The sequence below is a fragment of the Klebsiella sp. RHBSTW-00484 genome (assembly GCF_013705725.1).
Classification (GTDB): Bacteria; Pseudomonadota; Gammaproteobacteria; order Enterobacterales; family Enterobacteriaceae; genus Klebsiella.
On record NZ_CP055481.1, the window covers coordinates 1,656,510 to 1,714,180 of the forward strand.

Genomic DNA, 57,671 nt, shown 5'->3' on the forward strand with positions numbered 1-57,671 from the left:
TCTGGTGTCAATTCGTTATCCGTAGTGTAAAAATTTTTGATCTGCTTGAGCAGGCAGATAGTTGCGTTGTCCAGCGAAAGGTCATTGCTATGTACGAGCATCACTGGGATGAAAAAAGCCGGAATACCAAGCGAAACCAGACGGACATTTTTGGGCGTGGATAAACGCGTTAGCGAGCGGGTAATAAATGCGATGCCAATTTGTGCCTCAGCATACTCAAGGCATGAGTAGTGGTTATCCAGTTCGCAGATGATATTCGGCGCTATCTTACGGTTATTGAATTCTGTCGCGATAATTCCTCTTAATAATAGAGAGTCATTAAGCACGATAATGGGTTGGTCGTTCAGATCTTCAGGGCGTAGGCGCTCATGCTTCGCCAGGGGATGTGAAAGCGGGATAGCGGCGATAATCTCATCTTCAAACAACATGGTAGAGCTAAGCTGAGCGGGCAGCGTGGTCCGGTAAACGATACCAATATCGACGGTACTATCGGTGAGTTTTTTGATGGTTTGTTCCGTAGAAAATTCCTTAACATTCAAGGAAATTTCAGGATGATGCGTCATAAAGCTGCGAAAGGCTGGCAAGACCAGGTAGCTGCCTGAGACGCCAATCGATATCGTATCGCGTTGCTGATATTGATAGGGAAGGAGGTCGTTTTCCGCATTTTTCAAATCCAACATTATTTTGTTAGCATGCTGTTGCAAAATAACGCCAGGTTTTGTTAATTCAATACCCCTGCCTCTTCGCTTAAATAATATTGTCTTAAGTGATGCCTCAAGTTGTTTGATTTGCTGACTTAATGATGGCTGGGTGATAAAAAGTCGACTGGCCGCCCGACCATAATGTAGTTCATCACACAAAATCAGGAAGGAATGCAGTTGTTTGATATTCATTAAAATGTAACGCCAATCGATTGGGTTTTGTTATAACGATTATAAAAAATACCAAATTGTTTGCCTATTTTGCTTTTTTTAAACTGTGATCAGTGCATTTTAAAAAAGGAAAAATTATGTCGGTATCAATCAACCGCTGGGGAATGCTTGCCGCCCACGTGTGCATAAATTTTGTGCTCGGGGGCGTCTATGCATTTAGCTATTTTAAAACGCCATTAATGGAGCAATATCACTGGGATCCTGCGACCCTGGCGTTAGCATTTTCTATCAATATGGGGATCATTCCTTTACCGATGATTTGGGGCGGGAGGATGATCGATAATGGCAAAGGAAAACAGGCGATTGTTATCGGTGGCATCCTGTTTTCTTTAGGTTTTATCTTGTCCGGTTTCGTGGATAATTTGCCGATGTTGTTCTTAACCTATGGGGTCATCGCTGGGCTAGGATCGGGATTGGCCTTTACGGGAAATCTTAATAATATTCTCAAGTTTTTCCCTGACCGTCGAGGGCTTGCCAGCGGCATCGTCCTGGCTGGCGTTGGGGTAGGGACGCTACTTTGCACCCGCCTGGCCGAATATTTTATGGCGCAAACCCATGATGTCAGTCGGGCGCTATTGTATCTGGGTATCGTATATTTAGTGGTCATTTTTATCGTGCAATTCTTTATTCGAAGCGCGCCCGCAAAAGATAGCGGTGGAATTAAAGCATCGCCAATGGATAAAGACTATCGACATATGCTTAAGGACCTGCGTTTTTGGCTGCTGTTTATGATTCTGGCGCTGGGCGTATTCTCCGGAATGGTGATCAGTTCAAGCTCTGCACAAATTGGTATGACGCAATATGGTTTAATATCCGGGGCATTGATTGTCAGTCTGGTATCGATATTTAACTCTATTGGTCGCTTGTTCTGGGGAGGTTTGACCGATAAGTTAGGCGGGTATAATACGCTGGTGATTGTTTATCTCTTTACCTGCCTTTGTATGCTGCTGTTGCTCTTTTTTAATGGTAATACTTCGGTGTTCTATTTCAGCGCGCTGGGCGTTGGCTTTGCTTACGCCGGTATATTAGTTATCTTCCCCGGACTGACCAGTCAGAACTTTGGCATGCGTAATCAGGGATTAAACTATGGATTTATGTATTTTGGTTTTGCCGTTGGTGCGGTTATTGCGCCGTATGTTACATCAGCTATAGCGAAATATACGGGGAGCTATAATACGGTATTTATTCTCACCACGGTCTTATTGCTTATTGGGGTTGTGCTCACGCTGGTGACTAAACGTTATGTTGGAACGGTTTTAGCCAAAATACATTGATCAAATCATAAGGAAATAAAGATGAAAATTGCAATCGCAGGTGCAGGGGCTATGGGGTGCCGTTTTGGCTATATGTTACTGGCTGCCGGACATGACGTGACGCTTATCGATAGCTGGCAGGAACATGTTGATGCTATTTGCAGTAAGGGATTGTTTGTCGAAACGGAAACGACTCAACAGTATTATCCGATACCCGCAGTTATGGCCGATAAGGCGCAGGGGGAATTTGAACTGGTTATTCTGTTTACCAAAGCTATGCAACTGGACAGCATGCTACAGCGTATTAAACCGTTGCTACCCGCGGCGAAAGTCGTGATGATTTTATCTAATGGTCTGGGAAATATCGAAACGCTGGCAAACTACGTTGATCGGGAAAAGATCTATGCTGGCGTCACGTTATGGTCGAGCGAACTGGAGGGGGCCGGACATATTATGGCCACGGGCACGGGGACGATTGAGCTGCAGCCTATTGCCAGCCAGGATGCTGACCAGGAATCCAGAGTCATTGCCGCCCTCAATAGCGCCGGGCTGAATGCGGAAATTAGCCCTGACGTATTATTATCAATCTGGAAGAAAGCGGCTTTTAATAGCATAATGAATACCTATTGCGCACTGCTGGATTGTAATGTCGGTGGTTTTGGCAATCGACCTGGAGCATTAGATTTAGCGCAGGCAGTGGTGGATGAGTTTGTACTGGTAGCAGCCAGTCAGAATATTCCGTTGACTCAGGAAATGGTGATGAATACGGTAAAAAAAGTATTCGACCCGCGCGAAAGTGGCCATCACTATCCTTCTATGTATCAGGATTTACACAAAGGGCGGCTCACTGAAATTGACTATTTAAATGGAGCGATTGCGCGTATTGGGATGCAGAACAATATTGCCGTACCGGTTAACAAGCTTCTGACTCAGCTGATTCACGCCAAAGAAGCGCAATAAATCCAGGGGCTCTTTTGCGAAATGCAGAAGAGCCCGATTTCAGACCAGTTTTTTCACCAGCGCTTCACTGTGACGAATGCGATCCGGGGCGCGCTCGAGATCCTGCTGGACCAGCCCCATGAACAGCAGGTCGGCCAGCATCATTTGCGCGCTGGTGGAGGAGATCGCGGCGCTGCGCGTAGCCTGCTCTTCAGCGATGGTATACAGGCACAGAGTTGCCTGCTGTTGAAGGGCGTTGGGGTTAAAACCGGTGATCGCCAGGATCTGGCTCCCCACTCGCAATGCTTCACCTGCCGCCATATTAATTTCGCGTCGCTCACCAGAGTAGGAGATGGCCAGCAGCAGATCGTCTGCCGCCATCGCCTGTACCGTTGCCAGAAGGGCGTGCATATCCTGCTCAGAAACGGCGTTAATGCCGATTTTCATCAGCTTCCAGCTAAAGTTCCGCGCGACCAGGCCCGATGCGCCAATACCGGTAATAATAACCCGCCGGGCATTACGCAGTAGCGCAACGGCTTCCAGTAGCTTTTCTTCGCTGTTGACGTCCAGAGAGGCATGCATTGCCGCGATATTATCTTTAATCAGCTTTTCGCCCACCAGCCGGAGAGGATCATCCCCGCGAATCTGATTATGCACCGGTACGGATTGCGGAGTGGGGGCGCTAGCCAATGCTTCGCTTAACGCCAGTTTCAACGCCGGGAAACCTTTAAAACCCATCTTCTGCGCGAATTTTACCACGCTCGACTGGCTGACCCCGGCTTCTCCCGCCAGCTGCTGTGAGCTGAGGTGGCGGGTTTGATCCGGTTGAGCCAAAATAAAATCGGCCAGTTTTTTATCACTTGCGGCCAGCGTGGGGTAACGTTGGCGGATTCGGGTCAAACAGTTCATAGCGGCTCCGGAGGACAGCTTTCACCCTCGGCTGAAAGAATTTTGTATTCAATTATAAGGGGATTAATGCGAATTAAAAATTCAACCGCTCAGATTTCTCTGCAAGCAGGTTTTACCTTAATCCCGGCTCAACGATGGCGGATGTTTTCGCTATTCAACGTGTAAGGCTGTTAAGCTATTGGTTATCGAGGTGTTAATCCAGAGGAGTCGGTTTTGAATAGTAGCATGCGGCGAGTGGTTTTCTTTGATCTGGATGGCACCTTGCATCAGCAGGATATGTTCGGCAGTTTCTTGCGCTATGTGTTACGTCATCAGCCGTTGAATACGTTGCTGGTTCTTCCTCTGTTGCCCGTTATTCTTGCTGGGTTGTTGCTAAACGGTCGGGCCGCACGCTGGCCGATGAGCCTGCTGCTGTGGGCTACGACTTTCGGGCGCAGTGAGAGGCATCTGAAACGTCTTGAGGCGAGTTTTGTTCATTGGTTCCGGCAGCATGTCACGGCTTTTCCCGTCGTTCAGTCACGGTTGACGGATTATCTGACCAGTACCGATGCGGACGTTTGGTTGATTACCGGGTCGCCGCAGTCGCTGGTGGAGCAGGTCTATTTTGATACTGCATGGTTGCCGCGGGTGAATCTGATTGCCAGTCGGATGGAGCGCCGTTGCGGCGGCTGGGTTTTAACGCTGCGTTGTCTGGGTAGCGAAAAAGTGGCGCAACTGGAGCAAAAAATCGGTGCTCCGCTGCGCTTGTACAGTGGTTATAGCGACAGCGAACAGGACAATCCGCTGCTCTATTTTTGCCAGCACCGCTGGCGAGTAACCCCACAGGGCGATCTTCAGCAGTTAGAATAGTGTGTAATATATAGCACCCATGTATAATGCGCCCCGCTTTTTCCGCAGGAGTGCCCGCTTTGTCTGACCATGAATTAAATGATGAATACTGGATGCGTCATGCTTTGACGCTGGCGAAACGCGCCTGGGAAGAGGGCGAGGTGCCGGTCGGCGCGGTGCTGGTGCACAATCATCAGGTCATCGGTGAAGGCTGGAACCGGCCAATTGGCCGTCACGATCCTACTGCGCATGCAGAGATTATGGCGCTGCGCCAGGGCGGGCTGGTATTGCAAAACTACCGTCTGGTTGACGCGACGCTGTACGTCACCCTGGAGCCTTGCGTGATGTGCGCCGGGGCGATGGTGCATAGCCGCATTTCCCGACTGGTATTCGGTGCCAGGGATGCGAAAACCGGCGCTGCCGGGTCGTTGATCGACGTGCTGCATCATCCGGGGATGAATCATCGGGTAGAAATAACCGAAGGACTCCTGGCAGAACAGTGCTCCTGTATGCTGAGCGATTTTTTCCGCTGGCGGCGCGAAGAGAAAAAGGCGCAGAGGAAAGCGTTAAAAAATGCGTAATCCCGGTTATTTCCGCTCCGCGCCAGGCGGGTGATTAAAACAGCGCGTATAGGCCTCGGTTAATCTCGGAAGAGAGGTAAAACCGCAGGCTGCGGCAATGCTGGCCACTGAACGTTCTGTGGTGCGCAGCATCTCTTGTGCTTTCAGCAAGCGATAGCGCTGGATGAACTGTTCCGGCGTGAACCCGGTAAACTCTTTCACAAACCGATAAAGCGTGCGTTTTGGCATCGCGCACTCTTCAGCCATATTTTCCCATACGATAGTGTGCGGCAGATTCTCGCGAATAGCGTGCAGCAGGCGCTGTTTGTTGCTCTCCTGACGGTTCGTCCTTATCGGACGAATACTGGCCTCCAGCAGCCTGGCCATAATCATCAGGATCGTGGCTTCAGCGATGGCAAAATAAGTATCGTCATAGTTATCATCTGTTCTGCGGTGGATTTCATCAGCCAGTTGCACAATGTGCTCCAGCTCGGCGTGATTAAGCGCGCCCGGGCGTTTATGGGTAAAATGATTTAGCTGGCCGAGCAGTGGTTTCTGCGGCTTAATAAATTGAAATGTTCCCTCGCGCTTAAGCCGAATGTTAATTAAGGACAGGTGGCGGGTTGATTCGTAATAGTGAATATCGTTGGCTGAGACAAAGAAAAAATCGCCTTTAAAAATAAGCTGTGGCCGATCGTTGATAATATGGAAACCGCAGCCCTCCTTAACAATAACGATTTCATCAAAATCGTGACCATGAATATCGGCCATCTCCTGATCGCGCGAGCTAAACAACGAAAATGCATGAGTATCGGAGAGGAAGTAATCCTGAGCGTGCATAATTTTCATTCTTCCTCTCCTGGATTCATTATTTTAAGGAAAAAGTCAGCGGTTGGTTGGCGGTCAGCGACCGGGTTTCGCCATCTAAACGAACGACCCCTCCACTACGCGTCGAGCAAACCGTCAGCACGTTGTCGCATAAGTTTAACCTGACCTCACCGTCTTTAATTGGTAACGTGCAGTCGAGACGAGAAAACGAAGTTAGCCACGGCTCGATGATAAAGGTTTCGTAGCCCGGCGTCAGCGCCCGAAGGCCGACAAAATAGCGTCCCAGGAGATACAGCGGGCTTGCCCCCCAGGCATGACACAAACTTTTACCGAATTTATCACCATACATGGCGTAGTGTTCATCACCCGCAACTTGCGGATTGTACTCTTCCCAAAACGTCGTCGCGCCAAGCGCCAGCATGCCACCCCAATAGCTGCGGATCTTCTGCAATACGCGCTCCTGCTGACCACAGCGGCATAGCGTATCCAGCTCAAAGAAGGTAAACCAGGGGGTGACAATTTGCGCAATAGCGTCATTTAACAACACGCGCTCGACAATAATATCCCGGCGTTTGGGGGAAACCAGATCGAACATCAGAGCAAAGATATTGGCGTGGCGAGTGACGTTATTTCTGCCGCTTTCATAGCTGTCGATATAGGCGCCTTGTGCTTCGTCCCAGAAAAAGGCATCGATATTTTTTGCCAGCTCATTGGCCCGCTTAAGGTACGGTTCCGGGTTGGCATCCGCCAGCTTCGCGCAGAGCGCCATGGTGTGCCAGGCTTTTAAAAGCAGCATTTGTTCGGCGCACACGGCTCCGGTTTTATCGATTTCGGCCCAGTCGATAAATATCCAGTCCCCCTCTTTTCCGCGAATGAAACCCTGCTCATCAATGTCCCGCTGCAGCCACTCCATCAGGCTGACCATTTGCGGGAAAACCTGGCGTATAAAAGTCACATCGTTGCTCATCAGATAGTGATTTTCGACATTGCTTATCCACAGAAGTGAGTAATCAACAATGGTATTCATATGCTGACGGATTGGATCACGCCCGCGCAGGGCCAGCAGGGTCCGACGGTTAATCGCCTCATCGAAAAAAAGGTAAGGGTTAATCAACGTGCATTGCCAGGCATCACCGGACCAAATCCAGCGATCGCGCTTCACGCCGTCGATAAAAAAGAGATCACTACACAGCGCGAACGTCTCATGGGAAACTTGCCAGATCTGCTCGATCAGCGGATCGTCACAGCATAAGCTCGCAATGTTGTCCCGCGGAATAAACTCGTGCCAGGCGACGATCTTGACTGCATCAAAGACCACATCAGGGACAAAAATATAACGGAAAGCGCGTTTGCGAATGGCGCAACCCGCAGTGACGTTATCCTGCCAGTAATAACAGTTATTAATATCCAGAGCTTCAGCCTGCGATTCGCCATAGCACAGCTTAATCGGGGACGGATTAGGATGATTAAACGTCACTGTCAGCGTACCGTTAACCACGTGGACAAAGTCGAACAGCACGCCGCCATTGATTGCGACGCAGCTGACCGGCTCCCGCCGTTCACTCTGGTAGTTGACCGAGTTGGGCGAGGTCTCTGGATGCTGATAAAGTTCATCCCAGCCAGCCGGTGCGCTGACGATATAATCGCTGGCCTGCCAGCTACCGTCGCTGAAAATATGCTCGCCTTCAACGCGAATGCTCGGCAGGCCTGTGGCGTTAGACAGATACACGTGAATGGTTTGTTTGCCGGGAGGGCAGCTCAGGTGCGTGCGCAGCGGATACTTTTTATCGCCAATCGCCACATAGCCGCTTCCCTCAGCCTGTACATAAAACGATTCGGCCTGCTCAAAGCAGTACTGGCGGCTGAAAAACACGCTTTTGCAGCAGTCCTGTACATGCCAGTAGGCCGGCCAGTCGAACCGTCGTTCTTCGCGCTGCAAGTTTTGTAATAGAGCGTGACGGATCTCGAAGTCACCCGCGAACCAAATCCATCTGGCTTTAGCATTGAATGTCATCATGGTTAAATTCCTGAAGTCTCTGCGTTAAGTTGTTTCTGTTTGGCAAGTTGCTGTTTGATCTCTTCATATTGGCTATCGAGGGTGTAAAAGCGACCCATCCAGAGCATGGAGATAACAATCAACCCTGCCGGGATCCACAGATAGCAGGCCTTAATGGCGATGATGGCGGCGGCAGACTGCTGCGCTTCGGCGACATATCCCGTCGCCGAGAGCAGGAATCCGCTTAATGCTCCGGCTACGGCCATCGCCACTTTACCGATAAAGCCATTCACCGAAGTCAGAATGCCAGCCGTGTTGATGCCGGTTTTCCATTCACCGTAATCCACCGGATCCGCCTGCATTGAAAAGTAGATCGCATTGCGTTGACCAAAGCCGAATGCCAGCAGCACGGCGCCGGACATCAAACCCCAAACGTTAACTCCGGAGAACATCATCACCGCCATGCCGAGTAGGTTCATGGCACAAGCTAACTGGTAAACCTGAATTTTTCGTAGATAGCGGGTAAGGAACGGCACGGTTAAGGTGCCAAGTAGCGGAACAAAAGAGGAGATCCCCGCTGCGACGGAAGTCAGGGCGGTGTTGCCGACATAATATTTGAAGAAATAGATCAATGCGCCGGACTGAAGGAAAAATGCACCCCACATAAAAAGAATATTGATAGCGAAAACTTTCCACGGGCCGTTTTCTCTTAACCCCTGCCAGGCACGACGCAGAGTCATTCTCTCTGGAGTAATGGCGAAGCGTTCTTTGACATTAAAAAAACTGACAAACAGGAAGAAGGTCGAGATAACGCCAAACAATGTCGCCGTATAAATAAACCCACGATTCTGATCGCCCTGACCAAACCAATTAACCAGTGGCAATGTGGCAACCGAAACTATCGTCGAGCCAATAAAACTAAACATGATTCTCACTGACGAGAGTACGGTACGTTCTTGAGCGTCATTGCTTAAAAAAGGCAGCATGGCATTGTAGGGAATATTGACCAGAGTAAACATCACCGAGAGCAGAAAGTAGGTAATAAACGCCCAGGCCAATTTTCCTGTTGTACTAATATCTGGGACGTAAAAAGCTAAAATGCATAGTAGACCAAATGGAATTGCGCCAATAGCTAGCCACGGACGGCAGCGCCCCCAGCGGGTGGTGGTATTATCAATGAGGATCCCCATAAAAACATCGGTTACCCCATCGGCAAGTCGGGTAATCAAAAACATAATACCGATATAATAAGCCGGGAGCTTCATGATATCGGTGTAAAAGTACATTAAATATAATGAAATTAATTGCCACACTAAATTACAGGAAATATCGGCTACTGAAAAACCCAGCCGTAATCTCCACGGAGAAGATGTTTTCGGTTCCATGCCAGCCTCGGTTAAATGCAATGATGCGTTGAGCGTGGGAATATTAAATAACAACATCTTTGCCGAATCATTAGCTTGATTTGGCACTGTCGCGGAAACGCCTGTGACTCGGTTAGCGTTTTTAGCAGGCGGCTTACTTTGGTGAAATAAAGCGAGCTAACGGCGGCGTCACGGCATCGCTATGCATCGAGGGTTGCAGGAAAGAGAGCAGGCTGGAAGGTTTCACTTGCTCGGGTATTTCATCCGGCATGACCGCCGGATAGTGTTCGCCAAGCGCCGCAATCTGCGCCTCTTTTCTCTCTTTCTCAGAGAGGTAGCCCACAAGGCTGATATGGTATTTGCGGATATTCTCGACGTAGGCGTAGGCCTCATGACCGCGCGCAAAGCCGTACTTCAGCCGACTGTAATAGTTTTTCTGGCTCAGCAACGGCAGACGCTGCTTCACATCGGCCCAGCTATTGGGGTTGCCTTTCTGCTTTTTGGTTAGCGCCATCGCATCAAGCATATGCGCGTAGCCCATATTGTAAGCCGCTAGCGCAAACCAGATGCGTTCGTCTTTGGGAACGGAGTCCGGCACCTTATTCATCATATCCTGGAGATAACGCATGCCGCCGTCGAGGCTTTGGTCTGCATCGGTACGGTCGGTCAGTCCCAGGCTCTGGGCGGTATTACGGGTGAGCATCATTATTCCGCGTACGCCAGTCGGAGAGGTAGCCTGAGGGTCCCAATGCGACTCCTGCCATGAGATGGCCGCCAGCAGGCGCCAGTCTATCTGCCGGGCATATTTTTCAAACATCGGCTGTAGATCAGGGAGGACGTTCTCCACGGCGCGCAGGAAGGTGCGCGTATCAACATAGTCAAAATCGTTACCGTGACCGAGGTATTTCTCTTCCAGTCGCGCAAGGATGCCGTCTTCATTAATGCTATTGAAGAAATCGAGCATCGCCGCCGACAGGGAATTATCTTCGCCTTTTTCGCTAAACCAGGTTACTGGCTGCTCATCGCTGATATCCAGCGCGACGGCCAGTTCCGGGTGGACGCGCTGGAACAGACTGACGGCGACCGAATCCGCGATGGTGTAATCGAGCCTACCGTCGATCACCGCTTGCATCAGCGCCGTGGTGCCGCGTTTATCATCCACGCGCCAGTCGAGGTCCGGATATTTTTGTTCTTTTAATGCCTGCAGGTCGTTAACCGCCACGTGTCCAGGGGCGATAGCCAATTGCTCAGCTGTAAGATTAGCGAGGCTGCGCGGGCGCAGGCTACCTTTGCGATACACCAGTTGTTGCGAAACGGAATAGTAGGTTGGCCCGGCCTGATAGTTCTTTACCCGTTCAGAGTTGTAGACCAGACCCGCCGCCAGCATGTCGGCTTTTCCCTCATCGAGGTCGTCGAATAGCTGGCTGATATTTTGTCGGACAGTCACCTTCAGCTCGACCCCAAGGTAGTCGGCAAACTGTTGCGCCAGCTCATAATCGAAACCGTAGGTTTTATCATTGATGGACGCGAAGGTCATTGGCGAATTAATGGTGCTAACACGCAGCTCTCCGCGCGCCATAATCCCTGCCACACGGTTCTCTGGTTTCCCCATCCACGGAAGAGACGGCCACAGGGCGGCCGCCAGCAAGAGGGTGACAATGCCGATAAGCAGATAATTAATCTTTAGTTTTTTCAGATAGTTAATCTTCTGCAGCTTTGTGTTCCTCAGCAGACTATGACCGGAAAAAGTAAAAGGTTGTCGTCGAATGAGCGGCATTTTGCTTAAGAATGCGCCAGTTGGCAACTTATTCGCTAACTGTGTCACATTTATTGATAAACCTCGGCAACCATTTTATTTCTACGCAAACGGTTTCGTCGGGACGCAGGATTCACTATAATGGCGCCCGTTTCCCCCGGCTCACCCTGAAAGCTTCGAAGACGAGAGACTTATGATGGAAATTTTGCGTGGTTCACCTGCACTGTCGGCATTCCGTATCAATAAACTGCTGGCACGTTTCCAGGCGGCCAACCTTCCGGTAAGCACGATATATGCCGAGTATGTTCATTTTGCCGATCTCAGCGCTCCACTAAGCGGCGACGATCGTGAGAATCTGGCGAGGTTGCTAAAATATGGCCCGAACTTAAGCAGCCATACCCCAAGCGGCAAGCTACTGCTCGTTACCCCCCGTCCTGGCACTATCTCTCCCTGGTCTTCAAAAGCTACCGACATCGCCCGTAACTGTGGTCTGTCTCAGGTTGTACGCCTGGAGCGCGGCGTTGTGTACTACGTTGAAGCGAGCAGCCTGACTAAAGAGCAGTGGGCGCTGGTGGCGGCTGAACTGCACGATCGAATGATGGAAAGCGTATTTGGCGCGCTGGAAGAGGGCGAAAAGCTGTTTGCTCACCATCAGCCGACCCCGGTCACCAGCGTTGACCTGCTGGGACAGGGTCGTCAGGCGCTGATTGACGCCAACCTCCGTCTGGGGCTGGCGCTGGCGGAAGACGAAATCGACTATCTGCAGGAGGCTTTCCACAAGCTGGGTCGCAACCCGAACGATATCGAACTCTATATGTTCGCGCAGGCTAACTCCGAGCACTGCCGACACAAGATTTTTAACGCCGATTGGGTCATTGATGGCGAGCAGCAGCCGAAGTCGCTGTTCAAGATGATCAAAAACACCTTTGAGAAAACTCCGGACTACGTGCTGTCTGCCTATAAAGATAACGCCGCGGTAATGGAAGGCTCGGCGGTGGGGCGTTATTTTGCTGACCACGAAACGGGTCGCTACGACTTCCACCAGGAAGACGCGCATATTTTGATGAAGGTCGAAACCCACAACCACCCGACGGCGATCTCTCCGTGGCCGGGCGCGGCGACCGGTTCTGGCGGTGAAATCCGTGACGAAGGTGCGACCGGTCGTGGTGCTAAGCCGAAAGCGGGGCTGGTGGGTTTCTCCGTCTCCAACCTGCGTATTCCGGGCTTTGAGCAGCCGTGGGAAGAAGATTTCGGCAAGCCGGATCGTATTGTGACCGCGCTGGATATCATGACCGATGGCCCTCTGGGCGGTGCGGCGTTTAACAACGAATTTGGTCGCCCGGCGCTGAACGGTTATTTCCGTACCTATGAAGAGAAAGTGACCAGCCACAACGGCGAAGAGCTGCGCGGTTATCACAAGCCCATCATGCTGGCGGGCGGTATCGGCAACATTCGCGGCGAACACGTGCAGAAGGGAGAGATTGTCGTTGGCGCGAAGCTGATTGTTCTTGGCGGCCCGGCGATGAACATCGGCCTCGGCGGCGGTGCTGCTTCTTCAATGGCGTCGGGACAGTCTGATGCAGACCTGGATTTTGCCTCCGTGCAGCGCGACAACCCGGAAATGGAACGTCGCTGCCAGGAAGTTATCGACCGCTGCTGGCAGCTGGGCGACGCCAACCCGATTCTGTTTATCCATGACGTCGGTGCTGGCGGTTTGTCCAATGCCATGCCGGAGCTGGTGAGTGATGGCGGCCGCGGCGGTAAATTCCAGTTGCGTGACATCCTCAGCGACGAGCCGGGCATGAGCCCGCTGGAAATCTGGTGTAATGAATCGCAAGAACGCTATGTCATGGCCGTTGCGCCGGAGCAACTGCCGCTGTTTGATGAACTGTGCCGTCGCGAACGTGCGCCATACGCGGTTATTGGCGAAGCGACCGAAGCGATGCATCTGAGCCTTGACGATACCCATTTTGACGATCGACCGATTGATCTACCGCTCGACGTGCTGCTGGGCAAAACGCCGAAAATGACCCGCGATGTGCAGACGCTGAAAGCACAGGGTCAGAGTCTGGATCGCCAGGGCATAACTATTGCCGACGCGGTGAACCGCGTGCTGCATCTGCCGACCGTTGCGGAGAAAACCTTCCTTGTCACCATCGGTGACCGCACCGTGACCGGCATGGTCGCCCGCGATCAGATGGTCGGCCCGTGGCAGCTCCCGGTCGCTAACTGCGCGGTAACCACTGCCAGCCTCGACAACTACTACGGTGAAGCCATGTCAATTGGCGAACGTGCTCCGGTTGCGCTGCTGGACTTTGCCGCTTCCGCCCGCCTGGCGGTTGGCGAAGCGCTAACGAATATCGCCGCGACGCAGATTGGCGCGCTCAATCGCGTGAAGCTGTCGGCAAACTGGATGGCCGCAGCTGGTCACCCGGGTGAAGACGCTGGCTTATATGAAGCCGTTAAAGCGGTTGGCGAAGAGCTGTGTCCGGCTCTGGGACTGACGATTCCAGTGGGTAAAGACTCTATGTCGATGAAAACCCGCTGGCAGGAAGGCAACGAGCAGCGCGAAATGACCTCCCCGCTGTCGCTGGTGATTTCTGCCTTTGCTCGCGTGGAAGATGTGCGCCGCACCGTGACCCCGCAGCTCGCGACCGTTGATAACGCTCTGCTGCTGATTGATTTGGGCAAAGGTAAAAATGCGCTGGGCGCCACCGCGCTGGCGCAGGTTTACCGTCAGTTGGGCGATGTTACCGCGGACGTGCGCGATGTTGCTCAGTTGAAAGGTTTCTGGGAGTCGATGCAGGCGCTGGTGGCTGAAGATAAGCTGCTGGCCTGGCATGACCGGTCCGACGGCGGCCTGCTGGTGACCCTGGCTGAAATGGCCTTTGCTGGTCACTGTGGCGTCAATGTGGATATCGCCGCGCTCGGCAATGACCATCTGGCTGCGCTGTTTAACGAAGAGCTGGGGGGCGTGATTCAGATCCGTGCTGGCGATCGTCAGGCAGTCGAAGCGCTGCTGGCGGCGAATGGCCTGGCAGATTGCGTTCACTACCTCGGACAGGCGACGGCGGGCGACCGCTTTGTTATCGCCGCCGATAGTCATCCGGTATTTAGCGAAAGCCGCACCACGCTGCGTATGTGGTGGGCTGAGACGACCTGGCAGATGCAGCGTCTGCGCGATAACCCGGAGTGTGCCGACCAGGAACATGACGCGAAGGCTAACGACAACGATCCTGGCCTCAACGTGAAGCTTTCCTTCGATATCAACGAAGACATCGCGGCACCTTATATCGCTAGTGGTGCGCGTCCGAAGGTCGCTGTGCTGCGCGAGCAAGGCGTGAACTCCCATGTAGAAATGGCGGCAGCGTTCCATCGTGCGGGCTTTGATGCTATCGACGTGCATATGAGCGACCTGCTGGCGGGCCGTACCGGTCTTGCTGATTTCCAGGCGCTGGTGGCCTGCGGAGGTTTCTCCTACGGTGATGTTTTAGGCGCGGGTGAAGGCTGGGCGAAATCTATTCTGTTCAATGACCGCGTACGCGACGAGTTTGCCACTTTCTTCCATCGCCCACAGACATTGGCGCTGGGCGTGTGCAACGGCTGTCAGATGATGTCTAACCTGCGCGAACTTATCCCCGGCAGCGACCTGTGGCCGCGCTTTGTGCGCAACCACTCTGACCGCTTTGAAGCTCGTTTCAGCCTGGTTGAAGTGACCCAAAGCCCGTCGCTGCTGTTGCAGGGAATGGTGGGGTCAATGATGCCAATTGCCGTTTCTCACGGTGAAGGGCAGGTAGAAGTGCGTGATGGTGCACATCTGGCTCAGCTAGAGAGCAAAGGCCTGGTGGCTCTGCGCTTCGTCGATAACTTTGGTAAGGTCACGGAGAACTACCCGGCTAACCCGAACGGTTCGGCGAACGGCATTACCGCGGTGACCAGCGAAAGCGGACGCGCGACTATCATGATGCCGCACCCGGAGCGTGTATTCCGTACCGTGTCGAACTCCTGGCATCCGGAAAACTGGGGCGAAGACAGCCCGTGGATGCGTATTTTCCGCAACGCGCGTAAACAGCTGGGCTAAGTCTTCTTCGCAAACCTCATTAAGCCTCCTGTAATTGCAGGGGGCTTTTTTTTGTGTGTGTGATGAGCGTGGGAAAAAGGTGTCGGGGATCGCCGACAAACGTGTAATAGCTGTGTCGTCAAAAGGTGACACTTAACTCATTGATTTAAAATGGTGTTAATAAATCACTTATTCGGTGTTGCTAATTAGCGACACTTTGCACAAATAGCAACCATCATCATTACCGTGATAAAATAGTAAAAAGGCATTATTTTTCATTGTGTTAATAAAATGTTTTGTGATGTGGCATAGTTCGTGCATAATTATAACCAGTGGCTCATTCACCTTCTTATGTCAGCCCCCTCGGGAAGCGCTACATAAACCTCGAATGACGCACAAAAAGGTGCCTGCCGTCCAACTCCTGATAACAGCTCTGCTTTATCAGCCATCGGGCGAAACGTCGAGTAAGGCACCGCCTCATTGCTTAATAAAGCCAGGCTCTTGTAGCCTGGCTTTATTATACTCGTCGTCTTTTGTGCTATAGGTGCGTTGGCCGCATCTGTTCACCTCGGTCACTTACTTGAGTAAGCTCCCGGGGATTCTCAGCTTTGCCGCCTTCCTGTAACTCAAAATCCATAGAGTATATTGGGTATATTCAGGTAGCATCGTAGTGAGCTAATGATTGAGACGATATCCTTGAAGCGACTCTCCCTGTTTCCCCGTTCACTGCGCCAACTGGTCACGCTCTCCTTTGTGCTGATCCTGCTCCCGCTATTGGTTCTGGCCTGGCAGGCGTGGCAAAGCCTTAACGCGCTGAGCGCGCAGGCGGCGCATATCAATCGCACCACGCTTATCGACGCCCGGCGCAGCGAGGCGATGATCAATGCTGCGCTGGAGATGGAGCGCAGCTACCGGCAGTATTGCGTGCTGGATGATCCAACCCTGGCGCGGGTCTATCAAAATCAGCGTAAGCGCTACAGTGAAATGCTTGATGCTCACGCGGGGGTTCTGCCGGACGAAAAAATCTGGCAGGTGCTGCGTCAGGATCTCGACGAACTGGCGGAACTCCAGTGCAAAAATAGCGGTCCGACGGTGAAATCTGCCGCCAGCCTGGAAGCTTTTGCCGCTGCCAACAGCGATATGGTCCAGGCGACCCGAACGGTGGTCTACTCTCGCGGGCAGCAGCTACAACAGGAGATTGCCGAACGCGGCCAGTTCTTCGGCTGGCAGGCGCTGGTTCTGTTTCTGCTCAGCCTGGCCCTGGTGCTGCTTTTCACCCGCATGATTATCGGCCCGGTGAAAGGTATTCAGAGAATGATTAATCGGCTGGGTGAAGGAAAATCGCTGGATGATGCCGCGATGTTTACCGGCCCGCGAGAGCTGCGATCCGTCGGCAAACGTATTATCTGGCTGAGCGAACGCCTTGCCTGGTTGGAATCCCAGCGTCATCAGTTTTTGCGCCATCTTTCCCATGAGCTGAAAACGCCGCTGGCCAGCATGCGTGAAGGGACAGAGCTGCTCGCTGACCGCGTGGCCGGGCCGTTAACGCCCGAACAGCAGGAGATCGTGGAGATTCTGGATAGTAGCAGCCGCAATCTACAAAAGCTGATTGAACAACTGCTGGATTACAACCGGCAGCAGGCCGATGGCCCGGTTGCACGCGAGACGGTCAATCTCGCTGAGCTGGTGGACAATGTGGTTTCCGCCCATAGCCTGCCGGCAAGAGCTAAAATGATGCAAACCGAATTGACGCTCACCGAGCGCTTCTGCCTGGCGGAGCCCGAACTTCTGGTGAGCGTACTGGATAATCTCTATTCCAATGCGGTGCACTATGGTGCTGAATCCGGTAACATCCGTATTCATAGCTACCGGCACGGCGAGCAGGTGCGCATTGACGTTATCAATAATGGCGAGCCGATCCCGCCTGCGGAAAAACAGATGATTTTCGAGCCTTTTTATCAGGGAAGCCACCAGCGTAAAGGGGCGGTAAAAGGCAGCGGTCTGGGGCTAAGCATCGCTCGTGACTGTGTACGGCAAATGCAGGGCGAGCTGAGCCTGGTGGATGATAAATCTGGGCTTATCTGTTTTCGTATCACGCTGCCCGCCGCTGAGCCTGGAAAAAACAACGCATAAATTAATATTGGGTGAATATGTCCCACTTCTTCGCATTTGTCCGTCCTCTTAGGGGATGGCTGCTGTCAGGTATTTCTTGCCTGGCGCTGGCGGGATGTTCCGCCTCCACATCACCACAGGCCGCGGATGGTAAAACGCTCTCCGCGCTGCCGCAGCATCAGGTCGCCGATTTTCTCTCGGTAGAGTGCGCCGACATCTGGAATCTGAAAAACGAGACCAGCGATAAAAACCCGCTCTACTGGTTGCGGGGGATCGATTGTGCAGATCGTCTGGCCCCGGCGCAGGCGCGTGCGGAAGCTAAGCTGCATAATGATGACAGCTGGCAGGATGCTTTTAAGCGCGGCATTTTGCTGGCGGATGCCAAAATTACGCCAGATGAACGCCGGGCGCTGGTGAATCGTCTGGATACTTTCAGCCCGCAAATCGCTGCACAGGTACGCCCGCTTTATCAGCTCTGGCGCGAAGGCCAGGGCCGACAACTTCAATTGGTTGATGAGCGTTCCCGCTACGCCAAATTGCAGCAATCCAGCGATGCCGAGCTTGAGGCGCTGCGCCAGCAGGAGCTGGAGTTACGCAGCCAGCTTGAGCTCACCACCCGTAAGCTGGAAAACCTCACCGACATTGAGCGCCAGCTCTCCAGTCGTAAACCAGGAGGCAATTTCAGCTCTGATGCCGGGCACGGCAGCGAGAAAGTCCCGGAGGTGATTCATGACGATCCGTAAACCCGCCCATCTGCTGCTCGTAGATGACGACCCGGGCTTGTTGAAGCTGCTGGGGATGCGTCTTATCAGCGAAGGGTATCGTGTGGTCACTGCCGAAAGCGGCCCGGAGGCGTTGCGTATTTTGGGCCGCGAGAAAGTGGATCTGGTGGTCAGCGACCTGCGGATGGACGAGATGGACGGCCTACAGCTGTTCAGTGAAATTCAGAAGGTCCAGCCGGGGATGCCGGTGATTATCCTGACCGCGCACGGTTCCATTCCTGATGCCGTCGCAGCGACTCAGCAGGGCGTATTCAGCTTCCTGACCAAGCCGGTGGACAAAGACGCGCTGTATAAAGCTATCGACGATGCGCTGGAGCAGAGCGCGCCGACCACCGACGAGCGCTGGCGTCAGGCGATTGTCACCCGCAGCCCGCTGATGCAGCGCTTGCTTGAGCAGGCCGGGATGGTGGCGCAATCGGACGTGAGCGTGCTGATTAACGGCCAAAGCGGCACCGGCAAAGAGATTGTCGCCCAGGCTATTCATAACGCCAGCCCGCGCCACGATAAACCTTTTATCGCTATTAACTGCGGGGCGTTGCCCGAACAACTGCTGGAATCGGAGCTATTTGGTCACGCGCGCGGTGCCTTTACCGGCGCGGTCAGCAGCCGTGAGGGATTGTTTCAGGCAGCCGAAGGCGGCACGCTGTTTCTTGATGAGATAGGCGATATGCCGGTGGCGCTACAGGTGAAACTGTTGCGCGTCCTGCAGGAGCGCAAAGTACGCCCGCTGGGTAGCAATCGCGATATTGATATTGATGTGCGGATTATCTCCGCTACCCACCGCGATCTGCCGAAAGCGATGGCCCGCGGTGAGTTTCGTGAAGACCTGTTTTATCGCCTGAACGTGGTGAATCTGAAAATTCCCCCGCTGGCCGATCGCACGGAAGATATCCCGCTACTGGCTAACCATCTGCTGCGCCAGTCCGCCGATCGCCACAAACCATTTGTCCGCGCGTTCTCTACAGATGCGATGAAGCGGCTGATGGCCGCCAAATGGCCAGGGAACGTACGCCAACTGGTGAACGTGATTGAGCAGTGCGTGGCGCTGACTTCCTCGCCGGTGATCAGTGATGCGCTGGTGGAACAGGCGCTGGAGGGGGAGAATACCGCGCTGCCGACGTTTGTTGAGGCGCGTAATCAGTTTGAGTTGAACTACCTGCGCAAGCTGCTGCAAATCACCAAAGGTAATGTCACGCACGCGGCGCGGATGGCGGGGCGTAACCGCACGGAGTTTTATAAGCTGCTGTCGCGCCACGAGCTCGAAGCCAACGACTTTAAAGAGTAGCTCCGCAACATGACGCAAGTTATGATACGGTTAGCAACCGGTTACGCGATTAAGAGCCTATCCCAGTAGGCGTTATTGTCGCAGGCAGTTTGAACACGGACAGCGCGGAAAAACCGGAGCGTACACGTAGTACGTGAGGATTTTGAGCACTGCCCAGGTTCAAAATGGCAAGTAAAATAGCCTTAATGGGATAGGCTCTAAGACAGGAAAACCATGAAAAAGATTGATGCGATTATTAAACCATTCAAACTGGATGACGTGCGTGAAGCGCTGGCCGAAGTCGGCATCACCGGAATGACGGTAACGGAAGTGAAAGGCTTTGGCCGTCAGAAGGGGCACACCGAGCTGTATCGCGGCGCGGAGTACATGGTGGATTTTCTGCCGAAAGTGAAAATCGAAATTGTCGTTACCGATGACATCGTCGATACCTGCGTCGATACCATTATCCGCACGGCCCAGACGGGCAAAATTGGCGATGGCAAAATCTTTGTCTTCGACGTTGCGCGCGTGATTCGTATTCGTACCGGTGAAGAAGACGACGAAGCGATTTAAGTTTTCAAACTAAGTTATCAAACAGCCCCGGTCGTATCATGCGACCGGGGCTGTTTGTCTCTGTCAATGGCGTTCAGTTATGCTTTTGCCTTGATAAACGCAGATCCATAGCTGTCGGCGGCCAGCAGGGCCGCATAAACGCTATCCTCAGTGATTTTAAACGGCATATTGTGAATCGTCTCTCCCTTCACGCAGGCCAGTCCGGCAACTTTACGCATCTTATTTTCGATATCTTCAGTGACGTTCAACTGCCTGAGCGTTACCGGCAGACCGACATCAATGCACAGCTGTAGAACGGTATTGAGTTCTTCAGTCGGCGCATTTTCCAACATCAGCTGGGTTAACGTGCCGAATGCCACTTTTTCACCGTGATACATCGTATGTGTTTCTTCTAATACGGTAAAACCATTGTGGATAGCGTGGGCCGCCGCCAGGCCACCGCTCTCAAAACCTATGCCGCTTAAATAAGTATTCGCTTCGACAATGTGCTCTACGGCTTCGGTTACCACGTTGCGCTCGACGGCGAGCAAGGCTTTTTTGGCATCAGCAAGCAGCGTCTCATAACACTGTCTGGCAATACCCGTTGCGGCGACGGTGGGGTGCCCGCCAGCCATCGTTGTGGCCGAGCTTTGCAAACAGGCTCGGGCTTCGAACCAGGTCGCCAGCGCATCCCCGATACCTGCTGCCAGTAGCCGTGCAGGCGCATTGGCGACTATCTGCGTATCCACCAGTACCAGCGTTGGGTTGAAAGGCAGGTCGAGGTAAGCGTCGAATTCACCATCATCGGTATAGAGCACGGACCAGGAACTGCACGGCGCATCGGTAGAAGCAATCGTCGGGATAATGACCAGCGGCAAATTCAGGTAGTACGCGACTGATTTTGCTGCATCGATCGTTTTCCCACCGCCAATACCGATAATCGCCGTGCACTGATTTTCTTCGGCTTCAGCCTGAATAGCAGTGATGGCGCTGCGCGAACACTCACCGTTAAACGTCGAAAATTGGCAGGCGATCTTTGCCTCTTCAAAACTGGTGCTAAGCCGATCCTGCGTTAACCCCAGAACAAAGGCATCGCCAAGAACTAAAAATTTTGCGTTAAGGTGTTTTACATAAGTTGCAACCGAACTTAAAAGCCCGGCCCCTTGAATATATTTACCCGGCGACTGAATGATTTTTGCGCTCATTATCTTCTCCTTGATTGAAACGCTGATTATTTAATGGCAAGGCTTCCGTAAGCGGATTGCCAGTCATGCTGAAACTGGGCGACGGCAGCATCGACAGCTGGGTTTTGTAGGAGATTTTTTGCAAGATCAGTGGGCAGCGTGATGCACTCGCAGCCTGCCAGCAGGCAATCAAGGAACTGTTGATTGTTTTTGTAGCTGGCGCCAAACACTTTGCAGTGCGGGGCATGTAAGGCAAGCGCCTTAACCAGGGCGCTGACAATTTCAATACCGTTGCCAGATAGCGCTTCAATGCGGTTGAAATAGGGTGCGACATATTCTGCACCAGCCAGCGCGGCTAACAATCCCTGGGTGGTGGTATAGACGGCGGTTCCCAGCGTTCTGACCTGATGGGCTTTCAGTTTTTTTATCGCTTTCAAACCTTCAGATGTGACGGGAATTTTGATGACAATATTCTCATCCATTGCGCTCAGGCGACGGGCTTCTTCCACCATACCTGCGCAGTCGGAGGCAATAACCTGGGCGAATATCATTCTGTCTTTACCCAATACGGCGCGAATTTGCGGAATAAGCACCGATAGCGCAATACCTGATTTCGCCGTGATGCTGGGATTCATGGTTACGCCAGCCAGCGGTAAATTCTCCTCAAGCAGCTTTATTTCATTAAGATCGGCAGTATCAATATAGATTTTCATAGAGTTATTCCTGATTAATTAAAATGAATTTTATTTTACTAATTTGTGACTGGTCGCGATTTCAACATGTTGCCCACGATATAACCTGGTCCAGGTTAAGGCATAAAATAAAATGAATACAAAGCAGATTAGCGGCATAATAAATCCGGTAGCCATATCGTAATGGTCGGCAATAGCCCCCATGATCATCGGCATAACGGCACCACCCACGATAGACATAACAATAATTGAAGAGGCTTTTTTGGTTTGTCCGCCAAGGCCCGCAATACCGAGTGAGAAAATAGCCGGGAACATGATCGACATAAAATAAAAACTAAGTACTAAAGAAATGGTCGCCAGATAACCATCTGAGTAAATGATAATGACCATCAGCACGGAGTTGATTAGGGCAAATGTTGAAAGAACAACCTGAGTTTTAATTTTACTCAGCAGCATTCCTCCGGTCAGGCGGCCAATCATAAAGAGCCCGAATCCGCCGAAGGCCAGGATCTGCGACGCGCCGCGTTCGGTAATTTGGTAGAAACTTCCCGCGTTCCAGGTCCATGTCGAAGGTAACATACTGGCGAGACTCAGCGTCATGGCTGGTGAGTGTTCGACAACGTAGTTGATAAAGAAACTGAAGATTCCCGTCTGCCCCGCGACATATAAGAACTGGGCGATGACGGCGAAAATAAAATGCGGTAGCTGCCAAAAGGGTTTCTCGCTCGCGTTGATTCGCTCATCTGCTTCAGGTACAACTTCGGGGACTTTGGTTCTGAAGAAGACCAATAGAATCAGGGTCACCGCGAGGAAAATCCCCAGATAGGGTATGAATAACCCGTCGTTAGTCTTAGAAACTTCCCCGGTCGCAGAAAGGACAAAATGGCCGCCAATCAGTGGGCCAAAGATCAGGCCCAGACCGGCGATGGATTGCGATATGTTAAGCCTTGCCGCTCCGCCGTCTTTATTCCCGAGGACAATGACGTAAGGGTTGGCAATGGTTTCGATAAAGGTCAGCCCAGCCGCGAGGATGAAAATACCGGTAAGAAAGAACATATACTCACCATGCACCGTCGCCAGCATAAACGTACTGGTACCGCACATAATCAGCACGAGTCCGATAATTATGCCGGATTTATAACCATAGCGCTGTGCCAGGATCCCCGCAGGAATAGCGACGAAGAAATAGCTAATATAGTTCGCGAACTGAATAAGCGCCGACTTCGCTTTGGTGATCTCTAGGGAAGGTGCGAACAAGTTCCTGATATGAGATCATCATATTCATCCGGAGCGCATCCCAGAGGGACATCATGAGCCATCAACTCACCTTCGCCGATAGTGAATTCAGCACTAAGCGCCGTCAGACCCGAAAAGAGATTTTCCTCTCCCGCATGGAGCAGATTCTGCCATGGCAGAATATGACCGCTGTCATCGAGCCGTTTTATCCCAAGGCGGGCAATGGCCGACGGCCCTATCCGCTGGAGACCATGCTGCGTATTCACTGCATGCAGCATTGGTACAACCTGAGCGACGGTGCCATGGAAGATGCCCTGTACGAAATCGCCTCCATGCGCCTGTTTGCCCGATTATCCCTGGATAGCGCCCTGCCGGATCGCACCACCATCATGAATTTCCGCCACCTGCTCGAGCAGCATCAACTGGCCCGTCAATTGTTCAAGACCATCAATCGCTGGCTGGCCGAAGCAGGCGTCATGATGACCCAAGGCACTTTGGTGGATGCCACCATCATTGAGGCACCCAGCTCTACCAAGAACAAAGAGCAGCAACGCGATCCGGAGATGCATCAGACCAAGAAAGGCAATCAGTGGCACTTTGGCATGAAGGCCCACATTGGTGTCGATGCCAAGAGTGGCCTGACCCACAGCCTAGTCACCACCGCGGCCAACGAGCATGACCTCAATCAGCTGGGTAATCTGCTTCATGGAGAGGAGCAATTTGTCTCAGCCGATGCCGGCTACCAAGGAGCGCCACAGCGCGAGGAGCTGGCCGAGGTGGATGTGGACTGGCTGATCGCCGAGCGTCCCGGCAAGGTAAAAACCTTGAAGCAGCATCCGCGCAAGAACAAAACGGCCATCAACATCGAATACATGAAAGCCAGCATCCGTGCCAGGGTGGAGCACCCGTTTCGCATCATCAAGCGGCAGTTCGGCTTCGTGAAAGCCAGATACAAGGGGCTGCTGAAAAACGATAACCAACTGGCGATGTTATTCACCCTGGCCAACCTGTTTCGGGTGGACCAAATGATACGTCAGTGGGAGAGATCTCAGTAAAAACCGGAAATAACGCCAGAAATGGTGGAAAAAATAGCCTAAATAGGCTGATTCGATGTGTTTGCGGGAAAAAAATCGGCCCAGATCCGCGAAATTTTAATCAGCGAGTCAGCTTGGGAAGAAATGACCTGCTTATTCGCACCTTCCCTAGCGTGTTTTGAAAGTGTTTATTAAGGATATCGATCATGCCGGTGCTGAATCCAAGAACAAGAAACAGCATAGAGATGATGCAAAATATCTTGAATTGGTTATTACCATCTGGAGAAACGAACAATCCTGTTTTTTTCATCACAGCACCGCCTGGTCGTTAAAAAGTTTTTCTATAATATCGTTGTCATATTCCGGCTGCGCGCCTTCTTTAGTGGCAACCCATGATCCTAATGTAGATGCTTTATACATTGCTGCGATGGGTTCAAACTCTGGATTAATTAAGGCGTTGATCATCGCCGCGAAGAATGCGTCGCCGGCACCGATCGTGTTATTAACGTTTACCCGGATAGCTTGTCCTGAGTAAATATGTCCTTCCCGGTAGAGAACCGGGTGTTTATCCCCTCGGGTGATACAGATAATTTTGTCGCCAATAATGTCCACCAGCGCGTATATCTGCTCTTCGATTTTTTCAGCCACAATATTGAAATGGCGGGCAATCTTGTCCAGTTCACTTTCGTTTAACTTAATGAAATCCGCTCGCTGTAAAAACTCACCGACAATCTGAATATCGTTTTGTCCTTCGCGTAAGTTAACGTCAAAACACTTTAGTCCCTGATATATTTGCAGAAAATCAGCAAAGGATTTCTGGTTGAACGTGCTACGCAAAGCGACAGACCCGTAAACAAAGGCGCTGCTGGCGAGGTTTTCCGCATTGTGGCTGATGCTAATGTAGTCCCAGGCGGCGGGAGTATGAATGTCATAGGAGGCATCGCCTGCTGTATCAATTTTGACATCCACAATCCCCGTTCCCACATCCTTGAGAACCTTGATTTCGCTGACATCGCAGCGCCAGTCATTTTTAATGATGCTGAGCGACTGGTTGCCGAGCTTGTCGCTACCCACGCTGGATACCGGGACCGTTCTGCAGCCTAATTTTTGCAGATGATAAGCCACGTTAAGGGTTGCTCCACCCTGTTGAGGAGGGTGGCATTCAACGCAGTCCCAGAGGATTTCGCAGGCTAACAGGCATGAAGGTTTAGCATGGAGCATTGGTGTACTCCCCCTTTTTCACCTCGGGCACAATCACCGTATCAATATCCAGCACTTCGATATCGTCAGGCGTGTGGCGGCCGGACAACAGCATATAAGTAGCGTTTTCTCCATGCAGGGGATACGGGGCAAAGTGCCAGGCGTTGCGGCGCATGATAATGCCGTAAGAGCCATCAAGGTGGATGGCGACCAGTTTGTTGATATCAAATTCACCCACTGGCCCGAGGACGATTACGCTCTCGCCGGTCAAGGGGATAACGGCCTCTTCGGTCTGCATATGGCGTTCAATATTGGCAAGCGTGAAGGGGTGCGGTTTTGCTTTCAGGAAGCTGGCGACCGGTATTTCGGTGAAGTCATTGGCATCGCAGACATCGTGAAAGTAAGTGATGTCGGTACGGTCAACAGAGGGGGTTCTGTTTGCCGGTAAACCGATGAGTTTGGCGTAAGGGGCCAGGTTTTCTGCTGTGGCTTCGATCAATGGGATGGTGATCATTTTCAATACTCCTGATTAATGAAAACGTTGTCTTTTAACGTTTTTAAATTGTCACTTATGTTGTGTTATCTAATTGTTTTTACGTATTAGATTCTCTGGTTTTGGCTTTTATTTTAAAATGACAACGTTGTCATTTGTGGGCATTCTAGCCTGGCGAGAGAAGATCAAAAAGAGAGAACGATCACAGATTGCGATCGTCATCCAGGTGAGAGCTTTCTTGGTTCAGGGCGACAGGAATTGCCAGAAAACAGGTATGTGAAGTAACCTATTGAATAGCTAGAGGGTTTAATTGGATGTCAGGACTCAAGGGGCGTGCCAGAATACGTGAATGGCCTGGCGTAGGCCCCAGGGTCAATGGGTGAAAAGAACGACGGATCGTCTTAAGAGAGAAATATGGCAAGCATTGCAGATATCGCTAAAAAACTTAATTTATCTAACTCTACTGTTTCAAGAGCATTGCGCGATTCGGGACTGGTGACCAAAGAGACCCGAGAAAAAGTGTTACTCGCAGCGCAGGAAGTAGGGTATGAGGTTAACGTTATAGCCAGAAAACTGCGCAGCGGTGAGTCGAAAACGATTGGCGTGATCGTTTCCGATATTACTAACTTATTTCACGGTGAAATCATCACTGCTATCCAGAAAGTGGCAATTGATAATGGCTATACCGTTATTTTTGGCACTTCCTCAGAAGATGAAAATACCGAGCGTGAGCTCATCGATTTGCTAAAAAGCAATATGCTTCAGGGGCTTATCATTGTCCCGACGCATCAATCGATAAATAACATCAGACCCCTGGCACATCTGCCGATCGTTGAAGTTGACCGCCTGTCCGGCCTCGATTCAAGCGACCAGGTGTTGATTAGCAACCATGAAAGCATGAAGCTCGCAACCAACTATCTCATCAGCCAGGGACACAGAAACATACTCTACTGTACCGGTGATTTAGCGATTACTACATTTGATGAGCGCTTGAGTGGGTTTAAAAGCGCAATAGCGGAAGCCGATTCAAATATTACCCACGACGTTTTGTTGGTTAAAGACACGGATAAGTTACAGTCCAGAACCAGCAGTGAGGTCATCAATTTTCTGACGGGTAAAAACAGACCTTCCGCCATTATTGCGGCTAACGATTTTATTGGTGAAGGGGTTATTTCTGCTATTTACAAATGCGGTCTGGCGGTTCCGGAAGATATCTCTTTTCTGATGTTTGATGACCCCAGGTGGGCAAGCTTTTTCCCGACACCATTGACGGTCATTAAGCAGCCTGCATATCAACTGGGTCTGACCGCAGCCAAATTGTTGATTTCTAAAATTGAAAACAAAGAAAAGAGAACCAAGAGCGTTAAGCGCCTGACCGCAGACCTGATCGTCAGACAGTCGGTAGCGAAAGTAGGGTAGAGACGTTGACAGGCCGGTTTCCCGGCCCGCCATTTAAAGTGGCTTACAGCACCTTATGCGGGCCGAAGCACTCGTAATGAATGTTCTCGCTGTTTACGCCCAGCTCAACCAACTGCTTCGCGGCAAACTGCATAAACGCCACCGGGCCGCACAGATAAAACTGCATCTGCGGGTCGCTGAGCTTGTCGGCCAGTACCGATAAATCCATCAAACCTTCGCTATTAAACTGTGCCGCCTGGCGGTCTGCTTCGTTCGGGTTGCGGTACCAGACATGAGAAGTAAACTTCGGCAGGCTTGCCCCCAGCGCTTTTACCTCGTCTGCAAAGGCGTGAACGTCACCGTTTTCTGCGGCATGGAACCAGTTAACCTGCGCCGGATGTTGCGCTTTCGCCAGCACATCCAGCATCGCCAGCATCGGCGTTTGGCCGACGCCGCCGGAGAGCAGCGTGACCGGCGTTTGCACAGCGACGTTGAGGAAGAAATCTCCTGCCGGTGCCGCCAGATAAATCACATCCCCTTCTTTGGCTGAGTGATGCAGCCAGCTCGACACCTGACCGCCATCTTCACGTTTCACCGCAATGCGGTAACCCTTACCATCAGGCTTGCGGGTCAGGGAGTACTGACGGATTTCCTGATGCGGAAAACCTTCCGGCTTCAGCCAGACCGCCAGATATTGGCCTGGATAATATTCAGCTACGGCACTGCCGTCGACAGGTTCAAATTCAAAGCTGGTTATGAGTGCGCTACGCGGGGTTTTCTTCACGATGCGGAACGCACGGGTCCCTTCCCAGCCGCCGGTTTTGCTGGCGCTTTCGCTATAGATTTCCGCTTCACGATTGATAAAGACGTTGGCCAGCACGCCGTAAGCTTTGCCCCAGGCGTCCAGCACTTCCTGGCCCGGACTGAACATTTCGTCCAGGGTGGCCAGCAGATGGGTACCGACAATATTGTACTGCTCTGGTTGGATCTGGAAGCTGGTGTGCTTCTGAGCAATTTTCTCGACCGCCGGCAGCAGGGCGGGCAGGTTCTCAAGATTACTGGCATAGGCAGCAATCGCGTTAAACAGTGCTTCACGCTGATCGCCATTGCGCTGGTTACTCATGTTAAAAATTTCTTTGAGTTCAGGGTTATGCGTAAACATGCGATCGTAAAAATGGGCGGTCAGCTTTGGACCGGTTTCAACCAGCAGGGGAATGGTGGCTTTCACCGTTGCGATGGTTTGGGCGTCGAGCATAGCAGCTTCCTTATATGAGTTATTTTAATGATGTATTTTATATGCATCTTATAAAAATAACCCTGCTTTGTAAATGGTTCTTTAACACTTTGCCGTAAGGTGGTTACAACATGAATTATTTGCATCACAAACCTGAAAAGAAATCCGTTGATAATCTCAGGAACGTTATTGCTCAAAGCCTTGTGTAATGCGGAGCCAATCGTTTGCGTAAAATCATTTGTCAAGACCTGTTATCACAGAATGATTCAGTTATACTGTGGGCCGTTGTCCGATTGGACCGCCTTTTTAGGCCGAAATTTTATCGTTAGCTGAGTCAGGAGATGCGGATGTTAAAGCGTGAAATGAACATTGCCGATTATGATGCCGAACTGTGGCAGGCTATGGAGCAGGAAAAAGTACGTCAGGAAGAGCACATCGAACTGATCGCCTCCGAGAACTACACCAGCCCGCGTGTTATGCAGGCGCAGGGTTCTCAGCTGACCAACAAATACGCTGAAGGATATCCGGGCAAGCGCTACTACGGCGGCTGCGAATACGTGGATATCGTTGAGCAACTGGCTATCGACCGTGCAAAAGAGCTGTTCGGCGCTGACTACGCTAACGTTCAGCCGCACTCCGGTTCTCAGGCTAACTTCGCGGTCTACACCGCGCTGCTGCAACCGGGCGATACCGTTCTGGGTATGAACCTGGCGCAGGGTGGTCACCTGACTCACGGCTCCCCGGTTAACTTCTCCGGTAAACTTTACAACATCATCCCTTACGGCATCGATGAGTCCGGTAAAATTGACTATGAGGACATGGCTAAGCAGGCGCAGACCCACAAACCGAAGATGATTATCGGCGGCTTCTCCGCTTACTCCGGTGTGGTTGACTGGGCAAAAATGCGTGAAATCGCAGACAGCATTGGCGCATACCTGTTCGTTGATATGGCCCACGTTGCCGGTCTCATTGCTGCTGATGTTTACCCGAACCCGGTTCCGCACGCTCACGTTGTCACCACGACTACCCACAAAACCCTGGCGGGTCCGCGCGGCGGCCTGATCCTGGCGAAAGGCGGTAGCGAAGAGCTGTACAAAAAACTGAACTCAGCCGTATTCCCAAGCGCTCAGGGCGGCCCGCTGATGCACGTCATCGCGGCGAAAGCCGTGGCGCTGAAAGAAGCGATGGAACCAGAGTTCAAAGTCTACCAGCAGCAGGTTGCGAAAAACGCTAAAGCGATGGTGGAAGTGTTCCTGAACCGCGGCTACAAAGTGGTGTCTGGCGGTACGGAAAACCACCTGTTCCTGCTGGATCTGGTCGACAAAAACCTGACCGGTAAGGAAGCTGACGCGGCGCTGGGTCGTGCCAACATCACCGTCAACAAAAACAGCGTACCGAACGATCCGAAGAGCCCGTTCGTGACGTCCGGTATCCGTATCGGTTCTCCGGCGGTCACTCGTCGCGGCTTTAAAGAAGCGGAAGTGAAAGAGCTGGCTGGCTGGATGTGCGATGTGCTGGACAATATCAATGACGAAGCGGTCATTGAGCGCGTGAAGGGTAAAGTGCTGGATATCTGCGCTCGCTTCCCGGTTTACGCATAACGCTGAGTTGTTTAAAGCGAAAAAAAGGCCGCGATTGCGGCCTTTTTTGCGTCTGGGGGATTAACGTCGGTCGAGTGAAATAGCGCCAGGCCCGGTTATCGCCAGTAGCAGAAAGGCTCCGGCAATACTGACGTTTTTCCAGAAGTTAATCATATTCGGCAGTACCGCATCGCCGGACATATCCCAATAATGATGGCCAATAACCGCCGTGCCCAGGGTATAAAAAATAAAGAGCACCGCCAGCGGTCGGGTGAAAAAGCCCAGCACAATCAAAATGGCCGCCGGGACTTCCATAATGATGGCAATAATCGCCGCCAGCGTCGGCATCGGCGCGCCGGATGAAGCCATATATTGCACCGTACCGCTAAAGCCCAGCAGTTTTGGGTAGCCAAAAAGAATAAACAGAACCACCACCGCGATACGGGCAATCAACAGCAGTAGGGAGCGGGAAGAGCCAAAATCAAAATAGCGTAGTGTGTTCATAATCAGCTCGTTATGAGAGACGTGTGATTTAAACGTAATACACAATTTTGCGCTCCGCCACGCGCCGCTCGCGATTAACGCAGCGTTTGTAACTGCTCCTCAACGTACAGATAACCGATCCCCATTAGCTGCTGTGCGCGGGTCAGCTTGCCAAAGCCGATTTGGGTAGCGCGGGTTCGCGGGGCATCACGGTGATCAAACGGATTGAAACCAGTTTGTTTGATGATGGTATTTAGCCATTCCTCGCCAAAGCCGCAGCTGCGACCGTACAATAAGATATTGTTTATATTTAATATATTTAGGAAGTTGTAGAGGCTAAGCCCGATGGCATTTGCCGAGTCCTCAACCCATGTATGCAGCCGGGAATCACCCTGCTGCCATTTTTCAATTAAAGCATCGATGGTGAGCGCTTCCGGATTATCCGCGAGGTCGGGCTGTGTTTTAAGCCACATCCTTGCCTGTTTTTTTAAGGCGCTGAGGGAGGCCACGGTCTCCAGGCAGCCGTATCGCCCGCAGTCGCAGGCCACACCATCAGGATTGATAATCGTGTGGCCGATTTGTCCACTGCCGTAAAGGCTACCGCGCCAGACCTGGTCGTTGATAACGAATGAGGAGCCAATACCGTAATCAACGTTGATCACGCAAAAATCCCGGTACTGCCCGTCGTTTTGCCATTTTTCCGCCAGCGCCAGCATCACGCAGTCGTTATCGACCATGACGCGCACATTGAGCTTTTCCTCCAGCAGATATTTCATCTCCACGGGTTGCTTCCAGGGAGCCTGCGGCATGGTTTGTGAGACTCCCGTTCCCGCATCAACCTGTCCATGAACCGCCAGCGCCAGATTGATTTTGCGATTTGGCCAATGCTTACGGAACTGATGCCAGCATTTCTCAATGGCAGCCAACAATGCCTGAGGGGTTGGGGCATCAATGGCATGGTATTCCACATCACCTTTCGCGCTCAGGCAGGCGTTACCAAGCTGACACTCGATGCTGGTTGGCGTGATATTCATGCACAATGTCCAGTCGCCATCGGGCGCGATAAGCCAGGCACCGCTGCTATGCCCGCGCGACAGACGATCGTCCTGTACATTAACGACGCGTCCTTCCTCCTCCAGCTCCTGGAGAATATTACTGACCGCAGGGATAGAGATTTGCGCCAGCCGCGCGAGTGTCGATTTACTAGCCCGTTTCTTGCGATACAGGTATTCCAGTAGTACGCCTTTGTTGTAATGGCGAATTTGCTGATTGTTAATGCAGGCTTTCATAAACTAAACCTTGTTAACTAAATTGCGTGATTATTGTGCGTAAAAGCCGTGATTCTGTCTATTAAACTGCTCTCATTATTTCACTTCAGTATGTCTTGTTAACTTTGAGGGCATTATGAGTTCAGTAAACGTTTGGCAGGAAACGGTACAGATTCCAACCTATGAAACGGGGGCGCAGGATACTCACCCCATGTTTCTGGAGAATCGGGTTTATCAAGGGTCTTCCGGGGCAGTGTATCCCTATGGTGTGACGGATACGCTGAGCGAGGATAAAACGCTGAAGGCCTGGCAGGCCGTATGGCTGGAAAACGACTATATCAAGGTCATGATTCTGCCCCAGTTAGGGGGGCGCGTACATCGTGCCTGGGATAAGGTCAGACAGCGCGATTTCGTTTATCACAATGATGTCATCAAACCTGCTCTGGTGGGACTGCTTGGCCCATGGATCTCAGGGGGAATAGAGTTCAACTGGCCGCAGCACCATCGTCCGACGACCTATATGCCGGTGGACTTTACCATTAGCGAAAATGATGATGGTTCAAAAACCGTTTGGGTTGGCGAGACAGAGCCGATGCATGGGCTGCAGGTAATGACCGGATTTACGCTGCGCCCGGAGCGTGCGGCGCTGGAAATTGGCAGCCGGGTCTACAACAACAATGCTACCCCGCGCCATTTCTTATGGTGGGCGAATCCGGCGGTGAAAGGCGGCGACGGGCATCAAAGCGTATTCCCGCCGGATGTGACTGCGGTATTTGATCACGGCAAACGTGCGGTTTCAGCCTTCCCGATCGCCACTGGCACTTATTACAAGGTGGACTACTCGGCTGGCGTCGATATCTCACGCTATAAGAACGTCCCGGTCCCGACCTCCTACATGGCTGAAAAATCAGAGTACGATTTTGTCGGCGCCTGGTGCCATGATGAAAATGGCGGGCTACTGCACGTCGCGGATCATCACATTGCGCCGGGGAAAAAGCAGTGGAGCTGGGGCTATAGCGAATTCGGCCAGGCATGGGATAAAAATCTGACCGATGAGAACGGGCCTTATATCGAACTGATGACCGGTATTTTTGCCGACAACCAGCCTGACTTTACCTGGCTCGATCCGTTTGAAGAAAAACGCTTCGAGCAATATTTCCTGCCTTACCATTCACTGGGCATGGTGCAGAACGCTTCACGTGATGCGGTGATTAAGCTGCAACGCGAAGACGGCGGCATAGCATGGGGCGTCTATGCCATTTCTCCTCTTACCGCACATCGTATTACCCTTCGTGAAGAGGGCAATCCGCATCCGCTGCTGGATGAAATGATTGAGCTGACGCCATGCGCCGCCGTTCAGGGCGCGCTAGCCGGTATCGATCCTGCTCGCCTGACGATGGAATTGCTCGATAGTTATGGCAAGTGCGTTTTGCGTTATCAGGAGCATCAACCGCAGGAATTACCGTTGCCAGAAGTGGCGATAACGCCGTTAAGCGCGGGCGAGATAAACAGCGTCGATGAGGCGTGGTTTATTGGTCAGCACCTGGAGCAGTATCACCACGCCAGCCGTTCACCTTTCGACTATTACCTTCGCGGCATTGAACTGGATCCACAGGATTACCGCTGCAACCTGGCGCTGGCGATGCTGGAATATAATCGCGCAGACTACCCACGAACTATCGATTATGCGACTCGGGCGCTGACGCGTGCCCATCAATTGAATAAAAACCCCCAGTGCGGCCAGGCCAGCATGATCCGCGCCAGTGCCAGAGAGCGTCTACAGCAATGGCACGATGCACAAGAGGATTTTTGGCGTGCGGTGTGGAGCGGCAACAGCAAAGCGGGTGGATATTATGGGCTTGCCAGGCTGGCTACGCGAAACGAGCGTTATGACGATGCGTTGAGTTTCTGTCGGCAAAGCCTGCTGGCGTGCCCGACTAACCAGGACGTGCTGTCTCTGGAAACCTTGTTACTGCATCTCACTGGGCGTCGCCGCGAGGCACAGCAGCACGTCGAGGAACTGCTGCGCGATTATCCTCTGAATCCCACGCTCTGGTGGATAAAGGCGACGCTATCAGAAGCGGAGCCGGATTACGCGCAATGGGTTGGCGTCTGCCAGTCGCGGGATATTAACGCCCTGCAAACTGCCGGATTATTGCTGAGCTGGGGAATGGCCAACCGGGCGAAGGCCGTGCTGGCCAGGCTTAACTGTCTGAAAACGTTGCCGCTCTATTTACAAGCCAGCCTGAGCGAGGGGAATGAGCGCACTGCGCTGATAAATCGCGCTCGCGAGGTATTTCCTGACTTTGTGCGTTTCCCCAATTTGCTGGTGGAAGTGGCGGCGCTGGAGAATATCACCGAGTGCTATTTTGCTCAGCACCTGCTCGCCTGCTTCCACTATAGTCGCCGTAACTATGAGAAAGCGACTCGTCTATGGCATCGCTGCGTTGAAATGGCTCCTGATTTTGCCGATGCATGGCGAGGGCTGGCAATTCATGCATGGAATAAGCAAGGTAATACTGATCTAGCGGCAACGTATCTGGATAAAGCCTGCGCTCAGCAGTCGGAAGATGCGCGTTTGCTCTTTGAACGCGATCTGCTGGATAAGTTGACCGCGACGGAGCCGGAAAAACGTCTTTCCCGGCTAGAAGCCCATCTCGCGACGGCGTTGAAGCGTGACGATTTAACTGCGGAGTTGCTGCATCTTTGGCATCTTACCGGGAAAACTGAGCAGGCGGCCAGCGTGCTCTCCTCGCGTAAATTTCACCCCTGGGAAGGCGGTGAAGGAAAAGTAACCAGCCAGTTTGTTATCAACCAACTATTGCGTGCCTGGCAGCATATCCACCAGCAGCAACCGCAGCAGGCAGAAGCGCTGCTGTTATCGGCACTGCACTATCCGGATAACCTTAGCGAAGGGCGGCTACCGGGACAGACCGATAACGATATCTGGTTTTGGCTGGGAGTCTGCGCCAGACAGCAGGGGATGGAAGAGCGTGCTGTCGAATGTTTCCACAAGGCGGCGTTGGGCGACCGGACGATCAATATTCATAGCTATTACAACGATCAGCCGGTGGACTATCTCTTCTGGCAAGGCGTAGCTCTGCGGGTGCTCGGCGATCGCCTGGCCAGTGAAAAGCTTTTCACTGAAATGTTGCAGTGGGTTCAGCATATGGAAACTGCGCAAATCGAGGCCGATTTCTTCGCGGTATCTCAGCCGGATCTGCTGGCGTTATATGCCGATATCCAAAAACAACATCAGGAGAAATGTTTGTTTGTGCGCACTCTGGCAACGGCAGGATTAGGGGGGGGAGCGCAATACGAACAGGCGCTTTCCGAACTAGAAATGCTGAATCCAGCCTGGGCAAAAGCAGCGTTGTTCCGAAAGGCAATGCCGTTTGTACTGCACCTCATTAACTAAAGAGTGTTTACTGTAATCTTTGAGCGGCCTGACCCGCCGCTTTTCCTGAGATGTTTAGAATATGTGAAATCGTTCGGCGGCATGCCCATCTGCCGCCGGAATTAAACAACAATAAATGCCTGACCCTACAGGAGGCACGTATGTCTAAAAACAAAGCAGTCTCATTTTTTTCATGTTTACTGTTAACGTTGTTGAGTATTTCATTCCCAGGTCTTAGCGCAGAAAAAGAGATCACCGTTGGGGCCATCTACCTTGATACGCAGGGCTATTATGCTGGCGTCCGGCAGGGGGTTCAGGATTCAGCAAAAAGCACCGAGTCGAAAATCCAACTGATTGAAACCAACGCCCAGGGCGATATCTCTAAAGAGAGTTCATTTATCGATACGCTGGTTGCGCGTAACGTAGACGCCATCATTCTTTCCGCTGTCTCAGAAAACGGCAGTAGCCGTGCGGTTCGTCGGGCCAGTGAAGCCGGTATTCCGGTGATTTGTTACAACACATGCATCAATGAGAAAGGCGTAGATAAATATGTCTCTGCCTATCTGGTCGGCGACCCGCTAGAGTTCGGCAAAAAACTTGGTGATGCCGCAGCCGATTATTTCATTGCCAATAAAATCAGCGCGCCGAAAATTGCGGTCATCAACTGTGAAGCATTTGAAGTATGCGTACAGCGGCGGAAAGGTTTTGAAGCGGCGCTGAAGGCTCGCGTTCCTGATATGCAAATCGTCGCGAATCAGGAAGGCACCGTTCTTGATAAAGCCATCTCAGTTGGCGAGAAATTGATTATCTCCACGTCTGACCTCGACGCCATTATGGGTGAGTCTGGCGGTGCGACGCTGGGGGCCGTCAAAGCGGTTCGTAATCAGGGTAAAGTGGGTAAGATCGCCGTGTTTGGCTCTGATATGACGACGGAGATCGCTCAGGAGCTGCAAAGCTATCAGGTGCTGAAAGCCGTCGTGGATATTTCCGGCAAGAAAATGGGCAATGCCGTTTTCGTGCAAACCATGAATGTCATTAACAAAACCCCGCCAGCCAACAAAATTATTCCAGTAGATATCGATACCTACGTTAAATCTGAAGACGGTAAGCAGTGGCTGGCTACGCACGTCGACGGTCTGCCTTGATAACCCCTATCAGTTAACTGAGGTAGAGATGTCATGACGGTAATAGAAAAAACGTCGACGCCGGTTGCGAAGATCGTCGGGGGGAATAAGCGTTACCCTGGGGTTGTGGCGCTGGATAACGTTGATTTTACGCTCTCAAAAGGTGAGGTTCGGGCGCTATTGGGAAAGAATGGCGCAGGAAAATCCACTTTAATCCGCATGTTGACCGGCAGTGAAAGCCCGGATAGCGGCGAAATTTGGTTGAACGGAACCCGGCTTGAGGGTAACGATGCAACGCTGACGCGGCGCGCGGCAGAGTTAGGGGTCAGAGCCGTATATCAGGAGCTGAGCCTGGTTGAAGGATTAACGGTTGCGGAGAATCTCTGCCTTGGCCAGTGGCCGCGCCGTAATGGCATGATTGACCAGGGCATCATGGCCCGCCAGGCCAGGGAAGCGTTGGCGGCGCTCGGTGTTGACGTCCCAGCGGATGCGCTGGTCGACACGCTTAGCCCGGCGCAAAAGCAGCTTGTTGAAATTGCTCGCGTGATGAAAGGTCAGCCGCAGGTCGTCATTCTTGATGAGCCGACCAGTTCGCTGGCGAATGCGGAGGTCGAGTTGGTGATCAATGCGGTGAAGAAAATGTCTGCGCTGGGCGTTGCCGTGGTTTATGTCAGTCATCGCATGGAGGAGATCCGCCGCATTGCTTCATGCGCCACGATTATGCGCGATGGTCAGGTTGCTGGCGATGTCACGCTGGAGAGTACGACAACGCAGGAAATCGTATCGCTGATGCTGGGAAGGGAGCATGTTGATCTTCCGCTGGTGAAGTCTAAGGAATCGCTGGCAACCCCGGTCCTACAGGTAGCCCAGTTGCGTCATCCGCCCAAGCTTCACAATATCAATTTTACATTGCACCGTGGTGAAGTGCTGGGTATTGCCGGACTGCTGGGCTCGGGCCGTAGTGAGTTACTCAAGGCTATCATCGGCTTAGAAACGTTTGCTGATGGAAAAATCACGCTGAATGGTGCCAACATTTCACATCCGCAATATACCGCGATGCTTAAGAGCGGCGTGGGCTATACCCCGGAAAACCGTAAGGAGGCGGGAATTATTCCGCTGCTGGGGGTGGATGAAAATACGGTGATGACCAATCGGCATAAAGTTAGCCAACGTGGCGTATTGAACTGGCAGCGGATTCAGGAGTTGACCGCGGCAGTCATGAGTCGCATGACAGTCAAAGCCGCAAATACCGAGACCGCAATCGGGACATTATCGGGCGGTAATCAGCAAAAAGTGGTGATTGGTCGCTGGGTTTACGCCGAAAGCGAAATTTTGTTGCTTGATGAGCCGACGCGCGGAGTCGATATCGAAGCCAAGCAGCAGATATACCGTATCGTGAGGGAACTGGCCGCCGAAGGTAAAAGCGTCATATTCATTTCCAGTGAAATAGAAGAGCTGCCTTTAGTCTGCGATCGTATTTTGCTGCTGCAAAACGGCGAGTTTACCCGCGAGCTTTTAGCCCCTGTAAATGTCGATGAATTAATGTCGGCAATTTTATCCACGCATTAGTCATTACGTTTACTGAGGAATTAAAAGATGTCTGCCTCATCATTAACGCTGCCGCAAGGCAAAAATGCCACACCCAAGCAGTTCATCAGCCGCCATATTAATGAAATTGGTCTGCTGGTGGTGATTGCTATCTTATATCTGGTCTTTTCTTTTAACGCACCGGGATTTATTTCTTTAAACAATCAAATGAACGTGCTGCGCGATGCTGCGACGATTGGTATTGCCGCATGGGCCATGACGCTCATTATTATCTCCGGCGAGATTGATGTCAGCGTCGGTCCAATGGTGGCGTTTATCTCTGTCTGCCTGGCCTTCCTGTTGCAGTTTCAGGTACCGCTTAGCATTGCCTGCCTGCTGGTGTTAATACTGGGCGCTGCATTGGGCACGCTCGCCGGGGTTTTGCGCGGCGTATTCAGCGTTCCTAGCTTTGTCGCGACGTTAGGTTTATGGAGCGCATTGCGTGGCATGGGATTGTTCATGACCAACGCGCTGCCGGTCCCCATCGATGAAAATGAAGTACTGGACTGGCTTGGTGGGCAGCTCTTTGGCATCCCAATATCGGCATTAATTATGCTGATTCTGTTTGTTCTCTTTGTTTTTATCAGTCGTAAGACCGCTTTTGGCCGCTCTGTTTTTGCCACTGGCGGCAATGCTACTGCAGCGCAACTTTGCGGGATTAACGTCAAGCGAGTGCGTATTTTGATTTTTACGCTTTCAGGCTTGCTGGCTGCAATTACCGGTATTCTCCTGGCGGCGCGGCTTGGCTCGGGTAATGCGGGTGCCGCAAACGGTCTGGAGTTTGACGTTATTGCCGCAGTGGTGGTCGGCGGAACCGCACTGTCCGGCGGGCGAGGTTCGCTATTCGGCACCTTATTAGGTGTACTGGTTATCACCCTTATTGGTAATGGATTAGTGCTTCTGGGAATTAACTCATTCTTCCAGCAGGTCGTTCGTGGATTAATTATTGTGGTGGCTGTCCTGGCAAATATATTGCTGACCCAACGCAATAGTAAACTTAAACATTAATTTGTATAGAGGGAATTATGAAAACAATGTTGGCTGCTTATTTACCAGGAAACTCAACCGTTGAACTTCGGGAAGTTCCTGTTCCCACGCCGGGGATTAACCAGGTCCTGATTAAAATGAAGTCTTCAGGAATTTGCGGTAGCGATGTCCATTATATTTATCATCAGCATCGCGGCACCGCTGCAGCACCGGACAAACCGCTGTATCAGGGGTTTATTAATGGCCATGAGCCTTGCGGGCAAATTGTTGAGACGGGCGCAGGGTGCCGCCACTTTAAAGCGGGTGACCGGGTGCTGGTTTACCATATTTCCGGCTGTGGTTTCTGCTCCAACTGTCGCCGTGGTTTTCCTATCTCCTGTACCGGAGAGGGCAAGGCGGCCTATGGTTGGCAGCGTGATGGTGGACACGCGGAGTATTTGTTGGCGGAAGAAAAAGACCTGATTCATCTGCCGGATGCGTTGAGCTATGAAGACGGCGCGTTTATTAGCTGCGGCGTGGGGACGGCGTACGAAGGTATTCTGCGCGGTGAAGTTTCCGGAAGCGACAACGTGCTGGTTGTCGGGTTAGGGCCTGTTGGCATGATGGCTATGATGCTGGCAAAAGGCCGCGGTGCGAAACGCGTTATTGGCGTCGATATGCTGCCGGATCGCCTGGCGACGGCAAAGCAGTTGGGTGTGATGGATAATGGTTTCCTGGCGACAACGGAGAACCTTCCGGCGCTGATTGCCGAACTGACTCACGGCGGGGCGGATGTGGCGCTGGATTGTTCCGGCAATGCGGCAGGTCGTTTGTTGGCATTGCAGTCTACAGCGGATTGGGGAAGGGTGGTTTATATCGGGGAAACCGGAAAAGTTGAGTTTGAAGTCAGCGCCGATCTGATGCACCACCAGCGACGCATTATCGGTTCCTGGGTGACCAGCCTGTTCCATATGGAAAAATGCGCCCGCGACCTGACCGACTGGAAGCTGTGGCCACATAGCGCCATTACCCATCGTTTTTCTCTTGATCAAGTGGGGGAGGCTTACGCGCTGATGGCGAGCGGTAAGTGTGGCAAAGTGGTCGTTAACTTTCCCGATTAAGGAGTCCTGATGACGCTTTATACGCTGGAAAATGAAGATCTACGGCTTCAGGTTGCGGATCAGGGCGGCGCGATTGAGGGGCTATGGTGGCAGCATCAGGGGAAAATTATCCCTGTGCTGCGCCCAGGCCTGAAGAGCGGAGTGGCGGTGGAGTCTTCATGCTTCCCGCTGGTACCGTTTGGTAATCGGGTGAGCGGTAATCGGTTTCAATCGCCAGCAGGAGAGCATCAGCTACAGCCCAACGTTGAATGGGACAGTCATTACCTTCATGGTGACGGCTGGCTGAATCTCTGGCGCTGCGTTGAGCAATCGCCCGCACAGCTTAAGTTAGAGTATGTCCACCGCCAGGGCATCTATCATTATACCGTGCAGCAGATCTTTACCTTAAGCGAAAGCGGGGTTGAGGTGGAGTTGGTCGTGACTAATGATGGCGATGCGTTGCCGTTTGGTCTCGGCTGGCACCCTTATTTTCCGCTGTCGCCGGAAACTCGGGTACAGGCGCATACCACCGGCTACTGGCTTGAGAGAGAAGGCTGGCTAACCGGGGAGTATCAGGAGCGTTTGCCGCAGGCGCTGGACTTCAATCAGTCCGCACCGTTACCTGAGCATTGGGTGAATAATGGCTTCTCCGGTTGGGATGGTGTAGCGACGATCCAACAGCCAGGGCTTGGCTATCAGCTCTCTATGACGACGGAGCCTCCTGCACCCTGTTATTTTGTTTTCGTTTCCGATCCGGCATTTGATAAGGGCTATGAGTTTGATTTCTTCTGTTTCGAGCCAATGAGCCATGCGCCGGACGATCATCATCGTCCGGCCTTTGGTCAGTTGACCATGCTGTCATGTGGTGAAAGCATACGGCAAAAAATGGTGCTGAAAATCCATTCTGTTTAAGCCTGACCTGCCCGGAGACGGGCAGGGATAACTTCATCTTGCACCCGCCCCGCTTTATCGCCAGACTGTCGCCTCCATTCGGGAGGAAATCATGGTCTTGCACTCCACGCGCTGGCTGGCGCTTAGTTATTTCACCTATTTTTTTAGCTACGGCATCTTCCTGCCATTCTGGAGCGTCTGGCTCTCCGGGCAGGGTCTGACGCCGGAAACGATCGGCATGCTGCTTGGCGCCGGACTGGTGGCGCGTTTTCTTGGCAGCTTGCTGATTGCGCCACGGGTCAGCGACCCCTCCCGGCTGATTTCGGCGCTGCGTATTCTGGCGCTGCTGACGCTTCTCTTCGCTATCGCCTTTTGGGCCGGAAACCGCGTGGCCTGGCTGATGGTGGTGATGGTCGGTTTTAACCTCTTTTTCTCACCGCTGGTGCCGCTGACCGACGCGCTGGCGAATACCTGGCAAAAACAGATAACGATGGACTACGGGCGCGTGCGCCTGTGGGGGTCGATAGCCTTTGTGATTGGCTCGGCGCTGACCGGTAAACTGGTCAGCCTGTATGACTCGCGGATGATTTTGGTGATGCTCAGCCTTGGTATCGCTTCAATGCTGCTCGGCATGCTGATTAAACCCTCGGTGCAGCCGCAGGGGGAATCCCGCCAGCAGGAGGCGGCAGGGCTGTCGGCCTGGCTCGCGCTGGTGCGGCAGAGCTGGCGCTTCCTCGCCTGCGTCTGTTTGTTGCAGGGGGCGCACGCCGCCTACTATGGCTTTAGCGCTATCTACTGGCAGGAGGCGGGGTATTCGGCCTCTGCCGTGGGCTATTTATGGTCGCTGGGCGTGGTGGCGGAAGTGGTGATTTTCGCGCTGAGCAAAAAAGTCTTCCGCCGCTTCAGCGCCCGCGATTTGCTGCTGCTTTCTGCGGTGTGCGGGCTGATCCGCTGGACGCTCATGGGCTGGACCACGGCGCTGCCGTGGCTTATTGTCGCGCAAATCCTGCATTGTGGGACCTTTACAGTGTGCCACCTGGCGGCGATGCGCTATATCGCCGCTCGTCAGGGTAGCGAGGTGATCCGTCTCCAGGCTGTGTACTCCGCCGTGGCGATGGGCGGCAGCATTGCGGTCATGACGGTATTTTCCGGTTTTCTCTATCAGCACCTACACCAGGGCGTCTTCTGGGTGATGGCGCTGGTGGCTTTACCGGCGCTGGTGCTGCGGCCAAAAGCAGTGTCTTAGCCTTCCAGCATTTTGCAAATCTGCTGCCGCTGGTGATCGCTGAACGTCTCTTCAGCATGAAACAGCGGTGGCGAAAACAGCGGCAGCGCCGTGGTATAGGGCGTGACGATAAGCGTTATCCCCTTCGGCGCGCCCTCCTTCTGAAAAGTCCTTACGCTCAAATATTTAATATTGAGCGGTAGCAGGGTCAGCTCGCGCAACTGTTGTTCTAGCGACTGCTCAAGGTCTGGATTATCATCGGTAAGCAGAACCACCTGCTTTTCCTGCAGATCGCTTTTTTGCATCAGCCATGCGCCGAAAATCACCGCGATTAATCCCACTTCCTCCGGGCTAAAACGTATCTGCCATCCGGCTTCAAAATCCTCCAATGCTGCCTGAGTTGTGCGCATTAATCGTGGATAAAGACGGCCGATCTCCTCCGGTAGCGCGTTATCGATACCGATAGCAAACACGCTGCGGTGCAATGCCTGAGAGAGGTGGATATAGAGCTGATCGCTCAGCCCCTGCTCGTCGCTAAACGGACGGCCCGCCAGGTTCTGGAAGCGATGAATTAATCCCGAGATCGCCAGATGCAGGCGACGGTCCTGCTGATGACCATCGCGGATCGGGTCGGGCGTTTTCAGCAGCATAAACAGCAGGGCCAGAAACAGCTGTTCCCCCGCATGCGGTGAGGCGGCAACCCGCCGCTGCCAGTGGCGGACAATCTCTTCGGCGAGAGAGAACTCGGCGGCGGTTTGCGCCCAGCGCTGCTGCTCAAGGGTAAAAGAGGGAGTCTGTCCGAGATGGTGTTGCAGCAGGCAATACTGTAAATAGAGACGCAGAAAATGCACATCGCGGCAATCAAACTGGCGGTTCATGGTCCGTGCGCAGCGGTTAACCAGCGCCTGAAGGTTGGTGTCGTCGTACAGCGTGCGTGCGATACCCTGCTGTTTAAGCTGCGTTTTTAATGCCGGGGTAAAATGATGGCTAATAAAATGCGGGCACATGCGCAGCCCGCGGCGTAAGCCTTGCAGCAGACACAGGCGTTGATCGAGCGCGGCACCTTCCATCCGATAGCTGCCGTCCGCCTGTGACGCAAGGGTCAAGCGGTGATAACGCTGAATTTCGCGTCCTGTCTCCGCGATGTCCTGCCTGGCGGTATCCTCATCAACCTGAGTGAGGCTACCCAGCCATTCGGGCGTTACGCTTTGCCCTGGCAGATAAAACATCAGGAGCACCTGGCTACGGCGCTGTGGACTGGAAAGCACAGATGGTGGTTCAATCACTGTCATCATCCGGTTAGTTCCAGTTAGGGTTTTCGTTAAGAGTAGTTAATGTATTTAGGGTGAGCAGGGCAGTCCCGCGTCTTTACATCAGGATTGCTGGCGAGGTTCACAGAATTTTTCACGTGAGGAACAGATGAAGAGAGTGAAACAATGCGTCAGCGCGGCGTTTTTCATGTTTTTATCGCTATCAGCGGCGGCGCATCCGCACAGTTTCATCAGTTTGCAAACGGAGGCGGTGGCGGAAAACGGTCTGCTCACCGGATTTAAAATGCGCTGGACGATGGATGAAATCACCTCCGCTGACCTGCTTTACGATGCCGATAATGCCAAGCCCGGTAGTGAAATCTGGAAAAAGCTGGCGGCGGAAGTGATGGCGAACGTGCTGGGTCAGCACTATTTTAGCGAGTTGTGGCATAACGGTCAGCGGGTCAAGTTTGATAATCGCCCGGACGGCTATGGGCTTGAGCGTAGCGGGCTTCAGGCGGTGCTTACCTTCACTCTGCCGTTGGCGAAGCCGCAGCCTCTGGCCGGGCAAACCTTCACCTTCTCGACATACGATCCCACTTATTATGTCGATATGTATTATGACAAAGATTCTGACTTCGCCCTGCCAGTTGCGATAAAGGCGACGTGCGTGGCGAATGTCATGACGCCGAAGCCCAATGAAAAAATGCTGTCCTACGCCCAGTCGCTGGATAAAGCGGATGCGCCGCCGGAAGATATGGAATTGGGGAACTACTTCGCGCAAAAGGTCACGCTGCAATGTCACTAATTTTCGCTAAAACCGGCCGCTCCTCGCGATGGCGTCAGCTGTGGCCGCTGGCGCTTTTTATCCTGCTGGCCGCAAGCGCGGGCTTCTGGCTATGGCGGGCCTGGCCTGAGGTGCTGCTGCAAAGCGCCGTCTGGCAGCGGGCGTTGAATCTCGAACTGAGCCGTCTGCTGCAGGCGGTGGCGGAGAACCCGTCAGCCGCGGGACTCTCGCTGCTGGGGTTTAGCTTTGCTTACGGTATTCTGCACGCGCTGGGGCCGGGGCACGGCAAGGTGGTAATTACCACCTGGCTGGCAACCCATCCCTCGAAGCTGAAATCGAGTATTGGCCTGACCCTGGCGGCTTCACTGTTGCAGGGGATGGTCGCTATCGCTCTGGTAGTGGTGGTGCTCACGTTGCTACAGCTTCCGGCAAGACAGCTGCATCAGAGTAGCTTCTGGCTGGAAAAGGGGAGCTACCTGCTGGTCGGTGCGTTGGGATTGCTGCTGTGCTGGCGGGCGCTGAAAAAGCTGCGGGCGCTGCTGCGACGGCCGAAATTTACCGTGTTTACCCCGCACCATGTACATGATGCTAACTGCGGCTGCGGGCATCAACATATGCCGGGGCCGGAGCAGATGCAAAGCGGCGACGACTGGCGCGCGCGGCTGGTGATTGTACTGTCGATGGGGATGCGACCCTGCTCAGGGGCGATTATGGTGCTGCTGTTCAGTAAGGTCATCGGCGTATTTAGCTGGGGGATGGCGGCGGCGCTGGCGATGGCTGCGGGAACCTCGCTGACGATTAGCGCTCTGGCGCTGCTGGTCCACGGTTTTCGTCAACTGGCGGTCAGGTTGAGCGCCAGGCAGGCTCCGGCGCTGTGGAGGCAGGTTGGCTGGGCAACGCTGGCGCTTGCTGGCGGCGTGATATTACTGGCGGCGGCGGTAGTGATGTGGAGCAGCGCGGTGCCGGTGGGGCGGGGGTTAAGGCCATTTTAATCGGCTTTACCGGGCTGAAATCTGAAACTATCGGTGGGTGATTGTTACCTATCCGCTGATGTTTTAGTTTTCAGCTTTGTAATCGGGTCGTGACAAGGAGTCATAATGACCGTTAACCATTCTGCTATTTCCATGCGTTTTCTTTGGCATTCCGCCGCGGCAGGGCTGCTGGTCGGTTTGACTATCATCTACTTTTGGCCTGAGTTAGCGAGCTGGTGGCCTGAAGATCTCCCGCGTATCTATTCGATTTCGTATCGTCTTATCGGGCTGGGACAAACGGGCATTGAAACCCTCCCACTGGCTGTTTACGGCAAGCTGCTCGTTGCCGGTTTTGTGTTGGCTTTTTTGCATCCAGGGCACAGTAAAATGCCGATTGTTGCCTGGATGCTGCATAACCAGCCGTCGGGCAGAGATTTTTTTGGCTGGATAGCGCGCAGTTGGATCCTGCAATGCGGTTTCTTGATCATTATTTTCTGGCGCATTGGATTTATGCGCGACTTGCCTACCGATACGCTGCTGCGTTTTGTCTCATTTTTCAATTACATCTGCTATTTCGCCACGCTGATGTTGGGACTGACGCTGGTTCGCGATGCCTGGCGGCTGGTGAAAACGCCGGAAATGTCGCTGAGCAACCTCCGGCTACCGCTTATTTTCGCGCTGGGATTTTATTTGCCATCTCAGGTTGTCTGGCTGTTGCTCAACGCAATTCATGATTACCACGCGCTGCTGGGATGGCTACTGTTTGCACCGGTGATGATTGGGATTTTGCTGGCCAGGCTGGCGACAGGCGGGATAGCCTGCATGATACGCCATTGGGTTGGTGAAGCGGGTTGTCAGAAATGGCGCGCGCATTTTGCCCTGTTTAACGGTGTGGTTTTACTGTGTATCGTTACGAATACATTCGTTCGTATCGGTTTATCGCATTTATGGAACGAATAACAACAAGGAAGGATAATGATGCCGATCGTAGAAAATAGTCGCGGGGATGGGAAAAGCTTCCCATGGTTCGCAGGGCTTGCAGGCCTGGCGGTTGGTTTGACGATGCTCTATTTCTGGCTGGCCTGGGCTCGTTGGTGGCCCGGCGGGTTATACCAGGAGATGTTGTCTTATGCGACGGTTGGGTGGCTTCAACTGGAAGATATTTCGCCCCTGATATATGCCAAATTAGTCCTGATAGGTTTTTTACTGGTGTTTCTGCATCCCGGTTACGGCAAACTGCCAATTGCCGCCTGGATGCTGCACAATCAACCGTCGGGCGGAACGTTTTTTAGCTGGATACTGCGCGCCTGGGGGCTAAAGTGCGGCATGCTGGTGCTTCTTTTCTGCAACCTGTTCTTTTTGCGCTATGTCCCTTCCAGCGCGCTGAATTTATATTCCACTTTTATATATTATGCCTCCATCCTGGCGTCCATTGCGGTGGGAGTGTTGTTAGTGCGCGATGCCTGGCGACTGGCGCAATCGCCTGACGCGCCATTAAGCAACCTGGGCCAGTCGGTTGTACTGACGCTGAGTTTTCAACTCACCTGGCCTGCTCAATTCACATTAATCAGCGCTCGTGATAGCGATCTTATGCCGGTGGGATGGTGTATTACCGCCGCGCTTATGGTCGGGGTTTTGCTGGCTATGTTGGTTACTGCCGGGCTGGCCTGGGGAGTGCGGGGGATGCTGGGCGACGAAACTTGCCGGGCCTGGCGCGGGCGGTTTGCGCTGTTTAACGGCGTCGTGATTTTATGTGCGGCTGGGTGGCTGGCATTTATCGCCGTGTCGCGGTTGCTGGAATAAATTCATGCAGCAGGCGCTCAGATTACTGACAAAGTGCGCGTCTCGTGAATTGCCCGGTGGACCGGGCCTGTGCGGTCCGCGTATGACATCAAGCCCGTAGGCCGGGTAAGGCGCTAGCCGCCACCCGGCAGAAATGCGGGCACAATGTTCAAAACAGGTTTGTCTTCAATCGCAGACGCCTTTTACTCTTTCTCCGGCTCCGACAGCGCGTTCTGAATAAAGCTCACCATCGCATCCCGGTAGCGCTCGCCGTGGCGTTCGGAGAAGGCATCAATATGTTCGCCATCCGGAATAAGGATTTCCTGCTTCGGCTGATCGGCTAACTGGTAGAGTTTTTCGCTGTGTTCCCAGGGAATAACGTGGTCCGCTTTACCATGAATAATCAGCACCGGAATAGGGCTGATAGAGGCGATATTACGATCTGCGCTATAGCTATCATTGAGCAAAAAACCGCTGCCGGGGATCATCTGATTGGCGATAGCCGTATAGGATGAAAAGGTTGAGTCGAGAATAACGGCGCGGATACCTGAGCGATCCGCTGTACGTTCGTTGACGCAATCCATGCAGGAGCCAATCGCGGCAAGGATGTTATTGCCTCCCAGGCTTTGCCCCAGCAGCACCAGACGTTGCGGGTTCACATCGCTGCGGTGGCGCACATAGTTGATGGCGCTTTTCGTATCGTCATATAAGCCCTGCTGCGAAGGCGTGCCTTGCGATTCACCAAATCCGCGATAGTCGAACATGAAAAGATTGTAATTGCGTTCCGGTAGCCAGCCGACTAACGGCCAGTGTGCCGACATATTTCCCGCGTTGCCATGGGCATGTATCACCGTAGCTACCGCGTTCTCTGCGGGGCCGGAGGTTGAGGGAATAAACCAGCCGTGCAGGCGGGTGCCATCTTTAGCGGTAAAAGTAACGGATTCGGCAGGCCAGGGATCCGGGCCATAGACTTTGTTATCCGGATAGTAAAAAGCATTGATGGCGACGCGAGGCAGCAGATAAACGCATACCACCGCAACACACAGGATGAAAAGGTACTTGGCGCCGCGCTTGCCGCCGGGAAAAGTCATGAGTGTTTCCTTACCGCTTCCCGCTAACAGCCGTGTGGGAAAGTCGCAGTTCAATCCTTAGATAAAGAGGAACGATGGTGTGAGAGGGCGGAGTGAAAGTAAAGCACTGGAGATGGGTTTCGGAAAATAGCCTGGGGAAAATCACGGGTAAGCGTGCGCCTACCCGTTGGGAGGAATTAACGCTTCAGCGCTTCGCTCAGCTGTTCGCGCATATTCGCCAGCATGGCTTTTACGACGCGCGGGTTGCCTGCAACGATGTTGCCGGACATCAGATAGTTATGGCCGCCGGTAAAGTCGCAAACGATCGCGCCTGCTTCACGAGCGATCAGCTCGCCTGCCGCGAAATCCCACGGTTTCAGCGCGATTTCAAAGTAGCCATCAACGCGCCCTGCGGCAACGTAGGCCAGATCCAGAGCAGCAGAACCGGTACGGCGGAAATCCGCGCATTCGGTAAACATGTTGCCGAGGATATTCATGTAAGAGGTCGCGTGTTGTTTTGCTTTGAACGGGAAGCCGGTGGCGATGATGGTGCCATCCAGGTCGCGAGCGCTGCTGCCGCGCAGACGGTAGCCGTTCAGCTGTGCGCCCTGACCGCGAGTCGCGGTAAACAGTTCGTTACGCATTGGATCGTAAACCACAGCCACTTCAGTACGGCCTTTAATGCGTACGGCGATGGATACGGAGAAGTGTGGCAGACGTTTTACGAAGTTGGTGGTGCCATCCAGTGGATCGATAACCCATTGAACATCCTTATCTTCACCCTCGTGTTCACCGCTTTCTTCGGTGATGATGGTGTGCTGCGGGTAAGATTTGCGAATGGTTTCGATAATAATCGCTTCAGCGGCTTTATCGACGTTAGTCACAAAATCATTGCTGCCTTTCTGGCTGGTTTCTACGGAGTCAGGGGTTTCGTAGTGTTTGGCAATTAAATTACCCGCCTTGCGCGCTGCGCGCACGGCGATGGTCAGCATCGGATGCATCGGTCTCTCTCACTGGATGTTAAAGAACGGGAAAAAACGGCGCATATAGTAACAGTGAAATCTGCCTATGTCTCCGTTTTATGATAGCATGCATGAATAATCTTTAGCCGAAGAACCATAATGCTGCAAAATATTCGAATCGTACTGGTAGAAACCTCACACACCGGCAATATGGGTTCCGTCGCCCGCGCAATGAAAACCATGGGGTTAACCAACCTCTGGCTGGTCAACCCGCTTGTTAAACCCGATTCCCAGGCCATCGCCCTGGCGGCCGGTGCCAGCGACGTGATCGGCAACGCAAACATCGTTGATACCCTTGATGAAGCGTTGGCGGGCTGTAGCCTGGTGGTCGGTACCAGCGCACGCTCTCGCACGCTGCCGTGGCCGATGCTCGACCCGCGTGAATGTGGCCTGAAAAGCGTCTCTGAAGCGCAGCATGCGCCAGTCGCGCTGGTATTTGGTCGCGAGCGCGTTGGCCTGACTAACGACGAGTTACAGAAATGCCACTACCACGTAGCGATTGCGGCGAACCCGGAATACAGCTCGCTTAACCTGGCGATGGCAGTGCAGGTTATCTCCTACGAAGTGCGTATGGCCTGGCTGGCGGCGCAGGAACAAGACGAGCCTGTCGTTGAGCACGAAGAGACCCCGTACCCGCTGGTGGATGATTTAGAGCGCTTCTACGGCCACCTCGAGCAGACGCTGCTGGCGACCGGTTTTATCCGCGCCAATCATCCGGGGCAGGTGATGAACAAGCTGCGTCGTTTGTTTACCCGTGCGCGCCCGGAAAGCCAGGAGCTAAACATCCTGCGCGGGATGCTGGCGTCGATTGAGCAGCAGCAAAAGAATAAAGAGTGATCTCCCTCCCTCTCCCTATGGGAGAGGGCCGGGGTGAGGGCATCAGGCCGCGCTGAGGTAAAACGGCACTGAAAGCCAAATACTTGACTAAAACAGTCAAGTAAATAGTTGACCAATTTACTCGGGAATGTCAGACTTGCCCTTGCTATGCAATACCCATATTAATAAAAAGCCCGGGCAGGGGCGAGTTTGAGGTTAAGTAAGACATGAGACTGACATCTAAAGGGCGTTATGCCGTGACCGCGATGCTTGACGTTGCGCTCAACTCTGAATCGGGTCCGGTTCCGTTGGCTGATATTTCAGAGCGTCAGGGAATTTCGCTCTCCTATCTGGAACAGTTGTTCTCTCGCCTGCGTAAAAACGGCCTGGTATCCAGCGTCCGTGGCCCAGGCGGCGGCTATCTGTTAGGCAAAGAAGCGGGTAGCATCGCGGTTGGCGAAGTTATCAGCGCAGTAGACGAATCCGTTGATGCCACCCGTTGTCAGGGTAAAGGCGGCTGCCAGGGTGGCGATAAGTGCCTCACTCACGCGCTGTGGCGCGATCTGAGCGAGCGGCTGACCAGTTTTCTGAATAACATCACGCTGGGCGAACTGGTGAATAACCAGGAAATCCTTGATGTTTCCGGTCGTCAGCATAGTCATGAATCCCAGCGTAATACCCGTGCTCAGGACGCTATCGACGTTAAACTGCGCGCGTAGTCCTCACTTCGTTTCATCTTGCGGCTAGCTGGGTGCAAGCTGAAACAGGCAGGGGAAAAGATTATAAAAAAGATTTTCGAATCAGGCCGGGATGTTTCGATATCCCGTCTACTCGGTCGTACATCCAACCGGTAGCCTGGTTCATTGCATTGAAGCGATGTACGGAGTTTATAGAGCAATGAAATTACCGATCTATCTCGATTACTCCGCAACCACGCCGGTGGACCCGCGTGTTGCCGAGAAAATGATGCAGTGTTTAACCCTGGACGGAAACTTTGGTAACCCGGCCTCCCGTTCACACCGTTTTGGCTGGCATGCTGAAGAGGCGGTAGATATCGCCCGTAATCAGATTGCCGATCTGGTCGGTGCTGACCCACGCGAAATCGTCTTCACCTCCGGTGCGACCGAGTCCGACAACCTGGCGATTAAAGGTGCAGCCAACTTTTATCAGAAAAAAGGCAAGCACGTCATCACCAGCAAAACCGAACACAAAGCCGTGCTGGACACCTGTCGTCAGCTCGAGCGCGAAGGGTTTGAAGTGACTTACCTTGCTCCGCAGCGTAACGGCATTATCGATCTGAAAGAACTCGAAGCGGCGATGCGTGATGACACCATTCTGGTCTCCATCATGCACGTTAACAACGAAATCGGCGTAGTGCAGGATATCGCGACCATCGGCGAACTGTGCCGTGCCCGCGGTATTATCTATCACGTTGACGCGACTCAGAGCGTGGGCAAACTGCCTATCGATCTGAGCCAGCTGAAAGTTGATCTGATGTCCTTCTCTGGTCACAAAATTTATGGTCCGAAAGGCATCGGCGCGCTGTACGTGCGTCGCAAACCGCGTATCCGTATCGAAGCTCAGATGCACGGCGGCGGTCATGAGCGCGGCATGCGTTCCGGTACTCTGCCTGTCCACCAGATCGTCGGTATGGGTGAAGCTTACCGTATCGCGAAAGAAGAGATGGAAACCGAGATGGCGCGTCTGCGCGGTCTGCGTAACCGTCTGTGGGAAGGCGTGAAAGATATGGAAGAGGTGTACCTCAACGGTGACCTCGAGCAGGGCGCGCCGAACATTCTCAACGTCAGCTTTAACTACGTTGAAGGCGAGTCGCTGATTATGGCGCTGAAAGACCTGGCGGTTTCCTCCGGTTCAGCCTGTACTTCCGCGAGCCTTGAGCCATCCTACGTGCTGCGAGCGCTGGGCATGACTGATGAGCTGGCGCACAGCTCCATTCGTTTCTCTTTAGGTCGTTTCACTACCGAAGAAGAGATTGACTACACCATCAAGCTGGTTCGTAACTCCATCGGCCGTCTGCGCGATCTTTCTCCGCTGTGGGAAATGTTCAAACAGGGCGTGGATATCAACAGCATTGAATGGTCACATCACTAATTCGGCACCAATAAGGAGAATTCATCATGGCTTACAGCGAAAAAGTAATCGATCATTACGAAAATCCACGTAACGTGGGTTCTTTCGACAACAGCGACGAAAGCGTCGGTAGTGGCATGGTCGGTGCACCGGCATGCGGCGACGTGATGAAGTTGCAGATTAAAGTCAACAATGAAGGTATCATTGAAGACGCGCGTTTCAAGACCTACGGCTGCGGTTCCGCCATTGCCTCCAGCTCCCTGGTCACCGAATGGGTGAAAGGGAAATCGCTGGATGAAGCACAGGCGATTAAAAATACCGATATTGCAGACGAACTTGAACTGCCACCGGTGAAAATTCACTGCTCTATCCTGGCGGAAGACGCGATTAAAGCCGCGATTGCGGATTACAAAAGCAAACGTGAAGCGAAATAATTAAGAGGTTATTGTATGTCGATTACTCTTAGCGACAGCGCAGCGTCGCGAGTTAATACCTTCCTGGCCAACCGTGGCAAAGGCTTTGGCCTGCGTTTAGGTGTTCGCACCTCGGGCTGTTCAGGCATGGCCTACGTGCTGGAATTTGTTGACGAGCCGGCGGCAGAAGACACCGTGTTTGAAGATAAAGGTGTCAAGGTAGTGATCGACGGCAAAAGCCTGCAGTTCCTTGACGGCACTCAGTTGGACTTCGTCAAAGAAGGTCTGAACGAAGGGTTTAAGTTCACCAACCCTAACGTGAAAGATGAGTGCGGCTGCGGCGAAAGCTTTAACGTATAATTGCAATGTAATCAAAACCCCGCTGCGGACGTCCGTAAGTGGGGTTTGCTTTATCTCGTTAACCCTGAGGTTGCTATGGACTATTTTACCCTCTTCGGGTTACCGGCCAGCTATACCCTTTCATTAGAACCCCTGGCTGCCCGGTATCAAGATTTACAGCGCCAGTACCACCCCGATAAATTCGCCAACGGCAGCGCAGCTGAACAGCTTGCCGCGGTGCAGCAATCTGCGACTATCAATCAGGCATGGCAAACCCTTCGCCATCCGTTGACCCGCGCCGAATATCTCCTTTCGCTTCACGGTTTTGATCTCGCCAGCGAGCAGCACACCGTGCGTGATACCGCGTTCCTGATGGAACAACTGGAACTTCGCGAAGAGCTCGATGAGATAGGCAAGGCGCAAGATGAAGCGCGTCTGGAAAGTTTTATCAAGCGGGTAAAAGCGCTATTTGATACCCGCCATCAGCTGATGGTTGAACAACTGAATAACGAGGCGTGGGATGCGGCAGCGGATACTGTACGCAAGCTGCGTTTTCTCGATAAACTGCGAAGCAGTGCGGAACAACTCGAAGAAAAACTGCTCGATTTTTAATTTTCGGAAGCAATTATGGCCTTATTACAAATTAGTGAGCCTGGTCTGAGTGCCGCGCCGCACCAGCGTCGTCTGGCGGCGGGTATTGACCTTGGCACCACCAATTCACTGGTTGCTACCGTGCGTAGCGGCCAGGCGGAAACGTTGGCCGATAATCAAGGGCGCTATCTTCTGCCGTCGGTTGTTAACTATCAGGCCTCAGGTTTGACGGTAGGCTATGACGCGCGACAAAACGCGGCCCAGGACCCGGTCAATACCATCAGCTCCGTCAAACGCATGATGGGGCGTTCTCTTGGCGATATTCAGGCGCGCTACCTACATCTGCCTTACCAGCTGCAGGCAAGTGAAAACGGCCTGCCGATGATTCAGACCGCTGGCGGCCTGCTCAACCCGATTCGCGTTTCAGCCGATATCCTGAAGGCACTTGCCGAACGCGCTACCGAAGCGCTGGCGGGCGAGCTTGACGGGGTGGTGATTACCGTTCCGGCCTACTTCGACGACGCCCAGCGTCAGGGGACTAAAGACGCGGCGCGTCTGGCGGGCCTGCACGTGTTGCGTCTGCTGAACGAACCGACCGCGGCGGCGATTGCCTACGGCCTGGACTCCGGTCAGGAAGGGGTGATTGCGGTTTATGACCTCGGCGGCGGCACTTTTGATATCTCCGTGCTGCGTTTAAGCCGCGGCGTGTTTGAAGTGCTGGCGACCGGCGGCGATTCCGCGCTCGGCGGTGACGATTTTGATCACCTGTTGGCCGATCATATTCGCGAACAGGCGGGTATTGCCGATCGAAGCGACAACCGCCTGCAGCGTGAACTGCTCGATGCGGCTATCGCTGCGAAGATTGCCCTAAGCGATGCCGATGTGGCGCGCGTGGACGTTGGCGGCTGGCAGGGCGAAATTACCCGCAACCAGTTTAACGATCTCATCTCCGCTCTGGTGAAACGCACTTTGCTGGCCTGCCGTCGCGCATTGAAAGATGCGGGCGTTGAGGCGCAAGAGGTGCTGGAAGTGGTGATGGTTGGCGGTTCAACCCGCGTACCGCTGGTCCGTGAACGCGTGGGCGAGTTCTTTGGCCGCACGCCGCTGACCTCTATTGACCCGGACAAAGTCGTTGCCATCGGCGCGGCGATTCAGGCGGATATCCTGGTCGGCAATAAGCCGGACAGTGAACTGCTGCTGCTTGACGTTATCCCGCTCTCTCTTGGGCTGGAAACTATGGGCGGACTGGTGGAGAAAGTCATCCCGCGCAACACCACCATTCCGGTTGCGCGCGCGCAGGAGTTCACCACCTTCAAAGATGGCCAGACGGCGATGTCTATCCACGTGATGCAGGGCGAGCGCGAGCTGGTGCAGGACTGCCGCTCACTGGCGCGCTTTGCGCTACGTGGGATCCCGGCGCTACCGGCGGGCGGGGCGCACATTCGCGTCACCTTCCAGGTGGATGCTGACGGCCTGCTGAGCGTGACGGCGATGGAAAAATCGACCGGCGTTGAGGCCTCCATCCAGGTGAAACCGTCCTACGGCCTGACCGATGGCGAGATCGCCAACATGATTAAAGATTCGATGAGCTACGCCGAGCAGGACGTTCAGGCGCGTATGCTGGCTGAGCAAAAAGTCGAAGCCGCGCGCGTTCTGGAAAGTCTGGTAAGCGCGCTGGCCGTCGACGCCGCGCTGTTAAGCGCCGCAGAGCGTCAGGCTATCGATGACGCCGCGGAGCAGGTTCGTTCCGCAGCGGCTGGCGATGACGCCGATGCTATTAAAGAAGCGATTAAAAATATCGACACACAAACCCAGGAATTTGCCGCTCGCCGTATGGACCAATCGGTCCGTACCGCGCTGAAAGGCCAATCCGTGGACGAGGTTTAAAATGCCAAAAATTGTTTTTCTGCCCCACCAGGACTTGTGTCCAGATGGCGTAGTTGTGGAAGCTAAGATCGGTGAGACTATCCTTGACGCTGCCCTGCGTAGCGGTATCGAGATTGAACACGCCTGCGAAAAATCCTGTGCCTGCACCACCTGCCACTGCATCGTGCGTGAAGGTTTTGACTCGCTGGCTGAAAGTACCGAAGATGAAGACGACATGCTGGATAAGGCCTGGGGGCTTGAGCCCGACAGCCGTCTGAGCTGCCAGGCGCGCGTGACTGATGACGATTTGGTCGTTGAAATTCCGCGCTACACCATCAACCACGCACGCGAGCATTAATATGGGACTGAAATGGACCGATAGTCGTGAAATCGGCGAAGCGCTGTACGATGCTTTTCCGGACCTCGACCCGAAAACCGTTCGCTTCACCGATCTGCATCAGTGGATTTGCGAGCTGGAAGAGTTTAATGACGATCCAAACGCATCCAATGAAAAAATTCTGGAGGCGATTCTGCTAGTCTGGTTAGACGAAGCAGAATAATTTTCGCGTCATGGTTTATGCGGCTTTTAGTCGGATGAATCAATGAGCGAAAGAACTTTACGGGCTGCCATACGGTGGCCCGTTTGCTAAGAAGGATAATGATAATGACCGAAGCTATGAAGATTACGCTTAGCGATCAGCCAGCCGATGCGCGCTGGGGAGAAAAAGCGTCTTACAGCATTAATAACGACGGCATCGCCCTGCACCTGAACGGTAAAGACGACCTGGGTTTAATCCAGCGCGCGGCGCGTAAAATTGACGGTATGGGTATCAAACATGTTGCGCTCGATGGCGAAGGCTGGAATACAGACCGTGCGTGGGCGTTCTGGGCCGGTTATAAAGGTCCAAAAGGCAGCCGTAAAGTTGAGTGGCCAACTCTGGACGATGCGCAGAAGAGTGAACTGGATAGCCGCCTGACCATCATCGACTGGGTTCGCGACACCATCAACGCCCCGGCTGAAGAGTTAGGGCCGGAGCAACTGGCGCAGCGCGCGGTTGACCTGCTGTGCAGCGTCGGTTGCGACAACGTTTCTTATCGCATTACAAAAGGCGAAGACCTGCGCGAGCAGAACTACCTCGGTCTGCACACCGTTGGTCGCGGCTCCGAGCGTCCACCAGTCCTGCTGGCACTGGACTATAACCCAACCGGTGATAAAGCCGCTCCGGTTTACGCCTGCCTGGTGGGCAAAGGCATCACTTTCGATTCCGGCGGCTACAGTATCAAGCAAAGCGCCTTTATGGACTCAATGAAGTCCGATATGGGTGGTGCGGCGACGGTAACCGGCGCGCTGGCGTTTGCTATTACTCGCGGCCTGAACAAACGCGTGAAGCTGTACCTGTGCTGTGCTGATAACCTGATTAGCGGCAACGCCTTCAAGCTTGGCGACATTATTCGCTATCGCAACGGCAAAACTGTTGAAATCATGAATACCGATGCCGAAGGTCGTCTGGTGCTGGCGGATGGCCTGATTGATGCTTGTGCACAGAAGCCTGAGCTGATTATCGATGCTGCTACCCTAACCGGCGCCGCAAAAACCGCGCTGGGCAACGATTATCATGCACTCTTCAGCTTTGACGACAACCTGGCTAACCGTCTGCTGGCAAGCGCTCAGGCCGAGAACGAAGCGTTCTGGCGTCTGCCGCTGGCCGAGTTCCACCGCGGTCAGCTGCCGTCGAATTTCGCCGAGCTGAATAACACCGGCAGTGCGGCCTACCCGGCGGGTGCCAGCACGGCGGCAGGTTTCCTGTCCCACTTCGTCGAGAACTATCATGAAGGCTGGCTGCATATCGACTGCTCAGCGACCTACCGCAAATCTGCCGTTGAGCAGTGGTCGGCGGGCGCGACAGGCCTCGGTGTGCGCACCATTGCGAATTTGCTGACTGCGGAATAACCTTTTCCCCTCGCCTAACCCTCTCCCCAAGGGGAGAGGGGTCTGTCCGGTTTTCTCCCTCGCCCCTTGGGGAAAGGGCTGAGGTGAGGGGGGAACCACCGATCTGGAACCACTATGTCTGAAATCAAAAACGAACTCGAAACTCTGCTGGAGAAGGCTGCCACCGAGCCAGGCCATCGTCCGGCGTTTTTCCGCACGTTGCTGGAAGCCACCGTCTGGGTACCAGGAGCCGCCGCTCAGGGCGAGCAGGTCGTCGAGGACAGCGTGCTGGATTTGCAGCACTGGGAAAAAGATGACGGCACGTCGGTTATTCCTTTTTTCACCTCGCTGGAAGCGCTGCAACAGGCCGTGGAAGACGAGCAGTCTTTTGTGGTGATGCCGGTGCGCACGCTGTTCGCTATGACCCTCGGCGAGACGCTGTATCTCAATGCCAAACTGCCAACCGGCAAAGAGTTTGCGCCGCGTGAGATTAGCCACCTGCTGGGCGAAGAAGGT

Annotated in this window: 52 protein-coding genes (2 of these 52 cut by a window edge); 35 read left to right on the forward strand and 17 right to left on the reverse strand. The window is 53.1% G+C overall.

The features are described from left to right. Positions 1–893, reverse strand: the 5' portion of a protein-coding gene (locus HV213_RS08025; protein ID WP_181485296.1) for a LysR family transcriptional regulator. 34 nt of this gene lie to the left of the window's left edge; the window shows 893 of its 927 coding nt (coding positions 1–893); it begins with the start codon at positions 891–893; its stop codon lies off the left edge, out of view. A 116-nt stretch (positions 894–1,009) separates the two neighbouring features. Here HV213_RS08025 and HV213_RS08030 point away from each other — a divergent pair, with 116 nt between their 5' ends. Beyond that, the gene (locus HV213_RS08030; protein ID WP_181485297.1) at positions 1,010–2,206 is read left to right on the forward strand and encodes an L-lactate MFS transporter; all 1,197 of its coding nucleotides are present in this window, start codon (positions 1,010–1,012) and stop codon (positions 2,204–2,206) included. 21 nt (positions 2,207–2,227) lie between these two features. Next, the gene (locus tag HV213_RS08035) at positions 2,228–3,145 is read left to right on the forward strand and encodes an oxidoreductase (protein WP_181485298.1); all 918 of its coding nucleotides are present in this window, start codon (positions 2,228–2,230) and stop codon (positions 3,143–3,145) included. 39 nt (positions 3,146–3,184) lie between these two features. Here the strand turns inward: HV213_RS08035 and HV213_RS08040 are convergent, their stop codons facing one another. Then, positions 3,185–4,033 carry a MurR/RpiR family transcriptional regulator gene (locus tag HV213_RS08040; protein WP_181485299.1) on the reverse strand — a complete coding sequence of 283 codons (849 nt, stop codon included), beginning with the start codon at positions 4,031–4,033 and terminating at the stop codon, positions 3,185–3,187. Positions 4,034–4,258: 225 nt separating this feature from the next. Between HV213_RS08040 and yfhb the strand changes: the two genes are divergently transcribed. Continuing rightward, positions 4,259–4,882: a phosphatidylglycerophosphatase C gene (gene yfhb, locus HV213_RS08045; RefSeq protein WP_181486359.1), complete on the forward strand. Its 624-nt coding sequence runs from the start codon at positions 4,259–4,261 to the stop codon at positions 4,880–4,882. A 59-nt stretch (positions 4,883–4,941) separates the two neighbouring features. Continuing rightward, positions 4,942–5,442, forward strand: a complete 501-nt coding sequence (gene tadA / locus HV213_RS08050; protein WP_207106312.1) for a tRNA adenosine(34) deaminase TadA — start codon at positions 4,942–4,944, stop codon at positions 5,440–5,442. A 6-nt stretch (positions 5,443–5,448) separates the two neighbouring features. Here the strand turns inward: tadA and HV213_RS08055 are convergent, their stop codons facing one another. The 4 genes from HV213_RS08055 to mltF all read right to left on the reverse strand — a co-directional run bounded on the left by HV213_RS08055 (position 5,449) and on the right by mltF (position 11,386). Continuing rightward, a complete protein-coding gene (locus HV213_RS08055; protein WP_181485301.1) occupies positions 5,449–6,270 on the reverse strand; it encodes a helix-turn-helix domain-containing protein in 822 nt (273 codons plus the stop codon). Between the two features lie 19 nt (positions 6,271–6,289). Beyond that, a complete protein-coding gene (locus tag HV213_RS08060; protein ID WP_197975058.1) occupies positions 6,290–8,266 on the reverse strand; it encodes an alpha-L-rhamnosidase-related protein in 1,977 nt (658 codons plus the stop codon). Between the two features lie 2 nt (positions 8,267–8,268). After that, on the reverse strand, positions 8,269–9,630 hold the full coding sequence (locus tag HV213_RS08065) for an MFS transporter (RefSeq protein WP_181485302.1): 1,362 nt from the start codon (positions 9,628–9,630) through the stop codon (positions 8,269–8,271). Positions 9,631–9,763: 133 nt separating this feature from the next. Continuing rightward, positions 9,764–11,386 (reverse strand): membrane-bound lytic murein transglycosylase MltF, encoded by a 1,623-nt coding sequence (gene mltF, locus HV213_RS08070; protein ID WP_228288621.1) that lies wholly within the window; start codon positions 11,384–11,386, stop codon positions 9,764–9,766. A 172-nt stretch (positions 11,387–11,558) separates the two neighbouring features. Between mltF and purL the strand changes: the two genes are divergently transcribed. The 5 genes from purL (at position 11,559) to glnB (ending at position 20,156) form a co-directional block, all read left to right on the forward strand. Beyond that, the gene (gene purL / locus HV213_RS08075; RefSeq protein WP_181485303.1) at positions 11,559–15,446 is read left to right on the forward strand and encodes a phosphoribosylformylglycinamidine synthase; all 3,888 of its coding nucleotides are present in this window, start codon (positions 11,559–11,561) and stop codon (positions 15,444–15,446) included. 675 nt (positions 15,447–16,121) lie between these two features. Continuing rightward, entirely contained in the window at positions 16,122–17,558 is a 1,437-nt protein-coding gene (locus HV213_RS08080; RefSeq protein WP_181485304.1) for a sensor histidine kinase, read from the forward strand. A 17-nt stretch (positions 17,559–17,575) separates the two neighbouring features. Beyond that, positions 17,576–18,280, forward strand: coding sequence for a two-component system QseEF-associated lipoprotein QseG (gene qseG / locus HV213_RS08085; RefSeq protein ID WP_181485306.1), 705 nt, complete (start codon positions 17,576–17,578; stop codon positions 18,278–18,280). Continuing rightward, positions 18,267–19,604 (forward strand): two-component system response regulator GlrR, encoded by a 1,338-nt coding sequence (glrR, locus tag HV213_RS08090; protein ID WP_181485307.1) that lies wholly within the window; start codon positions 18,267–18,269, stop codon positions 19,602–19,604. The genes qseG and glrR overlap by 14 nt, the downstream gene beginning before the upstream one ends. Positions 19,605–19,817: 213 nt before the next feature. Continuing rightward, a complete protein-coding gene (gene glnB / locus HV213_RS08095) occupies positions 19,818–20,156 on the forward strand; it encodes a nitrogen regulatory protein P-II (protein ID WP_041146740.1) in 339 nt (112 codons plus the stop codon). A gap of 77 nt (positions 20,157–20,233) precedes the next feature. Here glnB and HV213_RS08100 read toward each other — a convergent pair whose 3' ends face one another. Genes HV213_RS08100 through HV213_RS08110 form a run of 3 tightly spaced genes read right to left on the reverse strand, consistent with a single transcriptional unit; the run spans position 20,234 to position 23,268 of the window. Continuing rightward, positions 20,234–21,340 (reverse strand): glycerol dehydrogenase, encoded by a 1,107-nt coding sequence (locus HV213_RS08100; RefSeq protein ID WP_181485308.1) that lies wholly within the window; start codon positions 21,338–21,340, stop codon positions 20,234–20,236. Between the two features lie 26 nt (positions 21,341–21,366). Then, a complete protein-coding gene (locus tag HV213_RS08105) occupies positions 21,367–22,032 on the reverse strand; it encodes a transaldolase family protein (RefSeq protein ID WP_181485309.1) in 666 nt (221 codons plus the stop codon). A 30-nt stretch (positions 22,033–22,062) separates the two neighbouring features. Then, complete coding sequence (locus tag HV213_RS08110; protein WP_228288596.1) at positions 22,063–23,268, reverse strand: MFS transporter; 1,206 nt, start codon at positions 23,266–23,268, stop codon at positions 22,063–22,065. 53 nt (positions 23,269–23,321) lie between these two features. On the opposite strand from HV213_RS08110, the gene HV213_RS08115 reads away from it, so the two are divergent. Then, the gene (locus tag HV213_RS08115) at positions 23,322–24,302 is read left to right on the forward strand and encodes an IS5-like element ISKpn26 family transposase (RefSeq protein ID WP_000019445.1); all 981 of its coding nucleotides are present in this window, start codon (positions 23,322–23,324) and stop codon (positions 24,300–24,302) included. Further along, a complete protein-coding gene (locus HV213_RS33550) occupies positions 24,284–24,463 on the forward strand; it encodes a hypothetical protein (protein ID WP_327021786.1) in 180 nt (59 codons plus the stop codon). Before HV213_RS08115 ends, HV213_RS33550 begins: the two co-directional genes overlap by 19 nt. Positions 24,464–24,590: 127 nt before the next feature. Here the strand turns inward: HV213_RS33550 and HV213_RS08120 are convergent, their stop codons facing one another. Both HV213_RS08120 and HV213_RS08125 read right to left on the reverse strand, forming a co-directional pair. Continuing rightward, positions 24,591–25,406, reverse strand: coding sequence for a PfkB family carbohydrate kinase (locus HV213_RS08120; RefSeq protein WP_181485310.1), 816 nt, complete (start codon positions 25,404–25,406; stop codon positions 24,591–24,593). 82 nt (positions 25,407–25,488) lie between these two features. Then, positions 25,489–25,995: an ureidoglycolate lyase gene (locus HV213_RS08125; RefSeq protein WP_181485311.1), complete on the reverse strand. Its 507-nt coding sequence runs from the start codon at positions 25,993–25,995 to the stop codon at positions 25,489–25,491. Positions 25,996–26,388: 393 nt separating this feature from the next. Between HV213_RS08125 and HV213_RS08130 the strand changes: the two genes are divergently transcribed. Next, positions 26,389–27,393 carry a LacI family DNA-binding transcriptional regulator gene (locus HV213_RS08130; RefSeq protein ID WP_181485312.1) on the forward strand — a complete coding sequence of 335 codons (1,005 nt, stop codon included), beginning with the start codon at positions 26,389–26,391 and terminating at the stop codon, positions 27,391–27,393. Between the two features lie 43 nt (positions 27,394–27,436). Here HV213_RS08130 and hmpA read toward each other — a convergent pair whose 3' ends face one another. Next, positions 27,437–28,627, reverse strand: a complete 1,191-nt coding sequence (gene hmpA / locus HV213_RS08135) for an NO-inducible flavohemoprotein (RefSeq protein ID WP_181485313.1) — start codon at positions 28,625–28,627, stop codon at positions 27,437–27,439. 326 nt (positions 28,628–28,953) lie between these two features. Between hmpA and glyA the strand changes: the two genes are divergently transcribed. Continuing rightward, positions 28,954–30,207 (forward strand): serine hydroxymethyltransferase, encoded by a 1,254-nt coding sequence (gene glyA, locus HV213_RS08140; RefSeq protein WP_112215441.1) that lies wholly within the window; start codon positions 28,954–28,956, stop codon positions 30,205–30,207. Between the two features lie 60 nt (positions 30,208–30,267). On the opposite strand, the gene HV213_RS08145 is transcribed toward glyA, so the two are convergent. Both HV213_RS08145 and HV213_RS08150 read right to left on the reverse strand, forming a co-directional pair. After that, entirely contained in the window at positions 30,268–30,690 is a 423-nt protein-coding gene (locus HV213_RS08145; protein WP_112215502.1) for a DoxX family protein, read from the reverse strand. A gap of 74 nt (positions 30,691–30,764) precedes the next feature. Beyond that, on the reverse strand, positions 30,765–31,958 hold the full coding sequence (locus HV213_RS08150) for an ROK family transcriptional regulator (RefSeq protein ID WP_181485314.1): 1,194 nt from the start codon (positions 31,956–31,958) through the stop codon (positions 30,765–30,767). 115 nt (positions 31,959–32,073) lie between these two features. On the opposite strand from HV213_RS08150, the gene HV213_RS08155 reads away from it, so the two are divergent. The 7 genes from HV213_RS08155 (at position 32,074) to HV213_RS08185 (ending at position 42,248) form a co-directional block, all read left to right on the forward strand. Next, positions 32,074–35,355: a DUF5107 domain-containing protein gene (locus tag HV213_RS08155; RefSeq protein WP_181485315.1), complete on the forward strand. Its 3,282-nt coding sequence runs from the start codon at positions 32,074–32,076 to the stop codon at positions 35,353–35,355. A 140-nt stretch (positions 35,356–35,495) separates the two neighbouring features. Then, positions 35,496–36,479: a substrate-binding domain-containing protein gene (locus HV213_RS08160; RefSeq protein WP_181485316.1), complete on the forward strand. Its 984-nt coding sequence runs from the start codon at positions 35,496–35,498 to the stop codon at positions 36,477–36,479. 33 nt (positions 36,480–36,512) lie between these two features. Then, positions 36,513–38,027, forward strand: coding sequence for a sugar ABC transporter ATP-binding protein (locus HV213_RS08165; protein WP_181485317.1), 1,515 nt, complete (start codon positions 36,513–36,515; stop codon positions 38,025–38,027). Positions 38,028–38,054: 27 nt separating this feature from the next. Then, positions 38,055–39,053, forward strand: a complete 999-nt coding sequence (locus HV213_RS08170) for an ABC transporter permease (protein ID WP_181485318.1) — start codon at positions 38,055–38,057, stop codon at positions 39,051–39,053. 17 nt (positions 39,054–39,070) lie between these two features. Continuing rightward, complete coding sequence (locus HV213_RS08175) at positions 39,071–40,132, forward strand: zinc-dependent alcohol dehydrogenase family protein (protein WP_181485319.1); 1,062 nt, start codon at positions 39,071–39,073, stop codon at positions 40,130–40,132. A 9-nt stretch (positions 40,133–40,141) separates the two neighbouring features. Beyond that, positions 40,142–41,023: an aldose 1-epimerase gene (locus HV213_RS08180; protein ID WP_181485320.1), complete on the forward strand. Its 882-nt coding sequence runs from the start codon at positions 40,142–40,144 to the stop codon at positions 41,021–41,023. A gap of 91 nt (positions 41,024–41,114) precedes the next feature. Next, positions 41,115–42,248 carry a 3-phenylpropionate MFS transporter gene (locus tag HV213_RS08185; protein WP_181485321.1) on the forward strand — a complete coding sequence of 378 codons (1,134 nt, stop codon included), beginning with the start codon at positions 41,115–41,117 and terminating at the stop codon, positions 42,246–42,248. Here the strand turns inward: HV213_RS08185 and csiE are convergent. After that, positions 42,245–43,522 carry a stationary phase inducible protein CsiE gene (gene csiE, locus HV213_RS08190; RefSeq protein WP_181485322.1) on the reverse strand — a complete coding sequence of 426 codons (1,278 nt, stop codon included), beginning with the start codon at positions 43,520–43,522 and terminating at the stop codon, positions 42,245–42,247. The genes HV213_RS08185 and csiE overlap by 4 nt on opposite strands. 124 nt (positions 43,523–43,646) lie before the next feature. On the opposite strand from csiE, the gene HV213_RS08195 reads away from it, so the two are divergent. From HV213_RS08195 to HV213_RS08210, 4 genes are all read left to right on the forward strand, one after another. Next, on the forward strand, positions 43,647–44,285 hold the full coding sequence (locus tag HV213_RS08195; RefSeq protein WP_181485323.1) for a DUF1007 family protein: 639 nt from the start codon (positions 43,647–43,649) through the stop codon (positions 44,283–44,285). Next, positions 44,276–45,256 carry a nickel/cobalt transporter gene (locus HV213_RS08200; protein WP_181485324.1) on the forward strand — a complete coding sequence of 327 codons (981 nt, stop codon included), beginning with the start codon at positions 44,276–44,278 and terminating at the stop codon, positions 45,254–45,256. The genes HV213_RS08195 and HV213_RS08200 overlap by 10 nt, the downstream gene beginning before the upstream one ends. 105 nt (positions 45,257–45,361) lie before the next feature. Further along, positions 45,362–46,195, forward strand: coding sequence for a hypothetical protein (locus HV213_RS08205; protein WP_181485325.1), 834 nt, complete (start codon positions 45,362–45,364; stop codon positions 46,193–46,195). Positions 46,196–46,210: 15 nt separating this feature from the next. After that, positions 46,211–47,038, forward strand: coding sequence for a hypothetical protein (locus HV213_RS08210; protein WP_181485326.1), 828 nt, complete (start codon positions 46,211–46,213; stop codon positions 47,036–47,038). A 182-nt stretch (positions 47,039–47,220) separates the two neighbouring features. Here HV213_RS08210 and HV213_RS08215 read toward each other — a convergent pair whose 3' ends face one another. Beyond that, on the reverse strand, positions 47,221–48,108 hold the full coding sequence (locus HV213_RS08215; RefSeq protein WP_181485327.1) for an alpha/beta hydrolase: 888 nt from the start codon (positions 48,106–48,108) through the stop codon (positions 47,221–47,223). Positions 48,109–48,284: 176 nt separating this feature from the next. Then, a complete protein-coding gene (gene suhB, locus HV213_RS08220; protein ID WP_110272088.1) occupies positions 48,285–49,088 on the reverse strand; it encodes an inositol-1-monophosphatase in 804 nt (267 codons plus the stop codon). A gap of 120 nt (positions 49,089–49,208) precedes the next feature. Here suhB and trmJ point away from each other — a divergent pair, with 120 nt between their 5' ends. The 11 genes from trmJ to sseB all read left to right on the forward strand — a co-directional run. After that, positions 49,209–49,946 (forward strand): tRNA (cytosine(32)/uridine(32)-2'-O)-methyltransferase TrmJ, encoded by a 738-nt coding sequence (gene trmJ, locus HV213_RS08225; protein ID WP_110272089.1) that lies wholly within the window; start codon positions 49,209–49,211, stop codon positions 49,944–49,946. Between the two features lie 206 nt (positions 49,947–50,152). After that, the gene (gene iscR / locus HV213_RS08230; RefSeq protein ID WP_110272090.1) at positions 50,153–50,644 is read left to right on the forward strand and encodes a Fe-S cluster assembly transcriptional regulator IscR; all 492 of its coding nucleotides are present in this window, start codon (positions 50,153–50,155) and stop codon (positions 50,642–50,644) included. 178 nt (positions 50,645–50,822) lie between these two features. Further along, entirely contained in the window at positions 50,823–52,037 is a 1,215-nt protein-coding gene (iscS, locus tag HV213_RS08235) for a cysteine desulfurase (RefSeq protein WP_181485329.1), read from the forward strand. Positions 52,038–52,063: 26 nt separating this feature from the next. Then, on the forward strand, positions 52,064–52,450 hold the full coding sequence (gene iscU / locus HV213_RS08240) for a Fe-S cluster assembly scaffold IscU (RefSeq protein ID WP_005120408.1): 387 nt from the start codon (positions 52,064–52,066) through the stop codon (positions 52,448–52,450). A 15-nt stretch (positions 52,451–52,465) separates the two neighbouring features. After that, positions 52,466–52,789, forward strand: a complete 324-nt coding sequence (iscA, locus tag HV213_RS08245) for an iron-sulfur cluster assembly protein IscA (RefSeq protein WP_110272092.1) — start codon at positions 52,466–52,468, stop codon at positions 52,787–52,789. 75 nt (positions 52,790–52,864) lie between these two features. Continuing rightward, positions 52,865–53,380: a co-chaperone HscB gene (gene hscB, locus HV213_RS08250; protein ID WP_181485330.1), complete on the forward strand. Its 516-nt coding sequence runs from the start codon at positions 52,865–52,867 to the stop codon at positions 53,378–53,380. Between the two features lie 15 nt (positions 53,381–53,395). Then, positions 53,396–55,246: a Fe-S protein assembly chaperone HscA gene (hscA, locus tag HV213_RS08255; RefSeq protein WP_181485331.1), complete on the forward strand. Its 1,851-nt coding sequence runs from the start codon at positions 53,396–53,398 to the stop codon at positions 55,244–55,246. A gap of 1 nt (position 55,247) precedes the next feature. After that, positions 55,248–55,583, forward strand: coding sequence for an ISC system 2Fe-2S type ferredoxin (fdx, locus tag HV213_RS08260; protein WP_110272096.1), 336 nt, complete (start codon positions 55,248–55,250; stop codon positions 55,581–55,583). A gap of 1 nt (position 55,584) precedes the next feature. Beyond that, entirely contained in the window at positions 55,585–55,785 is a 201-nt protein-coding gene (gene iscX, locus HV213_RS08265; protein WP_110272097.1) for a Fe-S cluster assembly protein IscX, read from the forward strand. Positions 55,786–55,889: 104 nt separating this feature from the next. Then, entirely contained in the window at positions 55,890–57,176 is a 1,287-nt protein-coding gene (gene pepB, locus HV213_RS08270; RefSeq protein WP_181485332.1) for an aminopeptidase PepB, read from the forward strand. Between the two features lie 114 nt (positions 57,177–57,290). Further along, positions 57,291–57,671, forward strand: partial view of an enhanced serine sensitivity protein SseB gene (gene sseB / locus HV213_RS08275; RefSeq protein WP_181485333.1) — the 5' end (the start) only. 396 nt of this gene lie beyond the right edge of the window; the window shows 381 of its 777 coding nt (coding positions 1–381); the start codon lies at positions 57,291–57,293; its stop codon lies off the right edge, out of view.

What these genes read in the sequence shown, in the direction of transcription:
- HV213_RS08030 (WP_181485297.1), top strand. Translation starts at nt 1,010, where the DNA reads ATGTCGGTATCAATCAACCGCTGGGGAATGCTTGCCGCCCACGTGTGC.
- HV213_RS08035 (WP_181485298.1), top strand. Translation starts at nt 2,228, where the DNA reads ATGAAAATTGCAATCGCAGGTGCAGGGGCTATGGGGTGCCGTTTTGGC.
- HV213_RS08040 (WP_181485299.1), bottom strand. Translation starts at nt 4,033, where the DNA reads ATGAACTGTTTGACCCGAATCCGCCAACGTTACCCCACGCTGGCCGCA.
- yfhb (WP_181486359.1), top strand. Translation starts at nt 4,259, where the DNA reads ATGCGGCGAGTGGTTTTCTTTGATCTGGATGGCACCTTGCATCAGCAG.
- HV213_RS08055 (WP_181485301.1), bottom strand. Translation starts at nt 6,270, where the DNA reads ATGAAAATTATGCACGCTCAGGATTACTTCCTCTCCGATACTCATGCA.
- HV213_RS08060 (WP_197975058.1), bottom strand. Translation starts at nt 8,266, where the DNA reads ATGATGACATTCAATGCTAAAGCCAGATGGATTTGGTTCGCGGGTGAC.
- HV213_RS08065 (WP_181485302.1), bottom strand. Translation starts at nt 9,630, where the DNA reads ATGGAACCGAAAACATCTTCTCCGTGGAGATTACGGCTGGGTTTTTCA.
- mltF (WP_228288621.1), bottom strand. Translation starts at nt 11,386, where the DNA reads ATGCCGCTCATTCGACGACAACCTTTTACTTTTTCCGGTCATAGTCTG.
- purL (WP_181485303.1), top strand. Translation starts at nt 11,559, where the DNA reads ATGATGGAAATTTTGCGTGGTTCACCTGCACTGTCGGCATTCCGTATC.
- qseG (WP_181485306.1), top strand. Translation starts at nt 17,576, where the DNA reads ATGTCCCACTTCTTCGCATTTGTCCGTCCTCTTAGGGGATGGCTGCTG.
- glrR (WP_181485307.1), top strand. Translation starts at nt 18,267, where the DNA reads ATGACGATCCGTAAACCCGCCCATCTGCTGCTCGTAGATGACGACCCG.
- glnB (WP_041146740.1), top strand. Translation starts at nt 19,818, where the DNA reads ATGAAAAAGATTGATGCGATTATTAAACCATTCAAACTGGATGACGTG.
- HV213_RS08100 (WP_181485308.1), bottom strand. Translation starts at nt 21,340, where the DNA reads ATGAGCGCAAAAATCATTCAGTCGCCGGGTAAATATATTCAAGGGGCC.
- HV213_RS08105 (WP_181485309.1), bottom strand. Translation starts at nt 22,032, where the DNA reads ATGAAAATCTATATTGATACTGCCGATCTTAATGAAATAAAGCTGCTT.
- HV213_RS08115 (WP_000019445.1), top strand. Translation starts at nt 23,322, where the DNA reads ATGAGCCATCAACTCACCTTCGCCGATAGTGAATTCAGCACTAAGCGC.
- HV213_RS08125 (WP_181485311.1), bottom strand. Translation starts at nt 25,995, where the DNA reads ATGATCACCATCCCATTGATCGAAGCCACAGCAGAAAACCTGGCCCCT.
- HV213_RS08130 (WP_181485312.1), top strand. Translation starts at nt 26,389, where the DNA reads ATGGCAAGCATTGCAGATATCGCTAAAAAACTTAATTTATCTAACTCT.
- hmpA (WP_181485313.1), bottom strand. Translation starts at nt 28,627, where the DNA reads ATGCTCGACGCCCAAACCATCGCAACGGTGAAAGCCACCATTCCCCTG.
- glyA (WP_112215441.1), top strand. Translation starts at nt 28,954, where the DNA reads ATGTTAAAGCGTGAAATGAACATTGCCGATTATGATGCCGAACTGTGG.
- HV213_RS08145 (WP_112215502.1), bottom strand. Translation starts at nt 30,690, where the DNA reads ATGAACACACTACGCTATTTTGATTTTGGCTCTTCCCGCTCCCTACTG.
- HV213_RS08150 (WP_181485314.1), bottom strand. Translation starts at nt 31,958, where the DNA reads ATGAAAGCCTGCATTAACAATCAGCAAATTCGCCATTACAACAAAGGC.
- HV213_RS08155 (WP_181485315.1), top strand. Translation starts at nt 32,074, where the DNA reads ATGAGTTCAGTAAACGTTTGGCAGGAAACGGTACAGATTCCAACCTAT.
- HV213_RS08160 (WP_181485316.1), top strand. Translation starts at nt 35,496, where the DNA reads ATGTCTAAAAACAAAGCAGTCTCATTTTTTTCATGTTTACTGTTAACG.
- HV213_RS08165 (WP_181485317.1), top strand. Translation starts at nt 36,513, where the DNA reads ATGACGGTAATAGAAAAAACGTCGACGCCGGTTGCGAAGATCGTCGGG.
- HV213_RS08170 (WP_181485318.1), top strand. Translation starts at nt 38,055, where the DNA reads ATGTCTGCCTCATCATTAACGCTGCCGCAAGGCAAAAATGCCACACCC.
- HV213_RS08175 (WP_181485319.1), top strand. Translation starts at nt 39,071, where the DNA reads ATGAAAACAATGTTGGCTGCTTATTTACCAGGAAACTCAACCGTTGAA.
- HV213_RS08180 (WP_181485320.1), top strand. Translation starts at nt 40,142, where the DNA reads ATGACGCTTTATACGCTGGAAAATGAAGATCTACGGCTTCAGGTTGCG.
- HV213_RS08185 (WP_181485321.1), top strand. Translation starts at nt 41,115, where the DNA reads ATGGTCTTGCACTCCACGCGCTGGCTGGCGCTTAGTTATTTCACCTAT.
- csiE (WP_181485322.1), bottom strand. Translation starts at nt 43,522, where the DNA reads ATGATGACAGTGATTGAACCACCATCTGTGCTTTCCAGTCCACAGCGC.
- HV213_RS08195 (WP_181485323.1), top strand. Translation starts at nt 43,647, where the DNA reads ATGAAGAGAGTGAAACAATGCGTCAGCGCGGCGTTTTTCATGTTTTTA.
- HV213_RS08200 (WP_181485324.1), top strand. Translation starts at nt 44,276, where the DNA reads ATGTCACTAATTTTCGCTAAAACCGGCCGCTCCTCGCGATGGCGTCAG.
- HV213_RS08205 (WP_181485325.1), top strand. Translation starts at nt 45,362, where the DNA reads ATGACCGTTAACCATTCTGCTATTTCCATGCGTTTTCTTTGGCATTCC.
- HV213_RS08210 (WP_181485326.1), top strand. Translation starts at nt 46,211, where the DNA reads ATGATGCCGATCGTAGAAAATAGTCGCGGGGATGGGAAAAGCTTCCCA.
- HV213_RS08215 (WP_181485327.1), bottom strand. Translation starts at nt 48,108, where the DNA reads ATGACTTTTCCCGGCGGCAAGCGCGGCGCCAAGTACCTTTTCATCCTG.
- suhB (WP_110272088.1), bottom strand. Translation starts at nt 49,088, where the DNA reads ATGCATCCGATGCTGACCATCGCCGTGCGCGCAGCGCGCAAGGCGGGT.
- trmJ (WP_110272089.1), top strand. Translation starts at nt 49,209, where the DNA reads ATGCTGCAAAATATTCGAATCGTACTGGTAGAAACCTCACACACCGGC.
- iscR (WP_110272090.1), top strand. Translation starts at nt 50,153, where the DNA reads ATGAGACTGACATCTAAAGGGCGTTATGCCGTGACCGCGATGCTTGAC.
- iscS (WP_181485329.1), top strand. Translation starts at nt 50,823, where the DNA reads ATGAAATTACCGATCTATCTCGATTACTCCGCAACCACGCCGGTGGAC.
- iscU (WP_005120408.1), top strand. Translation starts at nt 52,064, where the DNA reads ATGGCTTACAGCGAAAAAGTAATCGATCATTACGAAAATCCACGTAAC.
- iscA (WP_110272092.1), top strand. Translation starts at nt 52,466, where the DNA reads ATGTCGATTACTCTTAGCGACAGCGCAGCGTCGCGAGTTAATACCTTC.
- hscB (WP_181485330.1), top strand. Translation starts at nt 52,865, where the DNA reads ATGGACTATTTTACCCTCTTCGGGTTACCGGCCAGCTATACCCTTTCA.
- hscA (WP_181485331.1), top strand. Translation starts at nt 53,396, where the DNA reads ATGGCCTTATTACAAATTAGTGAGCCTGGTCTGAGTGCCGCGCCGCAC.
- fdx (WP_110272096.1), top strand. Translation starts at nt 55,248, where the DNA reads ATGCCAAAAATTGTTTTTCTGCCCCACCAGGACTTGTGTCCAGATGGC.
- iscX (WP_110272097.1), top strand. Translation starts at nt 55,585, where the DNA reads ATGGGACTGAAATGGACCGATAGTCGTGAAATCGGCGAAGCGCTGTAC.
- pepB (WP_181485332.1), top strand. Translation starts at nt 55,890, where the DNA reads ATGACCGAAGCTATGAAGATTACGCTTAGCGATCAGCCAGCCGATGCG.